The 53,815-nt window shown below is 66.7% G+C and carries 58 protein-coding genes and 1 tRNA gene (1 of these 59 cut by a window edge); 31 read left to right on the top strand and 28 right to left on the bottom strand.

Translation table 11 applies throughout. The annotated features are described in order from the left end of the window. On the bottom strand, positions 1-1,170 hold the 5' portion of the coding sequence (locus IEW01_RS11975; protein ID WP_188527922.1) for an elongation factor G. 741 nt of this gene lie to the left of the window's left edge; 1,170 of the gene's 1,911 nt are visible here — the first part of the coding sequence; it begins with the start codon at positions 1,168-1,170; its stop codon lies off the left edge, out of view. A gap of 114 nt (positions 1,171-1,284) precedes the next feature. Here IEW01_RS11975 and IEW01_RS11970 point away from each other — a divergent pair, with 114 nt between their 5' ends. Next, positions 1,285-2,502, top strand: coding sequence for an MFS transporter (locus IEW01_RS11970; protein WP_188527921.1), 1,218 nt, complete (start codon positions 1,285-1,287; stop codon positions 2,500-2,502). A gap of 71 nt (positions 2,503-2,573) precedes the next feature. Continuing rightward, entirely contained in the window at positions 2,574-2,927 is a 354-nt protein-coding gene (locus IEW01_RS11965; protein WP_188527920.1) for an H-type lectin domain-containing protein, read from the top strand. Positions 2,928-2,936: 9 nt separating this feature from the next. Here the strand turns inward: IEW01_RS11965 and hypF are convergent, their stop codons facing one another. Next, positions 2,937-5,186 carry a carbamoyltransferase HypF gene (gene hypF / locus IEW01_RS11960; RefSeq protein ID WP_188527919.1) on the bottom strand — a complete coding sequence of 750 codons (2,250 nt, stop codon included), beginning with the start codon at positions 5,184-5,186 and terminating at the stop codon, positions 2,937-2,939. 230 nt (positions 5,187-5,416) lie between these two features. Here hypF and rpmB point away from each other — a divergent pair, with 230 nt between their 5' ends. From rpmB to IEW01_RS11940, 4 genes are all read left to right on the top strand, one after another. Then, positions 5,417-5,707: a 50S ribosomal protein L28 gene (rpmB, locus tag IEW01_RS11955; RefSeq protein WP_188527918.1), complete on the top strand. Its 291-nt coding sequence runs from the start codon at positions 5,417-5,419 to the stop codon at positions 5,705-5,707. Positions 5,708-5,822: 115 nt separating this feature from the next. Further along, positions 5,823-6,164 carry a hypothetical protein gene (locus tag IEW01_RS11950; protein WP_188527917.1) on the top strand — a complete coding sequence of 114 codons (342 nt, stop codon included), beginning with the start codon at positions 5,823-5,825 and terminating at the stop codon, positions 6,162-6,164. A gap of 50 nt (positions 6,165-6,214) precedes the next feature. Next, positions 6,215-6,703, top strand: a complete 489-nt coding sequence (locus IEW01_RS11945) for a copper chaperone PCu(A)C (RefSeq protein ID WP_188527915.1) — start codon at positions 6,215-6,217, stop codon at positions 6,701-6,703. A gap of 166 nt (positions 6,704-6,869) precedes the next feature. Further along, positions 6,870-7,322 carry a low molecular weight protein-tyrosine-phosphatase gene (locus IEW01_RS11940; protein ID WP_188527913.1) on the top strand — a complete coding sequence of 151 codons (453 nt, stop codon included), beginning with the start codon at positions 6,870-6,872 and terminating at the stop codon, positions 7,320-7,322. Between the two features lie 4 nt (positions 7,323-7,326). Here the strand turns inward: IEW01_RS11940 and IEW01_RS11935 are convergent, their stop codons facing one another. Continuing rightward, positions 7,327-7,644, bottom strand: coding sequence for a hypothetical protein (locus IEW01_RS11935; RefSeq protein WP_188527912.1), 318 nt, complete (start codon positions 7,642-7,644; stop codon positions 7,327-7,329). 87 nt (positions 7,645-7,731) lie between these two features. Further along, the gene (locus IEW01_RS11930) at positions 7,732-8,679 is read right to left on the bottom strand and encodes a 1-phosphofructokinase family hexose kinase (protein ID WP_188527910.1); all 948 of its coding nucleotides are present in this window, start codon (positions 8,677-8,679) and stop codon (positions 7,732-7,734) included. A 237-nt stretch (positions 8,680-8,916) separates the two neighbouring features. Between IEW01_RS11930 and lepA the strand changes: the two genes are divergently transcribed. Continuing rightward, positions 8,917-10,716, top strand: coding sequence for a translation elongation factor 4 (gene lepA / locus IEW01_RS11925; RefSeq protein WP_188527908.1), 1,800 nt, complete (start codon positions 8,917-8,919; stop codon positions 10,714-10,716). Here lepA and IEW01_RS11920 read toward each other — a convergent pair. The 3 genes from IEW01_RS11920 to IEW01_RS11910 form a co-directional block, all read right to left on the bottom strand. Further along, the gene (locus IEW01_RS11920) at positions 10,713-11,189 is read right to left on the bottom strand and encodes a HEPN domain-containing protein (protein WP_188527906.1); all 477 of its coding nucleotides are present in this window, start codon (positions 11,187-11,189) and stop codon (positions 10,713-10,715) included. The two genes, lepA and IEW01_RS11920, sit on opposite strands and share 4 nt — an antisense overlap. After that, positions 11,186-12,226, bottom strand: coding sequence for a DUF262 domain-containing protein (locus IEW01_RS11915; protein WP_188527904.1), 1,041 nt, complete (start codon positions 12,224-12,226; stop codon positions 11,186-11,188). The genes IEW01_RS11920 and IEW01_RS11915 overlap by 4 nt, the downstream gene beginning before the upstream one ends. 251 nt (positions 12,227-12,477) lie before the next feature. After that, positions 12,478-13,143: a hypothetical protein gene (locus tag IEW01_RS11910; RefSeq protein ID WP_188527902.1), complete on the bottom strand. Its 666-nt coding sequence runs from the start codon at positions 13,141-13,143 to the stop codon at positions 12,478-12,480. Positions 13,144-13,291: 148 nt separating this feature from the next. Here IEW01_RS11910 and IEW01_RS11905 point away from each other — a divergent pair, with 148 nt between their 5' ends. From IEW01_RS11905 to IEW01_RS11880, 6 genes are all read left to right on the top strand, one after another. After that, complete coding sequence (locus IEW01_RS11905; RefSeq protein WP_188527900.1) at positions 13,292-13,774, top strand: cytochrome b; 483 nt, start codon at positions 13,292-13,294, stop codon at positions 13,772-13,774. Then, complete coding sequence (locus IEW01_RS11900; RefSeq protein ID WP_188527898.1) at positions 13,771-13,947, top strand: CTP synthetase; 177 nt, start codon at positions 13,771-13,773, stop codon at positions 13,945-13,947. Before IEW01_RS11905 ends, IEW01_RS11900 begins: the two co-directional genes overlap by 4 nt. 106 nt (positions 13,948-14,053) lie before the next feature. Continuing rightward, positions 14,054-14,236 carry a CTP synthetase gene (locus IEW01_RS11895; RefSeq protein WP_188527896.1) on the top strand — a complete coding sequence of 61 codons (183 nt, stop codon included), beginning with the start codon at positions 14,054-14,056 and terminating at the stop codon, positions 14,234-14,236. Between the two features lie 60 nt (positions 14,237-14,296). After that, positions 14,297-14,373 (top strand) — tRNA-Arg (locus tag IEW01_RS11890). Positions 14,374-14,395: 22 nt separating this feature from the next. After that, a complete protein-coding gene (pcaD, locus tag IEW01_RS11885; protein WP_188527894.1) occupies positions 14,396-15,190 on the top strand; it encodes a 3-oxoadipate enol-lactonase in 795 nt (264 codons plus the stop codon). Continuing rightward, positions 15,190-15,900, top strand: a complete 711-nt coding sequence (locus IEW01_RS11880) for an alpha/beta fold hydrolase (RefSeq protein ID WP_188527892.1) — start codon at positions 15,190-15,192, stop codon at positions 15,898-15,900. Before pcaD ends, IEW01_RS11880 begins: the two co-directional genes overlap by 1 nt. On the opposite strand, the gene IEW01_RS11875 is transcribed toward IEW01_RS11880, so the two are convergent. The 5 genes from IEW01_RS11875 to IEW01_RS11855 form a co-directional block, all read right to left on the bottom strand. Further along, a complete protein-coding gene (locus IEW01_RS11875; RefSeq protein WP_188527890.1) occupies positions 15,897-16,754 on the bottom strand; it encodes a 2-oxo acid dehydrogenase subunit E2 in 858 nt (285 codons plus the stop codon). The genes IEW01_RS11880 and IEW01_RS11875 overlap by 4 nt on opposite strands. Before the next feature lie 118 nt (positions 16,755-16,872). Continuing rightward, the gene (gene polA / locus IEW01_RS11870; RefSeq protein WP_188527888.1) at positions 16,873-19,668 is read right to left on the bottom strand and encodes a DNA polymerase I; all 2,796 of its coding nucleotides are present in this window, start codon (positions 19,666-19,668) and stop codon (positions 16,873-16,875) included. Between the two features lie 178 nt (positions 19,669-19,846). Next, a complete protein-coding gene (locus IEW01_RS11865) occupies positions 19,847-20,029 on the bottom strand; it encodes a zinc-finger domain-containing protein (protein WP_188527886.1) in 183 nt (60 codons plus the stop codon). Positions 20,030-20,098: 69 nt separating this feature from the next. Further along, positions 20,099-20,479: an HIT domain-containing protein gene (locus tag IEW01_RS11860; RefSeq protein ID WP_188527883.1), complete on the bottom strand. Its 381-nt coding sequence runs from the start codon at positions 20,477-20,479 to the stop codon at positions 20,099-20,101. An 8-nt stretch (positions 20,480-20,487) separates the two neighbouring features. Further along, the gene (locus IEW01_RS11855) at positions 20,488-22,065 is read right to left on the bottom strand and encodes a DUF5928 domain-containing protein (RefSeq protein WP_188527881.1); all 1,578 of its coding nucleotides are present in this window, start codon (positions 22,063-22,065) and stop codon (positions 20,488-20,490) included. A 157-nt stretch (positions 22,066-22,222) separates the two neighbouring features. Between IEW01_RS11855 and IEW01_RS11850 the strand changes: the two genes are divergently transcribed. Both IEW01_RS11850 and IEW01_RS11845 read left to right on the top strand, forming a co-directional pair. Further along, positions 22,223-23,041: a sulfotransferase family protein gene (locus IEW01_RS11850; RefSeq protein WP_188527879.1), complete on the top strand. Its 819-nt coding sequence runs from the start codon at positions 22,223-22,225 to the stop codon at positions 23,039-23,041. A gap of 68 nt (positions 23,042-23,109) precedes the next feature. Beyond that, entirely contained in the window at positions 23,110-23,859 is a 750-nt protein-coding gene (locus IEW01_RS11845) for a GNAT family N-acetyltransferase (protein WP_188527877.1), read from the top strand. A gap of 89 nt (positions 23,860-23,948) precedes the next feature. Here the strand turns inward: IEW01_RS11845 and argF are convergent, their stop codons facing one another. Both argF and IEW01_RS11835 read right to left on the bottom strand, forming a co-directional pair. Further along, positions 23,949-24,875, bottom strand: coding sequence for an ornithine carbamoyltransferase (argF, locus tag IEW01_RS11840; RefSeq protein ID WP_188527875.1), 927 nt, complete (start codon positions 24,873-24,875; stop codon positions 23,949-23,951). Next, the gene (locus IEW01_RS11835) at positions 24,872-26,053 is read right to left on the bottom strand and encodes an aspartate aminotransferase family protein (protein ID WP_188527873.1); all 1,182 of its coding nucleotides are present in this window, start codon (positions 26,051-26,053) and stop codon (positions 24,872-24,874) included. Before IEW01_RS11835 ends, argF begins: the two co-directional genes overlap by 4 nt. 431 nt (positions 26,054-26,484) lie before the next feature. On the opposite strand from IEW01_RS11835, the gene IEW01_RS11830 reads away from it, so the two are divergent. Next, positions 26,485-27,072 carry a GcrA family cell cycle regulator gene (locus tag IEW01_RS11830; protein ID WP_188527871.1) on the top strand — a complete coding sequence of 196 codons (588 nt, stop codon included), beginning with the start codon at positions 26,485-26,487 and terminating at the stop codon, positions 27,070-27,072. Between the two features lie 78 nt (positions 27,073-27,150). Beyond that, a complete protein-coding gene (gene rimO, locus IEW01_RS11825; RefSeq protein WP_188527868.1) occupies positions 27,151-28,515 on the top strand; it encodes a 30S ribosomal protein S12 methylthiotransferase RimO in 1,365 nt (454 codons plus the stop codon). A gap of 133 nt (positions 28,516-28,648) precedes the next feature. Here rimO and carB read toward each other — a convergent pair whose 3' ends face one another. Beyond that, complete coding sequence (gene carB, locus IEW01_RS11820) at positions 28,649-31,954, bottom strand: carbamoyl-phosphate synthase large subunit (RefSeq protein WP_188527866.1); 3,306 nt, start codon at positions 31,952-31,954, stop codon at positions 28,649-28,651. 159 nt (positions 31,955-32,113) lie between these two features. Next, positions 32,114-33,334, bottom strand: a complete 1,221-nt coding sequence (locus IEW01_RS11815; protein WP_188527859.1) for an SAM-dependent methyltransferase — start codon at positions 33,332-33,334, stop codon at positions 32,114-32,116. 256 nt (positions 33,335-33,590) lie between these two features. Between IEW01_RS11815 and aspS the strand changes: the two genes are divergently transcribed. Beyond that, on the top strand, positions 33,591-35,561 hold the full coding sequence (gene aspS / locus IEW01_RS11810) for an aspartate--tRNA ligase (protein ID WP_188527995.1): 1,971 nt from the start codon (positions 33,591-33,593) through the stop codon (positions 35,559-35,561). 65 nt (positions 35,562-35,626) lie between these two features. Here the strand turns inward: aspS and IEW01_RS11805 are convergent, their stop codons facing one another. Further along, complete coding sequence (locus IEW01_RS11805) at positions 35,627-35,815, bottom strand: hypothetical protein (RefSeq protein ID WP_188527857.1); 189 nt, start codon at positions 35,813-35,815, stop codon at positions 35,627-35,629. 190 nt (positions 35,816-36,005) lie between these two features. On the opposite strand from IEW01_RS11805, the gene IEW01_RS11800 reads away from it, so the two are divergent. Beyond that, positions 36,006-36,725 (top strand): GNAT family N-acetyltransferase, encoded by a 720-nt coding sequence (locus IEW01_RS11800; protein WP_188527855.1) that lies wholly within the window; start codon positions 36,006-36,008, stop codon positions 36,723-36,725. 13 nt (positions 36,726-36,738) lie between these two features. Here the strand turns inward: IEW01_RS11800 and IEW01_RS11795 are convergent, their stop codons facing one another. Next, positions 36,739-37,455: a response regulator gene (locus IEW01_RS11795; protein ID WP_188527853.1), complete on the bottom strand. Its 717-nt coding sequence runs from the start codon at positions 37,453-37,455 to the stop codon at positions 36,739-36,741. A 139-nt stretch (positions 37,456-37,594) separates the two neighbouring features. Between IEW01_RS11795 and mce the strand changes: the two genes are divergently transcribed. After that, entirely contained in the window at positions 37,595-37,999 is a 405-nt protein-coding gene (gene mce / locus IEW01_RS11790; RefSeq protein ID WP_188527850.1) for a methylmalonyl-CoA epimerase, read from the top strand. Then, on the top strand, positions 37,999-38,280 hold the full coding sequence (locus IEW01_RS11785) for a DUF1467 family protein (RefSeq protein ID WP_188527848.1): 282 nt from the start codon (positions 37,999-38,001) through the stop codon (positions 38,278-38,280). The genes mce and IEW01_RS11785 overlap by 1 nt, the downstream gene beginning before the upstream one ends. A 69-nt stretch (positions 38,281-38,349) precedes the next feature. Here IEW01_RS11785 and IEW01_RS11780 read toward each other — a convergent pair whose 3' ends face one another. The 3 genes from IEW01_RS11780 to IEW01_RS11770 are packed head-to-tail and all read right to left on the bottom strand — an operon-like array spanning position 38,350 to position 40,779. Then, positions 38,350-39,036, bottom strand: a complete 687-nt coding sequence (locus tag IEW01_RS11780; RefSeq protein WP_188527846.1) for an EI24 domain-containing protein — start codon at positions 39,034-39,036, stop codon at positions 38,350-38,352. Continuing rightward, positions 39,036-39,614 carry a nitroreductase family protein gene (locus IEW01_RS11775; RefSeq protein ID WP_188527993.1) on the bottom strand — a complete coding sequence of 193 codons (579 nt, stop codon included), beginning with the start codon at positions 39,612-39,614 and terminating at the stop codon, positions 39,036-39,038. The genes IEW01_RS11780 and IEW01_RS11775 overlap by 1 nt, the downstream gene beginning before the upstream one ends. Positions 39,615-39,663: 49 nt before the next feature. Beyond that, positions 39,664-40,779: a class II histone deacetylase gene (locus tag IEW01_RS11770; protein ID WP_188527844.1), complete on the bottom strand. Its 1,116-nt coding sequence runs from the start codon at positions 40,777-40,779 to the stop codon at positions 39,664-39,666. Between the two features lie 59 nt (positions 40,780-40,838). Between IEW01_RS11770 and IEW01_RS11765 the strand changes: the two genes are divergently transcribed. Further along, the gene (locus tag IEW01_RS11765; RefSeq protein ID WP_188527842.1) at positions 40,839-41,093 is read left to right on the top strand and encodes a DUF167 domain-containing protein; all 255 of its coding nucleotides are present in this window, start codon (positions 40,839-40,841) and stop codon (positions 41,091-41,093) included. An 18-nt stretch (positions 41,094-41,111) separates the two neighbouring features. On the opposite strand, the gene IEW01_RS11760 is transcribed toward IEW01_RS11765, so the two are convergent. Further along, on the bottom strand, positions 41,112-42,353 hold the full coding sequence (locus IEW01_RS11760) for an MFS transporter (protein ID WP_188527840.1): 1,242 nt from the start codon (positions 42,351-42,353) through the stop codon (positions 41,112-41,114). 171 nt (positions 42,354-42,524) lie between these two features. Then, on the bottom strand, positions 42,525-42,770 hold the full coding sequence (locus tag IEW01_RS11755) for a DUF8831 family protein (RefSeq protein ID WP_188527838.1): 246 nt from the start codon (positions 42,768-42,770) through the stop codon (positions 42,525-42,527). A gap of 116 nt (positions 42,771-42,886) precedes the next feature. On the opposite strand from IEW01_RS11755, the gene IEW01_RS11750 reads away from it, so the two are divergent. Genes IEW01_RS11750 through IEW01_RS11740 form a run of 3 tightly spaced genes read left to right on the top strand, consistent with a single transcriptional unit; the run spans position 42,887 to position 43,914 of the window. Further along, the gene (locus IEW01_RS11750) at positions 42,887-43,147 is read left to right on the top strand and encodes a DUF6455 family protein (protein ID WP_188527836.1); all 261 of its coding nucleotides are present in this window, start codon (positions 42,887-42,889) and stop codon (positions 43,145-43,147) included. Between the two features lie 45 nt (positions 43,148-43,192). Next, positions 43,193-43,552: a YigZ family protein gene (locus IEW01_RS11745; RefSeq protein WP_188527834.1), complete on the top strand. Its 360-nt coding sequence runs from the start codon at positions 43,193-43,195 to the stop codon at positions 43,550-43,552. Beyond that, the gene (locus IEW01_RS11740) at positions 43,549-43,914 is read left to right on the top strand and encodes a diacylglycerol kinase (RefSeq protein ID WP_229738224.1); all 366 of its coding nucleotides are present in this window, start codon (positions 43,549-43,551) and stop codon (positions 43,912-43,914) included. The genes IEW01_RS11745 and IEW01_RS11740 overlap by 4 nt, the downstream gene beginning before the upstream one ends. Before the next feature lie 154 nt (positions 43,915-44,068). Here IEW01_RS11740 and IEW01_RS17855 read toward each other — a convergent pair whose 3' ends face one another. Further along, positions 44,069-44,209 (bottom strand): hypothetical protein, encoded by a 141-nt coding sequence (locus IEW01_RS17855; protein WP_438810823.1) that lies wholly within the window; start codon positions 44,207-44,209, stop codon positions 44,069-44,071. Positions 44,210-44,620: 411 nt separating this feature from the next. Here IEW01_RS17855 and IEW01_RS11730 point away from each other — a divergent pair, with 411 nt between their 5' ends. Together IEW01_RS11730 and IEW01_RS11725 are read left to right on the top strand one after the other, a co-directional pair. Beyond that, on the top strand, positions 44,621-45,229 hold the full coding sequence (locus IEW01_RS11730; protein WP_188527832.1) for a thymidine kinase: 609 nt from the start codon (positions 44,621-44,623) through the stop codon (positions 45,227-45,229). Between the two features lie 67 nt (positions 45,230-45,296). Continuing rightward, on the top strand, positions 45,297-45,797 hold the full coding sequence (locus IEW01_RS11725; RefSeq protein WP_229738222.1) for a CIA30 family protein: 501 nt from the start codon (positions 45,297-45,299) through the stop codon (positions 45,795-45,797). 48 nt (positions 45,798-45,845) lie between these two features. On the opposite strand, the gene IEW01_RS11720 is transcribed toward IEW01_RS11725, so the two are convergent. The 4 genes from IEW01_RS11720 to IEW01_RS11705 all read right to left on the bottom strand — a co-directional run bounded on the left by IEW01_RS11720 (position 45,846) and on the right by IEW01_RS11705 (position 48,582). Further along, positions 45,846-46,799, bottom strand: coding sequence for a 2-hydroxyacid dehydrogenase (locus tag IEW01_RS11720; RefSeq protein ID WP_188527828.1), 954 nt, complete (start codon positions 46,797-46,799; stop codon positions 45,846-45,848). Next, positions 46,799-47,140 (bottom strand): tRNA-binding protein, encoded by a 342-nt coding sequence (locus tag IEW01_RS11715; RefSeq protein WP_188527826.1) that lies wholly within the window; start codon positions 47,138-47,140, stop codon positions 46,799-46,801. Before IEW01_RS11715 ends, IEW01_RS11720 begins: the two co-directional genes overlap by 1 nt. Then, positions 47,137-47,949, bottom strand: a complete 813-nt coding sequence (gene proC / locus IEW01_RS11710; RefSeq protein ID WP_188527824.1) for a pyrroline-5-carboxylate reductase — start codon at positions 47,947-47,949, stop codon at positions 47,137-47,139. Before proC ends, IEW01_RS11715 begins: the two co-directional genes overlap by 4 nt. Positions 47,950-48,078: 129 nt before the next feature. Then, a complete protein-coding gene (locus IEW01_RS11705) occupies positions 48,079-48,582 on the bottom strand; it encodes a type III secretion system chaperone family protein (RefSeq protein ID WP_188527822.1) in 504 nt (167 codons plus the stop codon). A gap of 374 nt (positions 48,583-48,956) precedes the next feature. Here IEW01_RS11705 and IEW01_RS11700 point away from each other — a divergent pair, with 374 nt between their 5' ends. From IEW01_RS11700 to IEW01_RS11685, 4 genes are all read left to right on the top strand, one after another. Next, on the top strand, positions 48,957-49,907 hold the full coding sequence (locus IEW01_RS11700; RefSeq protein WP_188527820.1) for an MBL fold metallo-hydrolase: 951 nt from the start codon (positions 48,957-48,959) through the stop codon (positions 49,905-49,907). A 23-nt stretch (positions 49,908-49,930) separates the two neighbouring features. After that, complete coding sequence (locus tag IEW01_RS11695) at positions 49,931-51,541, top strand: FAD-dependent oxidoreductase (RefSeq protein ID WP_188527818.1); 1,611 nt, start codon at positions 49,931-49,933, stop codon at positions 51,539-51,541. 4 nt (positions 51,542-51,545) lie between these two features. Further along, positions 51,546-51,746 (top strand): DUF2783 domain-containing protein, encoded by a 201-nt coding sequence (locus IEW01_RS11690; protein WP_188527816.1) that lies wholly within the window; start codon positions 51,546-51,548, stop codon positions 51,744-51,746. Positions 51,747-51,839: 93 nt separating this feature from the next. Next, positions 51,840-53,813, top strand: coding sequence for an acetoacetate--CoA ligase (locus tag IEW01_RS11685; RefSeq protein ID WP_188527814.1), 1,974 nt, complete (start codon positions 51,840-51,842; stop codon positions 53,811-53,813). The last annotated feature ends 2 nt before the right edge of the window (positions 53,814-53,815 follow it).

The following is a 53,815-nucleotide window of genomic DNA, read 5'->3' as shown; positions in this document are numbered from 1 at the left end:
GCGCTCGTCCTGGCTGGCCACCAGCCCCGGGTCAATCTCCACCAGACGCTCGATCGCGGTCGAAAGCCGGGCCTCGTCCTTTTCATGCACCGGCGTGATGATCCGGCGGAAAGCCGCGCCATGGCCGCGCGCCCAATCCGGCAGCGCCTGCGCCCCGGTGGCGGTGAAGGCCAGGCCGGCGCCGAGATGGTCGGTCTTGACCGTGAGGCCGATCGCGCCGGGCGCGAGGCTGGCAAGGCCGGTCTTGGTGTCCAGGTCGGTGAGCGAGCCCACGTTGCCGCCGCCCAGCGCCTGCCCACCGGACACCGTGCCGCCGATGGCGCGCAGAAGCACGGTCTTGCCAAGGTGCTTGACCACGTCCGCCAGCGCGCCGACGGCCACCGCCTCGCCCGCCAGCCGCGCCGCCGCCACCTCGACCCCGGGGGCCTCGTGGCGCAGCGCCTTCATCAGCCGGGTGATGCCGTTGCGATGTTCCGCCGAGCCGAGGAAGGCCGGCACCAGATCATGGCGCTGCAGGGTTTTCGAGGCGACCTCGTAGACCTCCTCGGGCAGGATCTTCTTGTCCTCGATGATCTCCTCGAGCAGCGCATCGTCGAAATCGGCATAGCTTTCGAGCAGTTCCGCGCGCGCTTCCTCCTCGCGGGGGCGCAGGTTCGCGGGGATCTCGGTCAGCGTCGAAGGTTCGCCGTCGTGGAATTTCCACGCCCGCTCCGAAACCAGGTCGACCACGCCGACGATCTCTTCCCCCTCGCGGATCGGCACCTCGCGCAGCACGATATGGTGGCGCGAATAGGCCTGCAGCGCCGACACGGTCTCCGACATCCGGCTATCGGGGGTGTCGGCCTTGTTGATGAACAGCAGCGCGGGCACGTCCGCTTCCTCGATCATCCGCAGGTAGGGCGCGGCCAGAACCGCCGCCTCGGCATCGGCGGGCACGCAGAGCACGACGGCATCAGAGGCCGCCAGCGCGGCCCCGATCGGCGCGAGGTTCTCGGCACCGCCCGCGATGTCGATCGCCGCCCAGGTCTCGTCCATGAACCCGAAAGTCCGCACGCCGGCGACCCCGGGCACATCGAACGCCATGCCCGCGCTCCCATCGAGCCCGACCAGCGCCTCTACGAGTGTGGATTTTCCAGAATGCGACGGGCCCAGGACGGTGAAAACTCTCATCGGGGATTCTCCTTCGGAATGAATGTCCAACCTTAGCGGCTTCAGCGCGCGTGGCCTTGCGTCAGATCAAACACCGCCGCTTGCCGGAACCCCGGCCTCGGGCTAGAGCAAGGCATGCAAAACCCGCCCCGCTCCGCGCTCCTTTTCATCCTCGCCACCATCCTGATCGACGCGATCGGGATCGGCATCATCTTTCCCCTGATGCCAGACCTCATGGCCCGGGTCGGCGCGGGCGATACCGCTTCGGGTGCGATCTGGGGCGGTGTGCTGCTGGCGGCCTACGCGGCGATGCAATTCGTCTTCGCCCCGATCGTCGGCGGGCTGTCGGACGCCCTCGGCCGCAAGCCCGTTCTGATCGCCGCGCTGACCGTGCTGGCGGTTGATTACGTCATCATGGCGCTGGCGGGCACGTTCTGGGTTCTGCTCATCGGGCGGATGCTCGCGGGCGCCGCCGGCGCCACCTACACCACCGCCACCGCCTATCTCGCCGACATCTCGCCGCCGGAGAAACGCGCGGCGAGCTTCGGGCTGATCGGCGCGGCCTTCGGCGTGGGTTTCGTGCTGGGCCCAGCGTTGGGTGGGCTGCTCGCCAGCTGGCACGTCACCGCGCCGTTCTGGGTCGCCGCAGGTTTCGCCGCCGCCAACGTGGCCTTCGGCCTGCTGATCCTGCCCGAAAGCCTGGCGCCCGCCCGGCGCCGCCGCTTCACCCGGCGCGATCTCAACCCGTTCCGCGCCATCCTCGACGCCTTTCGCCTGCCCGGCCTCGCCCTGCCGCTGGCGCTGTTGTTCGTCTTCGAACTCGCCAACATGGTCTACCCCACCCTGTGGTCGTTCTGGGCGCGTGAAACCTTCGGCTGGACGGCGGCGGCGATCGGGCTGTCCTTCGCGGCCTACGGTGCCGGCGTGGCCTTCACCCAGGGCGCGGTGCTGCCCTTCCTGGTGCCGCGCATCGGCGATTACCGCACACTGCTCCTCGCCGGGGTCTCGGCGGTGGCAGCGCTGTTCGGGCTTGGCTTCACCACCGCCGCCTGGGTCGTCTTCGTCCTCGTGCCGATCGCCTGCCTGTCCGACATGTTCCCGCCGACCATCACCGCGATGATGTCGAACGTCGTGCCGGAAGACCGCCAGGGCATGTTGCAGGGCGTGATCGCGGCCCTTGGGTCGATCGCGGCGATCCTCGGCCCGCTCGTCGCCACGCCGCTGTTCCAGGCCTTCGCCGCCGCCGACGCGCCGCTCTACCAGCCCGGCATGCCCTTCCTCGCTGCCGGCGCGCTGCTGCTCGCCGCTTTCCCCGCGCTCATCGCCCTTGCCCCCAGGGGCCGGCGAACCTAGCCACGGGCTTGCAACCTCGCGGCGGTCTGGGGCATCCTCGCGGCCAGGCGTAACGGGCAAGGCAGGCACCCATGTGGAAGATCAGAACCCACAGGCTGGGCATCGACCAGGGTTCGCTCATGCTGTTCTCCGACTACAAGCACAACGGCGAGATGTGGACGGGCAAGGGCCCGCGTGAAACCCGGCAGCAGGTGACCTTCAGCGAAGCCTTCCTCGCCGCGCCCGCGCTCACCGTGGGAATGTCGATGTGGGACGCCGACCACAGCACCAACCAGCGCATGGACATCACCGCCGAGAACATCGCGGCAACCGGGTTCGACCTTGTCTTCCGCACCTGGGGCGACACCCATATCGCCCGGGTCAGGGCCGACTGGATCGCACTCGGCGAAGTCGGGCACGAGGATGACTGGGACTTGACGAACTGATCGGCCGGCTCACGCCGCGCCCAGTCCCCGAGCCGCCGCCACCAGCGCCTGCCCGTAGGCAAGCCCACCATCGTTGGCCGGCACCTTGTTGTGGCGCAGCACCGGCACCCCTTCCAGATAGCGCATGAGCGCCGCCTCCAGCACCGCGTTCTGAAGCACCCCGCCGCTGAGCGCCACGGCCTGCGCCCGGCCATCCGCCACCGCCGCCCGCGCCACCCCGGCGAAAGCCGCGGCCAGCCCCTCGTGAAACATCGCCGCCGCCAGCGGCACGGGGGTGCCGCGCGCGGCGGCCCAGGCCTGCCACATCGGCGCCGGGTCGATCACGCCCTCCGCCACCGCGAAGGGCCAGCCCGGCCCCGGCCCGGCCTGCGCCGCGACGGCCTCCAGCAACATCCCGGCTTCGCCCTCGTAGCTCATCCGCCCCGGCGCCACCCCGAGCGCGAAGGCGAAAGCGTCGAACAGCCGCCCCGCCGAGGACGAAAGCGGCGCATTCACCCCCGCCGCCACCGCCCGGCGCAGCGCCTCGCGCGGTTGGTCCGGCATCAGCGCATCGGCCAGGGCGCCCAGCCCCGCCGCGTCTAGCCGCACCATGAGATTGCGCCATGGCTCGCGGCTGGCCGCATCGCCGCCCGCCAGCGGCGCGGGCGCAAGCCGGCCGATCCGCTCGAACCCGGCATAATCCCCCAGCAGCACCTCGCCGCCCCAGATCGTGCCATCCGCTCCCAGCCCGAGCCCGTCGAGCACGATCCCCGCCACCTTTCCGCCACCGCGCGGCCAGAGGTTCTCGCCCATCACGGCGGCAAGATGGGCGTGGTGATGCTGCACCCGCTCCAGCGGCAGGCCCATCGCCTCGCCCGCCCGGGTGGCGCGGTAGCCCGGGTGGAGATCGACGGCCACCACCTCCGGCTTGTGGTCGAACAACGCGCGGTAATCCTCCAGCGCCTGCCCGAAAGCCTCCCATGTCAGCGCCTCGTCGAGCTCGCCGAGGTGATGGCCGAGCAAGGCCTGGCCGTTCTTCGTCAGGCAGATCGCCGCCTTCATCTGCCCGCCCAGCGCCAGCACCTCGCGCGCCTCCCCGAACCCCTCGGGCAAGGGCAGCGTGCCCGGCACGCGCCCGCGCGCCCGGCGCAGCACCATCGGCCCGGCCGGCGTGATCCGCTCCACCGAGTCGTCGAGCCGCCGGGCGATCTCGCGGTCATGCATCACGAAGAGATCGGCAAAACCCGCCAGCTTCTCGCGCGCCTCGTCATTGCCGATCACCTGCGGCTCGCCCGAGAGGTTGCCGCTGGTCATCACCAGCGGGCGGCCCAGCGCGTCGAGCAGCAGGTGGTGCAGCGGCGTGTAGGGCAGCATCCAGCCCAGCGCCCCCTGCCCCGGCGCGAGCGCCTCGGGCAGCGCCGCGCCGGCCTTGGCGATCAGCACGATCGGCGCCGCCGGGGCACGCAGCCGCGCCCATTCCGCGCCCGTCGGCGCGGCGTGCTCGGCCAGAACCGCCTCCCCGGCCATCAGCGCGAAGGGCTTGGCCGGGCGTCTCTTGCGGCGGCGCAACTCGGCCACCGCCGCCGGGTTCGTCGCGTCGCAAGCCAGGTGAAACCCGCCCAGCCCCTTCACCGCGACGATCCGGCCCGCCATGAGCGCCTCCGCCGCCAGCGCCACCGCGTCGCCGTCGAGCGCGGCCCCCTCTGCCGTCTCGGCCCAGAGCCTCGGGCCGCAATCGGGGCAGGCGATCGGCTGGGCGTGGAAGCGCCGGTCGGCGGGATCTTCGTATTCCGCCCGGCAGGCCGGGCACATCTCGAAGGGCGCCATCGTGGTGCGCGCCCGGTCGTAGGGCAAGGCGCGCAGGATGGTGAAGCGCGGCCCGCAATGGGTGCAGTTGGTGAAGGCATAGCGGTGGCGCCGCGCGGCGGGATCGCGGATCTCGGCAAGGCAGTCGGGGCAGGTGGCGGCATCGGGCGTCACCCGCGTCTCGGCGCCCGCCGCGCCGCTCGCGGCAATGGTGAAGCTTTCGGGCGCGGGATCGGGCACCGCCCAATCCGCCACCTCCACCGCATCGACCCGCGCCAGCGGCGGCGCTTCTCCGGACAGCGCCCCGCGCAACCGCTCCAGCGCCCCCGCCTCGCCGGCCGCCAGCACCAGCACACCCTCGGCATCGTTCGAGACCTCGCCAACGAGGCCCTCGCGCCGCGCCAACCGCCAGACGAAGGGCCGAAAGCCCACGCCCTGCACCTGTCCGCGCACCCTGATCCGCCGTCCCTGCATCCTGTCGGCCCCCTTGCCCCTTCACCTTGGATCAAATACCTCCGCCGGAGGCAAGAATCTCCACCCCGCCGCCACCGCCGAATCCGTCCCGACTCACTTGACGGCCCCGCAAATCCGGCCTAAACGCGCGGAACGGAATTCGGGGCGCTGCCGTGCGCGGCGCCCGTTTGTATTGACAGGCCAGGCCGGGGGAGCACCCCGGAACCGACCCGCAAGATGAGGAAAAGCCAATGTCGCGCGTTTGCGAACTGACCGGCAAGGGCCCGATGACGGGCAACAACGTCAGCCATGCCCACAACAAGACCCGTCGCCGGTTCCTGCCGAACCTCAACGACGTGACGCTCATGTCCGAAACGCTTGGCCGTGGCGTCAAGCTGCGCATCTCGGCCGCGGCGCTTCGCACCGTGGATCACCGCGGCGGGCTCGATCACTTCCTCGCCAAGGCGAAAGACACCGATCTTTCCGCCAACGCGATCAAGATCAAGAAAGAGATCGCCAAGGCCCAGGCCGCCCAGGCCTGATCGCCCACCAACGGCATCGGCAACGGCCCCGTCGCTCGGCGGGGCCGTTCGCGTTTGCGGGCATGGTTTGACTTTGCCCTTTACGAAACGTGGCGCGCTGCCTAACTCTTCCCCCATGTTGCGCAATCTCACCGCATATCTCACCGTCGTGACGCTGACGCTCGCGAGCCTCGTGCTCGCCGACGCGCGCGGTGCGAGCCATGATATCGGCACCGAGGCGGTGATCTGTACCGGCGCGGGGATGATCACGATCACCCTCGGCCCCGACGGCCAGCCGGTAGAGGCCGCCGAGCCCTGCCCCGATGGCACCTCGATCTTCGCCGCGAGCTTCGCCCTGCCCGAGCTGCCGCGGCCGGTCTCCCGGCTCGTCGCCCGGATCGCGGCCCCGGCCGGCGTCACCCTCACCACCCTTGAAACCCTCTCTCCCTCCGCGCGCGGTCCCCCATCGCTGGCCTGATCCCGACCCAACACATCAGACCAGCAAGACAGAGACCAAGGAGAGAACCCATGTCTTTCAAATCCAGCATTCTCGCGGCCACCGCCGCCGCTGCCCTCGTCCTGCCCGCCTTCGCAGGCTCCGAGATCGAGATTCACGATCCGTTTGCCCGCGCCGCCGGCGTCACCGCCGTGGCCGGCGCTGCCTTCTTCATGATCCAGAACTCCGGTGACGAAGATGATCGCCTCATCGGCGCCGAGAGCGACATCGCCAAGCGCGTCGAACTGCACACCCATATCGAGGACGGCGACGTGATGCGCATGGTCGAGGTCGAGGAAGGCTTTCCCGTGCCCGCCGGCGGCATGCACGCGCTCAAGCGCGGCGGCGACCACGTGATGTTCATGGGGCTGACCCGCCCGATGGAGCAGGGCGACAGCATCGCCGTTACCCTGGTGTTCGAAAAAGCCGGGCGGATCGAGGTCGAGATCCCCGTCGATCTCGAACGCGGCGAAGACGCGCCGATGATGATGGACGGTATGTCGACGGATCACGGCAACTGAGGCAAGGCTGCGCCGGTCGGGGCGGTTCACGTCCCTTTCCGCGCCCGTCCGGCCTCCGTCACGGGGGCGATCCCCGGATCGGCCGCAGCTTCCCCGCTGCGGTCGTTTCGCGTTTTCGGGGCGGCTGCCCCATTGCCTCGGCCGGGGCTTCGGCTATCCTCGCGCCATGACCCGTTCGATCCTTTTCGTCTGCCTTGGCAACATCTGCCGCTCACCGTCCGCCGAAGCGGTTCTGCGCCAGCGCGGCGACGGCCTCGGCCTCAACCTCGACAGCGCCGGCACCGGCGACTGGCACCTGGGAGAACCGCCCTGCCCCGGCATGGTGCGGGCCGCCGCCACGCGTGGCTATGATCTCTCCGGCCTGCGCGCGCGCCAGATCGAGCCCGACGATTTCTCCCGCTTCGACCTTATCATCGGCATGGACCCGTCCAACTTAGAGGATATCGAGGCGGTCCGGCCGCCCAGCGCCACCACGCCCGCGCGCCTGTTCACCGATTACGCGCCCGAAACCGGGGCGACGCATATTCCCGATGCCTATTTCACCCAGGACTACGACGGCGCGCTGGACCTGATCGAAGCCTGCGCCGAAGGGCTCCTGCGCGAGATCGCCGGGCGCTGACGCGCTATTGGCAGTATTTTATCGCGCCGGCCGCGAAGGCCTCCCACTTCAGCCAGAACTGACGGTCGGTCTCGCGGGTCGACATCTTGGCGTCCTGGCTCAGAAGCGGATCGGCGAAGAAGCGCGCGCCCTGGCGCTGCTCGCCCGAGGTCAGCACCGCGTCGGCCACCTGCTGGATGCAGTTACAGAGCACGCGGTTGGCAGCCGGACGGTCGGAGCGCAGGCAAGCGCTCTCGATCACGCCGCGCGCTTGTGCCGCGCTGGACGCGAGCCCGCCCGCGAGAACAACGCCCAGGCCAAGCGCCAACACCACGTTTTTCATGTTTCATGCCTCGCTTGGGCCAGACGGCGGATTGAACCGCTACCGGCTAGCACTTTTCAGCGATTCCCGCAATTCACGGCGTTGCGCTCAGATCCGCCGAAGCGTCGCCGTTCGCGCCAACTCGTCCACCTGGTCGCGGCGGCACAATTCGGTGCCGTCCGAGGTCACCGCCGAAGACGCCGCCGCCACCCCCAGCACCAGCGCCTCCTCCCAGCGCGCGCCCTGGCTCACGGCCCAGGTGAACACGCCGACAAAACTGTCGCCGGCGCCGACCTTGGAGCGCACCGTCACCGGCTGGGTGCAGGCGTGCCAGCGGTTGCCGCCCTCGACGAGGATCGAGCCTTCTGCGCCGAGCGCGAGAACGACGACCTCCGCCACCCCGCGCGTGATCAGCTCCTCGGCGAAGTCCGCCACCGCGTGAATGTCGCTCAGCTTGCGCCCGGCAAGCTCCTCGCTCTCGGCCCCGTCCAGCCGCAGAACGTGGTGACGCGCCGAGCCGACCTTGAGCAGCGCCTTCAGCGGCGCGCCCGAGGTGTCGAGGATCAGCCGCGCGCTGTGGTCGGCCATGAGGGCGGCAAGCTGGGTGGGAAAATGCAGCGGCACCCCCGGCGGCTGGCTGCCCGAAAGCACGAGGTAGCCGCGTTGCGGCGTCACCCGCGCGATCGCCTCCAGAGCCTCCTGCGCCTGTTCCGGCGTCCAGCGCGGGCCGGGCATCACGAAGCGGAATTGCTCGCCGCTGGTGCGGTCGGTCACCGCGAGCGACTGCCGGGTTTCACCGTGGGTGTGGAACACCTCCGGGATCAGCGGCTCCTGCCGCAGGATGTCGAGAAACTGCTGGCCGTGATAGCCCGAGATCGCCACGAAGGCATGCGCCCGCCCGCCCATCGCGCCGATCGCGCGGGCCACGTTGATCCCGCCGCCGCCCGCTTCCAGCACAGGCGCGTCGCAGCGCAGCTTGTCTTCCGGCACCACGCGGTCCACCGTCGTCGACAGATCGAGCGCGGGGTTGAGTGTGACGGTGAGGATATTGCTCATGGCTTGCTCGTCCACCGGATCCGTTAGCGCGAACACTACCCCCCGCCGCGCCGGGTCACAACCGCGATCTGACCGGATGGTCGGAAAGGATGCCGCACCCCGCAGGGACACCTTCGCAAACCTGCCCGCGGGGAAGGGGGCAGCCGCCCGGGAGCCTCGACCGCAGGCCGGGCTTCAAGCCCCGCACGCCCTCCGATCCCCATTGACGGGCCGCGAAAACCCCCGCATATCCGGGCCATGACCGATCTCGCACATATCCGCAATTTCTCCATCGTCGCCCATATCGACCACGGCAAGTCCACCCTGGCCGACCGGCTGATCCAGGAGACGAAAACCGTCGCCGATCGCGACATGAAAGCGCAGATGCTCGACTCGATGGATATCGAGCGCGAGCGCGGCATCACCATCAAGGCCCAGACCGTGCGGCTCGAATACGAGGCCGACGACGGGCAGAACTACATCCTGAACCTGATCGACACCCCCGGCCACGTCGATTTCGCCTACGAGGTCAGCCGCTCGATGCGCGCCGTCGAGGGCTCTCTGCTGGTGGTCGACAGCACGCAAGGCGTCGAGGCCCAGACGCTGGCCAACGTCTACCAGGCGATCGACGCCGACCACGAGATCGTGCCGGTGCTCAACAAGATCGACCTGCCGGCGGCCGACTGCGACCGGGTGGCCGAGCAGATCGAGGACGTGATCGGCATCGACGCCTCGGGCGCCATCCAGGTGTCGGCGAAAACCGGGATCGGCATCCACGAGGTGCTCGAAGCCATCGTCGCCCACCTGCCCGCGCCCAGGGGCACGCTCGACGCACCGCTGAAAGCGATGCTGGTCGACAGCTGGTATGACCCCTACCTCGGCGTCGTCGTGCTCGTGCGGATCATGGACGGCAAGCTCAGGAAGGGCGACCGCATCCGCATGATGCAGACCGGCGCCGTCTACCCCGTCGACCGCGTGGGCGTGTTCCGCCCCGGGATGATCCCGGTCGACGAACTCACCCCCGGCGAGATCGGTTTCATCACCGCCTCGATCAAGCAGGTGCGCGACACCAAGGTGGGCGACACCATCACCACAGAGAAGAAGGGCTGCGAAACCCCGCTGCCGGGCTTCAAACCTTCCGTGCCGGTGGTGTTCTGCGGCCTCTTCCCGGTCGACTCGAATGAATTCGAAGACCTGCGGGACGCGATCGAGAAACTGGCGCTGAACGACGCGTCCTTCTCGCACGAGATGGAAACCTCCGCCGCCCTCGGCTTCGGCTTCCGCTGCGGCTTCCTCGGCCTCTTGCACCTCGAGGTGATCCGCGACCGGCTCGAACGCGAGTATGACATCGACCTCATCACCACCGCGCCATCGGTCGTCTACCACATCCACATGAAGGACGGCGAAACCCGCGAGCTGCACAACCCCGCCGACATGCCCGACCCGAGCCACGTCGAAAGCATCGACGAGCCCCGGATCAAGGCCACCATCCTGGTGCCCGACGAGTTTCTCGGCGACGTGCTCAAGCTCTGCCAGGACCGGCGCGGCATCCAGCTCGATCTCACCTATGCCGGCTCGCGCGCCATGGTCGTCTACGACCTGCCGCTCAACGAGGTGGTGTTCGATTTCTACGACCGGCTGAAATCGGTCACCAAGGGCTACGCCAGCTTCGACTACCAGCTCACCGGCTACCGCGCCGACAACCTCGTGAAGATGCAGATCCTCGTGAACGACGAGCCGGTCGACGCGCTCTCCACCATGGTCCACCGCGACCGGGCGGAAATGCGCGGCCGGGCGATGGTGGAAAAACTCAAGGATCTCATCCCCCGCCACATGTTCAAGATCCCGATCCAGGCCGCCATCGGCGGCAAGGTCATCGCCCGCGAGACCTTGTCGGCGCTGCGCAAGGACGTGACCGCCAAGTGCTACGGCGGGGATGCGACGCGGAAGAAGAAACTGCTGGAAAAGCAGAAGGCGGGCAAGAAGAAGATGCGCCAGTTCGGGAAGGTCGACATCCCGCAGGAGGCGTTTATTTCTGCGCTGAAGTTGGATGGTTAGTCTTCTGAAATACAGATCTGGAGCTTTTCGAGTATGTTTTTTGCTGAGTTGATGCCAAGCTCCATTTGATTCAACGTTTCCGACGGAGGGTCTCCATGCGCAAGGTTGTGGCGACACTGCAAAAGCCTTGAATATAACTGCACTTCTGCGTCAGAGATTTCCGACTTGAATTTGTCCTTTGCGTGTTGCCCAAAAAAAGAGACAAGATCAGCCAACTCTGATCGCTTCAAACGCCCAGCATTTCTATTGAAAACAGATCGTACAAAAGACGCAAGACCCGAGTCCGTTGATTTGTCATAACGGTTCTCAAGGGCACGGCTAACCTCGGCCTCGATCTCTGAGTATGCAATGGCCGAGATATACCCAGCAAACGCCGTTTCAACAAATGCACGGGCCGAAGGGTTGGTCTCCGGGATCGCGTCGACGGCCTCTTTGGCCAGCTCAGTGATCTTTGTAGTTTTGCCTAGGATCAACTCAAATACTCAATGGCTTTTTCGATCCGCTTGTGAACCTCTGAACGGTCGCTCGTATTTGCCGTTGTTGCTGCCGCGAACTCGGCGTCCTTGAACAAAGCCTCAATTTGTTCCGGCGTTGGCTTGGTTTTCAAGTCAATAAGTGCACACAGCACGGCATCCAATGCACCATAATTCAGTTTTCCCCTCAGGTGAAACGGGCGGTCTGGCTTTGCCGCCAAAACAGCATCGCAAGCAGCACCGAAAGCGATTTTCCAGCCTTCGCCATCATTGTCCCGGCTGTCCGCAAGAAAATCGCTAAGGAAACCCTTCATTGGTTTTTCGTATTCTTGCCAGCTTTGTGATAGCGCCAGCACACGCAGCACCAACTCCACATCGCGGAAACGCTTGTCCAGGCTGGCTTTTCCCAAACACTTTCGCCAGGATGGCATTGCATTCATTTCGTCCAACGCCGAGATGAATGAGCCATGATACACGCACCTACGGACTTCCATTGGGTTCAGGTTCATCCCGCCGGTGTTCAGGCGTTCAAAAATCATGTAGATGCTTTTGTTGTCTTGTGGATCCAGCTGTTGGATAATGGTGGCGCGCATGACTGATTGTTCAAGCTTGAACTGGTCTTCCTCGGATAACTCGTCAAATGACTTATTGTTCCAATGGTCGGACACCCCCTTCAAACGGAATTTTTTTTCGCCTATCAGGCCCTTCAAATACGATACAACCGACGTAATCCGCTGATGACCATCAATGACTTGATAACCTGTGCCGCTTCTTGGTTTGTATAGAAAAACCCCTGGAACTGGCAGTCCAATCAGAAATGATTCAATTAGTTTGGAGGCTTTTACTTGATCCCAAACGAAATTCCTTTGAAAAGTAGGTACTTCGAGCAATCCGTCCTCTGACTGCTGACGATATCCTTTCAGGGTCGTGTCTGCAGGGTAGTTCAGGATTTCAAACTTCAGCGGGATACTGTCTTCTTCGTTATAACCTTCTTCCGTTTTCTCAACGTCCCAGTCGTTTGTGATTTCTTGTGACATCGTCTTCTTCCAATATCGGCCCTCCTCCCAAGGTTGCGTGAAGGAATGGGCAATGCAACACATTTCTAGCAAGCAAGAGTAGGGTGGGTGCTTGCACCCACCGCCCGCCCCGCGCGATCGGATGGTGGGTGAACTCACCCGCCCTACCAACCACACACCGCCCCGTCCCGCCAATAGCAAGAGTAGGGTGCGTGCTCCCACGCACCACGCCTGTTCAACATCGCCGAAAACCGGTGCGCAAGACCAACCCCCTACCCCGGCACCGCATACCCGAACGCCGCGATCTCCTCGGCGCAGAGCTCGGCGACCAGCCGGGCTGCCTCGGGGGCCTCGGCGTAGACCGCCTCCACCGTCGCCTCCGGCGGGCGCACGCCGGCCTTGGCCCGCACGCCTTCCATCGCCTGCCAGACCTCGCCCAGACCGGCGTCGGCCATGTCCTCCGCGAGGCGTTCGTAGCGCAGGTAGGTGTCGAGCCGGTCCGGGCCGGAGAGCGGGGCGATGGCGGGGTTGACCGCGATGAGGCCCCGGTTGCGCAGGACGAAATCGTTGAAGCTGAGCCCCTTGCGGTCTCCCCCGCGCCAGTGGTAGCGCGAGATCAGGGCGTCGAACGGGTCGCGCCAGATCGTCACCTTGCGGTAGCCGCGCCAGATCGCGGCCGGAACCGCCGCCCGCACCTCCGCCGCTGTCGAATGCGCCGCGAACCGGCCCGGCGAGCGGCTGCCATCGGGCCAGGCGGTGTTCTCGAAGTTCTGCGCCCCGCGATGGCCGAGCCGCGCCCGCAGCGCCTCGTCCGGCGCCACCAGCGGCGTGATCACGCAGTCCGGCCCGCAGAACCCCGACAGCGCGATCTCGAAGGACGTGCCGCCTACCTTCTTGGTTTTAATGAAAATTATGCGCAGCGGGTGGCAGATGATCATGGGCGTCCCTCGGTTGCGCCCAAGATTGCCACTCCCCGCCCGCCGCGGCAACCGCGCGCTTGACAGCCGCGCCGCCGCGCGGGAGCGTTCGCGACGGAAACCGCGCGCAAGACCGTATGACACGGACCATTCCCGATAGGAGACCACCATGCCCACAGGCTACACCCGCACCCAGATCATCCTGCACTGGCTCGTGTTCGTGCTCGTCGTGCTTCAGTTCGTGCTGAACGAACCCATCGCCGAGGCCTGGGACAAGATCGAGGACGGCGTGGAGGTGGGCTTCAGCCCGCTCATCGCCCAGCATGTTTTCACCGGGCTGCTGATCCTCGTGCTGGTGGTGATCCGCATCGCCATCAAGTTCAGGCGCGGCGCACCGGCGCTGCCCGCGAACGAACCCGCGATCCTCAAGATCGCCGCGCACGGCACCCATCTTTCGCTCTACGCGCTGCTCATCCTTATGCCGCTTTCCGGCGCAGCGGCGTGGTTCGCCGAGGCCGAGCTGGCGGCGGAAGGCCACGAGGTTATGAAGGTGCTGGTGCTCGTCCTCGTCGCGCTGCACGTTCTGGGGGCGCTGTTCCAGCATTTCGTGCTGAAATCGAACGTGCTCGCCCGGATGCGCAAACCGCAATGAGACGGCTGGTCCTGTTCCTCGGCTCGATGATCGGCGCCACGCTGGCCTTCGTCTTCGTCGTGGTCGCGCTGGTGGCGGGCGTCAAGGGCCTCTGGCCGCTCCTCGGTGCGGCGCTGGCGGGTTATCTCTCGGGCTGGCCCGCCGCGCTCTTGGTCGCCCGCCGGATGCGCTGAAACCGGCGTTTTCCCACGCCGATGGCATGATCTGGATCAAGGACAAAGCCGCATCTGCCACGCAGCTTTGCCGCCGAGATCGCGCCAAAAAAGAGGGACATAATCCATGGGTCTTTTCCTGCTCGTCTACATCTTCGTCGGGGCCACGCTCGCGGGTTCGTTCATGGTGGCCGCGCTCACGGCGGGTTACGCAACGATGATGCCCATCATCTACTCCTCGATCGCCGGTTTCATCGTCGCCATCCCCGCGGCCTGGTTCATCGCCAAGAAGATCCGCGAAAACGCCTGAGCCGGCTTTTCTGAATGACCTTGCAAGGGGCCGACCCGTGGGGATATCTCACGTGGGAGCGGCCCCTTAGCTCAACTGGATAGAGCAGCTGACTTCTAATCAGCAGGTTGAGGGTTCGAGTCCTTCAGGGGTCGCCAGCGCGAACAGGGGAGGTGCGCCATGAGGATGGCAGACCTGGGCGATATCCGCGTCCATTACGAGTTGAGCGGACCCGACGACGGGCCCGTCGTCGTCTTCGCCAATGCCCTTGGCACCGATCTGCGGATCTGGAACGGCGTTCTGGCGCATCTGCCCGAAGGGCTGCGCGTTCTGCGCTACGACATGCGCGGCCACGGCCTCAGCACCTGCCCGGAGGCCCCCTATTACATGGGCGACCTGGTGCAGGACGCGGCTCGGTTGATGGATCACCTCGGGCTGAAAGACGCGGTCTTCGTCGGTCTCTCCATCGGCGGCATGGTGGCGCAGGGGCTGGCGGCGGAGCGGCTCGACCTGTTGCGCGCCATGGTGCTTTCCAACACCGCCGCGCGCATCGGCACCCATGAGATGTGGCACGAGCGGGTGCACGCAGTGCGCGACGGGGGCGTGGCGGCGCTGGCCGATGCCACCATCGAACGCTGGTTCTCGCGTGACAGCCGCACCGAGCGTCCAGACCTCGTGGAAGCGGTGCGCAACATGCTTACGCGCACCCCGGCGGAGGGATACATCGGCTGCATGGAGGCCATCGGCGAAACCGATCTCATCGAGAGCACTGCCCGCCTGCGGCTGCCCACGCTTGGTATCGCCGCCAGCGAAGACGGCTCGACCCCGGCCGACCTCGTGCGCGAGACCACGGAGTTCGTGCCCGGCGCGCGGTTTCACCTGATCCGGCGGGCAGGCCACCTCGCCTGCGTCGAAAAGCCGGCCGAATACGCCGCCGCGCTGGCGGGCTTCCTCACCGAGATCGGCCATATCTGATGGCGCGATTCCTGCTCGTGCATGGCTCCGGTCACGGTGCCTGGTGCTGGCGCGACGTGCGGCCGGCACTTGAAGCTCTCGGCCACGAGGCCGACGCCCTCGACCTTCCCGGCTCGGGCGACGACAACACACGGGCTGGCGAGGTGACGCTGGCGTCCTATGCCCGCGCGATCCTCGCCCGGCTCGATGCCCCCAGCATTGTCGTCGGTCACTCTGCCGGCGGTTTCGCCATCGCCCAGGCCGCCGAGATCGCGCCCGAGATGATCTCGCGCCTCGTGTTTCTCTGCGCCTACGTGCCCCGTCCCGGCGCCTCGTTGATTGAGATGCGGCGCGAGGCCCCGGAGCAACCCCTTGCGGGCGCGCTGGAAACCTCCGCCGATGGTCTCTCCTACCGGTTCACCGACGCGGCGATCGCGGCCAACCTCTGCGCCGATTGCCCGCCCGAAGCGCTGGCCTTCGCCCGCGCCCGGCTCGGCTGGCAACCGATCGCGCCGCAGGCCGCACCTTTCGAGGCTAAGGGACGGAGCACCGACGTGCCACGCAGCTATATCCTTTGCGAGCAGGATCGCACGATTCCGCCCGCGCACCAGCGCGCCATGTCATCGGGCTTCGACCCGGCAGACATCCACAGGCTGCCCACCGGCCATTCGCCCTTTCTCGCCGCCCCGGGTGCGCTGGCCGCGTTGCTCGACCAGATCGCGCGCGGCTAGAGCGGGCCCGGGCCTTCATCTTCGGGCCGCTCGAGCAGCCAGGGGTTTTCCACGAAGTCCTGCAGCAGATCGAGCGAGCGGGCGGCGTAATAGCCATCGACGATGCGCTCATCCAGCGTATAGCGCACGGTCACCACCGGGCGGATCTCGATCTGGCGCCGCTCGGTCACCACCGCCTCGTCGCGCGCCTTGCCGATCACCGCGAAGATCGGCAGCGTGCCGTGCTCGTAAAGGTGGTGATAGGCGCTGTCGAGCCCGATGGAGCCGAGATGCGAGATCATCGCCGAGGCATAGAGCGGATCGTTGCGCGGCAACGACGCCGGGGTGATGTTCAGCCAGTCGCCCAGTTTCTGGAGCCTGGGCAGCAGCGGGATCAACCAGCGCGGCAGCCGGAACAGGAGCGAGACCTCGCGCTCCGACGAGGTTTTTGCCGGGGCGCGGCCGTTGGATACGATCTCCTCGGTGCGCGCCCGCACCTGCACGATACCATCGTCGGGCTCAAAGGTCTGCTTCACGACGGTGAGCTTGGCGTCATCATCGCGCGCCTTGAGCACCGAGATCGAGATCGCGATGTCGTCGCGCTGGTAGAGCCTGCGCCCGGCGATGAAGCGGTTCAGCCGGGGGCGCTCGGCCATCACCCGCACCCCGGCGGCGACGTAGATGTGAAACAGCCGCAAGGGTGGCCGTGTGCCGTTGTTCCAGCGTTCGAGGTAGTCAAGGGTTTTCGAGATGTCGATCTTCTGTTCGAAGAACACCGCGGCGTCGCCCCTGCGTGGCAGCAGGTAGGGCATGAACAACCGCACCTTGGGCGCTTTGCGCACCCGGCGGCCATCCGGCCGCTCGCCTGAAAACATCACCCATCCTCCCCTGCAAACGCTCATGCCAATGCGCGCATCCCGGTTTTTCATTACACCGGCAGAGCGCCTTGGTCGAGTTCGGGGCGCGGCGGGTGGTCTCGGGCCGGGTGGCGGGTCAATGCGCCTCGGCCCAGTTCGCCCCCTGCCCCGCATCCACCACCAGCGGGATGGAGAGCCGCACGGCCGGATCCGCCGCCCCTTCCATCACCTCGCGGATCACCGGCACGGCCCGATCGACAGCCGCCGTTTCAACCTCGAAGATCAGTTCGTCGTGCACCTGCAGCAGCATCTTCACCGGCAGATCGGCGATCGCCCCCGGCATGCGAACCATCGCGCGGCGGATGATGTCGGCGGCGGTGCCCTGGATCGGCGCGTTGATCGCGGCGCGGCGGGCGAAGCCGGCCTGCGGGCCCTTCGCGCCGATCTCGGGGGTGTGGATCCGGCGGCCGAACAGCGTTTCGACGAAGCCGTGCTCCTTTGCATACGCAACCGTATCGTCCATGTAGGCGCGAATGCCCGGGTAGCGTTCGAAATAGCGATCTATGAAGGCCTGCGCTTCGCTGCGCGGAATCCGCAGGTTGCGGGCGAGGCCGAAACCGGAGATGCCGTAGATCACGCCGAAGTTGATCGCCTTCGCCCGCCGCCGCGTTTCCGGCGTCATCTCGTCGCGCGGCACGTCGAACATCTCCGAGGCGGTCGCGGCGTGGATGTCTTCGCCGTCGCGAAAAGCCTGTTTCATGCTCTCGATCCCGGCGACATGGGCCAGGATGCGCAATTCGATCTGCGAGTAGTCGAGCGAAACCAATACCTTGCCTTCCGGCGCCACAAAGGCTTCACGGATGCGCCGGCCCTCTTCCGTACGCACGGGTATGTTTTGCAGGTTCGGGTCGGTCGAGGCGAGGCGGCCGGTGTTGGCGCCGGTCTGCACGTAGGAGGTGTGCACCCGGCCGGTCTCGGGGTTGATATGGGCTTGCAGCGCGTCGGTATAGGTCGATTTCAGCTTCGACAGCTGCCGCCAGTCCAGCACCCGGGCCGGCAGTTCGTGTTCGGTGGCGAGGTCTTCCAGCACGTCGGCGGGGGTGGAATACTTGCCGACCTTGCCCTTCTTGCCGCCCTCCAGCCCCATCTTCTCGAACAGGATCTCGCCGAGCTGGGCCGGCGAGCCGACGTTGAAGCGCTCGCCCGCGAGTTCATGGATCTCCGCCTCCAGCGCCGCCATCTTCTGGGCGAAGGCGTTCGACATACGGCTCAGCGTATCGCGGTCGACCGTGATACCGTTCATCTCCATTTCGGCCAGCACCGGCACCAGCGGGCGCTCGAGCGTTTCGTAAACGGTGGTAACCTTTGCGCGGTGCAGCTGCGGCTTGAACAACTGCCACAGGCGCAGGGTGATATCGGCGTCTTCGGCGGCATAGCGCACCGCCGTATCCATTTCGACCCGGTCGAAGGTGATCGCCGATTTGCCGCTGCCCAGCAGGCTCTTGATCGGGATCGGCGCATGCCCGAGGTAGCGCTGCGAAAGCGCATCCATGCCGTGGTTGTGAAGCCCCGAGTAGAGCGCGTAGCTCATCAGCATGGTGTCGTCGATCGGGGCAACCGCAACGCCATGGCGCGCGAAAATCTTGGCGTCATACTTGATGTTCTGGCCGATCTTGAGCACGGCGGGATCTTCCAGCACCGGCCCCAGCAGGGCGAGAACCCCCGCCAGCGGCAACTGCCCCTCGGCCAGCGCATCGGAGCCGAACAGATCATCCGCCCCGCCCTTCTTGTGGCCAAGCGGGATGTAGCACGCCGCGCCCGGCTCGACGCAGAGCGAAATCCCGACAAGCTCCGCCTGCATCTCGTCGAGCGAGGTGGTTTCGGTGTCCACCGCCACGTATCCGCGCTCATGGATCGCCGCGACCCAGCGCGCGAGCGCCTCCATGCTGTCGACGCGCTCGTAAAGGTCGGGGTCGATCGGCGGCAGGCCGGGCGCTTCCGGGGTGTCCTCAGCGGGGGCAGGCGCGGGAATATCGGCGCTGTCCACCCCGAGCGTATCGGCGATCCGCTTGGTCAGGGACCGGAATTCCATCGCCGCGAGGAAGGGCAGCAGCACCTCCGGGTCGGGATCGCGCAACTCGAGGTCATCGAGGCTGAAATCGAGCGCGACGTTTTCATCGAGGCGCACCAGCTCGCGGCTCATGCGGATCTGGTCGGCCATCCCGGTCAGCACCTCCCGGCGCTTGGGCTGCTTGATCTCGCCGGCCCGCTCGAGCAGGGTTTCGAGATCACCGTATTCGTTGATGAGCAGCGCCGCCGTCTTGATCCCGATCCCCGGCGCGCCGGGCACGTTGTCGACGCTGTCGCCCGCCAGCGCCTGCACATCGACCACCCGCTCGGGGCCGACGCCGAACTTCGCTTCCACGCCCTCGTTGTCGATGCGCACGCCCTTCATCGGTTCCAGCATCTCGACGCCGCCGCCGACGAGCTGCATCAGGTCCTTGTCGGACGAGATGATCGTCACCCGCCCGCCGGCTTCGCGCGCCTCGCGGGCGAGCGTGGCGATGATGTCGTCGGCCTCGAACCCCTCCTTCTCGATGCAGGCGATATTGAAGGCGCGGGTGGCGTCGCGGGTGAGCGGGAACTGCGGCACCAGGTCTTCGGGCGCGGGCGGGCGGTTGGCCTTGTAAGCGGGGTAGATCTCGTTGCGGAAGCTCTTGCCGGAATGGTCGAAGATCACCGCGACATGCGTGGGCGCATCATCGCCCTTCGAGTCTTCCACCTGCTTGAACAGCATGTTGCAGAAACCTGCAACGGCCCCGATCGGCAACCCGTCGGATTTGCGCGTGAGCGGCGGCAAGGCATGGTAGGCGCGGAAGATGTAGGCCGAACCGTCGACCAGGTGAAGGTGGCATCCCTTGCCGAAAGTCATGCGCGCGTCCTTTTCGTGGCTTCCGTTCGCGTCACGGCGAGGCGAACGGCGCTCGATCCCGGTTGTCCGGCTTATGCGTCAAAACCGCGCCCGACCGCCTGCAAGGTCAGGCAATATCTTGCCGGCCTGTCTCGCGAGGCGCGGTCAGCACCGGACCATCCCGGCCCGGCTGCCGGCCTCAGCCCGCCTCGCGGATCTCTTCGCCGTAGACATACTTGGTATCGCAATAGGGGCATTCGACCCAGCCCTGATCGTCGGGGATGGTGAGCCAGACGCGGGGATGGCCCGAGGCCGGGCCGCCGCCGTCGCAGGCGAATTTCTTCTTGTCGATGATCTTCGTCTCGGGGACAGGCGTGGTCATGTCGAGCCTCTGTTCGTTTCACCGCGGCATGATAACGCGGATGGTTTTGCGGGCAAGGCCGAAGCAGGCTCAGCCCGCGGCGACGAGTTTGCCAAGCGGCCGGCCCGAAAGGATATGCGCATGCAGGTGCGGCACCTCCTGCACCCCGGCCTCGCCCGCGTTCATGATCAGCCGGTAGCCCTGCCCGCCTTCGCCCGGCTCCAGCCCCAGCTTTCCGACCACCGCGTGGATCGCCCGGGCGTAGTCGGCTATTTCTTCCGCGCTTGCCCCGGTGATGAAATGGTCCCAGTTCACGTAAGGCCCCTTCGGGATCACCAGCACATGCACGGGCGCCTGCGGGCCGATATCGTTGAAGGCGAGGCTATGCTCGGTCTCGAGCACGGTATCGTTCGGAATCTCGCCGCGCAGGATCTTCGCGAAGATGTTCCCGGTATCGTAATCGTAGGCCATGGCGTCTCCTAATCGGCAAACAGGTGCTCGGTTCGTGCAATCTCCAGCGCCCGTTCTTCGGGGATCGAGAGAAACTTGGCAAGGGCCACCGCGTTTTCCTCCGGATTGGCGCTTTCTCTCATGATTTCGGCGTTCTCGAAACCCGCGTCGCGGATGCGATCGCTCTCGAAGTAGAAATCGGCCCGGATCGTCGGCAGCAGCCGCTCCATCGCATCCGCCGGCGTGCGCTCCCCCGCGAGCCCGACCCGCTGGGCGTGGCCGGTGATCCAATCGTCGGAGAACTCGCTCTCGATCTCCAAAAGCCGCGTGGTCGACCGGTCGGAGTAGAAATCGCGCAAAAGGTCCATGTTGTTGGGGTCCATCGCGATGGCGAGCCGGTCGGTCTCGAAATAGTCGAACAGCATCCGCATCAGCGCGCGGCGGTGGCGGGTGCGCTTCTCCAGCGTCGACTGGATGCCGCCGAGATCGGGCAGCGGCGTGGAGTCCTCGTCGAACAGGTATTCGATGATCGGCACGTTGGTCACCTGCCGGATGCGGTTGAGCAGCCGCTTGCCCACGTGCCATTTCTTGGCCACCACGATGAGCAGCTCACGCTCGCGCCCGAGCGTCGATTCCGCCTCCCAGAACCGCGGCGCGAAGCGTTGCCCGATTCGCCCCCGTCCGGTGAGGAACCCGAACAGCGAGCGCCCCTCGTTGGAGATCTTGAACTCCACTCCCTCGGCGGCATAGAGCGCGCCGAGCCGGCGCTTGAGCTCGTGCGCCTCGGGGCTGATCTTGCGCGCGAACAGGTAATCCTGGCTGAGCAGCATGTCGTAGTGGTCGTTGTAGAAGGTCACCGGCATGCCGTAGTCGGTGAACATCAGGAAGGTGAGCGTGCGCGCGCGGATTTCCTCGCTCGGCACCATGTGGCGCACGAGGGTCTGGAAGAACGTCTCGTCCGGAATCCAGGTGGTGCGGAAAAACCGCATCACGTCGCGCCGCCGCGTGGCAAAATCGAGGATCCACTCGATCGTGCGCCGCCTCAGGCACCACCATTGCGAGCCGATCATGATCTGCAGATCATCGGGAATCCGGCGGGTGAGCCCAAGCTTCTTCTGAATATCGAAGGCGGTGTAGAACAACCGCTTCTGCGTGCGTTCGTTGAACCAGTGGCGATAGACCAGCCGCTCTTCCTTGAAGCCGGTCTTGATCCAGTCGCTCTCGAAAAAGTCGAAGCTCTCGATGTAGTCGACGTCTTCGGCATCGAGAAAGTCATGCGCGAACTCGGCCGACTTGATCGACATGCAATCGCCCGAGACCATGTAGAAATGCGTGGCGCGCGGAAACGCCTCCGCCGCCGCCTTCACGGCTTCCAGCGTGCCCTCGACGAGCGACCATTCGCCCCAGCCGCACTTGATCCGCCGCCGCGAAAACGTCACCGCGGGGTTGTCGGCGAGCGCGCCGCGGATCATGTCATAATCCGCTTTTGACGCGCGCGCATCGAAGTGAATCGAAATGTAGTCGCCCGCCGCCGTCAGGCGCTGCGCCTGGTTGATGATCGCCTTAGGATCCTTGTGAACCAGGAGGATGAAGGCAATCTTCGCCATTTAGGAAACCGTTACCGCCATGAAGTTGGATTGTTGACACAAATACCGTAAACGAGCATTGAATTTACAGGCTTGGTTTGCTTTTTTTCAACAGGTTGGGCTTTTTTGTCTGTTCCGGTCCCAGGGCGACCGCGGTTTCAGGAGGCGTCGGGCAATCATGGGTTTTCCCGGAACATGGATGACGGAAAGCGAAAGCGTGGTCTACCGCGTCGTGCCCAAGTGCGCCTGCTCGACGATCGGGCAGATCATGTTCTATTCCGATCATGGCACCTTTTACGACGGCGACGTGCACGACGCCACCGAGGGCATGCACAAATGGGCGATGGAGGAAAGCCAGCCGATCATCGAGGCCAACGTGCATGAGCACAAGTCCTACGCCTTCACCGCGGTGCGCAACCCCTATACCCGGGTGCTGTCGTCGTTCTTCGACAAGATCTGCGGCATCCAGCGCAACGGCAAGCGCTACCGGGGCAACCTCGTGCCGCTGCTGATCCAGAAATACGGCATCGAGGTGGGCGCGCCGGAGGATGATTTCGCCTTCGACCAGATCCGCAGCTTCCGCCGCTTCCTCTTGTTCGCGCGCGACACCATCCGCTTCCGCCGCCCGATGGACCCCGACATTCACTGGACCTCGATGTCGGGCCACATCTCCACCTTCATCCACAACGGCGGCAGCTACGACCACATCTTCCACATCGAGAATTTCAACGAGGGCATGCAGGTGGTCCTCGACAACATCAAGACCAGGAAGAAGGTCAACCTCGAGAAGATCCCCCGCTTCAACGAAAGCGAGGGCCACGGGCCGAAGCGGGCCCACCCGGTGGAGGCGTATTTCGACGATCTGTCGATGCACCTCGTGCGCGAAATCTACAAACGGGATTTCGACCTGTTCAAATACGATTACGAGAATCCCGGCAACAAGATGCCCACCGCCGAGATCGACCTCGACGAGGTGCACAAGAAGCTTGGCCCCTGACCGCGCGGCTTGACCGGCGTCAATGACAACCCGCTTCGTGCGCGTCATGCTCCCGTTTGGAGGCTCGCATGGTCGAAATCATCACCGTCACGGCTGAGAACGTCGAGGAATACGGCTTCTTCTGCAAGATGAGCGCGCGCAACGGCGCGGCGTGGCAGGCCAAGCGCGCCTGGCTGATGGGCCGTTTTGCCGAGGGGCTGCAACTGCGCCTGCTTGGCGAGGGCGAGCGCGGCTTCATCGAATTCATGCCCGGCGCGAAATGCTGGCGCGGGATTGATGGCGCCGAGGATTTCGCGGTGATCCATTGCCTCTGGGTGGTGGGCCGCTCCAAGGGCCGGGGCTTCGCCGCGGCACTGCTCGACGAGGTTGAAGGCTGGGCGCGCGCCGAAGGCTTCCGCGGCGTCGCCGCGCTCACCGGCAAGGGCAACTGGCTGATCTCGCCGGGCGTGCTCGAACATCGCGGCTACGAAGGCATCGACCGCGCCGAACATGGCTTCGAACTCTCCGCGAAATGCTTCACCCGCGGGCCGCTTCCCCGCCTCACCGGCGGCTGGCACGCCAAGGCCGAGGCGTGCGGGCCGGGGCTCACCGTGCTGCGCTCGGCGCAATGCCCCTACCTCGAAGACGCGGCCCAACACGCCCGCCGCGCCGCCGAGACCCTCGGCCTGCCCTTCACCGACCGGGTGATCGAAACCGCCGAAGACCTGCGCGCCCTCTCACCCTCGCCCTATGGCACCTACGCCCTGGTGCATGACGGCAAGCTCCTGTCCTACCACTACCTTCTGGAAAAACAGATCCTCGAACGCCTCGGCGGTTAGGAAGAAAGCAGCGCTACCCCGCCCCCTTCATCCTGGCAGAAATACCTCACGGGGGTCCGGGGGTGTGAAACCCCCGGCCTCGCCACGGTTCAGGCGTCTAGGCACCAGCGCATCACCGCCTTCTGCGCATGCAGCCGGTTTTCCGCCTCGTCGAAAATCACCGAGTTCGGCCCGTCCATCACCGCGTCGGTCACCTCCTCGCCGCGGTGCGCCGGCAGACAATGCATGAAAAGCGCGTCGGGCTTCGCCTGCGCCATCAGCGCCTCGTTCACCTGGTAGGGCCTGAGCTGGTTGTGCCGCCGTTCGCGGGCCGAGAGCGCATCGTGCATGCTCACCCAGGTGTCGGTGACCACCAGATCGGCCCCCGCCACCGCCTCGCCCGGATCGCGCACAAGCTCGACCTTCACGCCGCGGCTGCGCGCCTCCTCGACGAACACCGCCTCCGGCTCCAGCGTCGCCGGTCCGGTGAAGGTGAAATCGAAGCCGAACTGCCCGGCCGCGTGGATCATCGAGGCGCAGACGTTGTTGCCATCGCCGACCCAGACCACCTTCTTGCCCGCGATCGGCCCGCGATGCTCCTCGAAGGTCAGCACATCGGCCATGATCTGGCAGGGATGCGAGCGGTTGGTGAGGCCATTGATCACCGGCACGCTGGCGTGTTCGGCGAGCTCGAGAAGCGAGGCATCGTCGAAGGTGCGGATCATGATCATGTCGACGTAGCGGCTGAGCACGCGGGCGGTGTCGGCAATGCTCTCGCCGTGGCCGAGCTGCATCTCCGAGCCGCTGAGCACGATGGTCTCGCCCCCCATCTGGCGCACGCCCACGTCGAAGCTGACCCGGGTGCGCGTCGAGGGTTTTTCGAAGATCAGCGCCACGAGATGGTTCTTCAGCGGCTGCTCGAGGTCGGGCGTGCCCTTGGGCAGCCCCGCCCGGGTCGCCTTCATCGCGGCCGCCTGGTCGATCATCGCCCGCAGATCGGCGGTGTCGGTCTTGTCGATATCGAGAAAATGTCTCATGCGCCGGTTCCTTTCACGGCAGAGGCCGCGGCATCGAGCCGCTCGATCGCCTCGGTGATGTCATCATCGCTTATGGTCAGCGCGGGCAGGAGCCGCACCACGTTATCTGCGGCCGGCACGGTGAGCACGTGCTGGTCGTAGCCGGCCTTCACCACCTCGGTGTTCGGCGCCCGGCACTTCAGCCCGAGCATGAAGCCCAGCCCGCGCACCTCCTCGAACACGTCCGGATGCACCGCCACCAGCCCCTCGAGGCGCTGGTGCAGGCTCGCCGCCTTGCGCCGGACCTCGGCGAGGAAGTCGGGATCGTCGATGATCTCCATCACCTTGGCGCCCACGGCGCAGCCCAGCGGGTTGCCGCCATAGGTGGAGCCATGCGTGCCCAGCGTCATGCCTTCCGCCGCCGCCTCGCTGGCCAGCACCGCGCCGAGCGGAAAGCCACCGCCGATGCCCTTGGCCACCATCATGATATCCGGCGCGATACCCGCCCATTCATGGGCGAAAAGCCTGCCGGTGCGCCCCATGCCGCACTGCACCTCGTCGAAGACGAGCAGCGCGCCGGTTTCGTCGCACAGGTCGCGCAACCCCTTGAGGCACGGGTCGGGCACCGGGCGAATGCCGCCCTCGCCCTGCACCGGCTCGATCAGCACCGCGGCGGTGCGGTCGGTCACCGCGGCCCTCAGCGCCTCGTGGTCGCCGAACTCGATATGGGTGAAGCCCGGCATAAGCGGCCCGAAGCCCTTGACCATCTTTTCGCTGCCCGCCGCCGCGATCGCGGCGGTGGAGCGGCCATGGAAGCTGCCGGTGAAGGCCACGATCTCGATGCGCTCGGGATCGCCCTTCTCATACCAGTATTTGCGCACCATCTTCACCGCCAGTTCCAGCGCCTCGGTGCCGGAGTTGGTGAAGAAGGCGGTATCGGCGAATGTGGCAGCCACCAGCCGGTCGGCCAGCGCCTTCTGGGCGGGGATCTCGTAAAGGTTGGAGACATGCCACAGCTTGCCCGCCTGCTCGGTGAGCGCGGCCACCAGCGCCGGGTGGGCATGGCCGAGCGCGTTCACCGCGATGCCCGAGCTCAGATCGAGAAAACGTCGCCCGTCGGTCGTCTCCAGCCAGGAACCTTCGCCCCGTTCGAAAGCCAAGGGCGCGCGTGCATAGGTGGGCAGGAGAGAAGGGATCATGGGGAAATTCTCCACAGGAAAGCCTTTGGGTGCCGCATGGGCAGGCTCATGTCAACGATTTGGGTGGGTGCGCGCCGCTTTGGCGCAGGATGAGCGAACGAGACGTCAGGCGCGGGTGCGTCGGCGTCGGGTTTCGGTATATGCGATACGTGTGCTCATGGAGGCTATTTGCCCGGTTTTTCGCGCGCTGGCAAGGCCATGGCGCATGCCCGCTGGTCGTCCCCGCGCCCGGCCCGGTGCCGCCCGGCGTCCGAAGCGCCCCGCCGCGCCCCCGGCCCTTGCCGGCTTCGCGCGCGTCGAAGCCCCGCGCTGATCCACCCCGGGCGAAGGCGGGCGGCGGCTGGCTGCTTGTATCGCCCCCGGGGGCTGACTAATATAATGGCTTGCTGTAAGAGGGCGCGCGTCGACGGGCTCGCAAGGATTGGAACATCATGTCCTGGACTGAAGAACGGGTGGAAACGCTCAAACGCATGTGGACCGAGGGCCAGTCGGCCAGCCAGATCGCCAAGGAACTTGGCGGCGTGACCCGCAACGCGGTGATCGGCAAGGTTCATCGCCTCGGGCTTTCCAATCGCGCCGGCGGCAGCGCGTCGGCCGCGGCCAAACCCGCCGCGAAGGAAAAGCCCGCCAAGCCCGCTCCCAAGGCCAAGCCGGCGCCCGCGAAAAAGGCCGAAGATCCGGCACCGGAGCCCGTGGTCGAGGCGCCCGTCGCCGAAACGCCCGCGCTGGCGCCGCTGCGCAAACCGATCATCCCCGCAGGCCAGCCGCTGCCGCCGCAGCCCAGCGCGAACGAGATCAGCCCCGAGGCGCTGGAAACGGTGCGCGAGGTCGAGAAGACCGCCAAGAAGCTCAGCCTGATGGAACTGACCGAGCGCACCTGCAAATGGCCGATCGGCGACCCGGCGACGCCGGACTTCTGGTTCTGCGGCCTGCCGGTGCAACAGGGCAAACCCTATTGCGAAGCCCATGTGGGCGTGGCGTTCCAGCCGATGTCGTCGCGACGCGACCGCAAGCGGTGAAGTCGCGCCGGGCTGAAGCGCCGGGGGGCGCTGCCCCCCGGACCCCCCGAGGTATTTCGGCCAGGATGAAGGGCAAAGATGAGCAATCCGCCTGATCTTCGACCGGATCTTGCCCGCGCGGTGCTGCGCGAAGAGCCGCGCCCTGGCCAGCCCAGGATCGGCATGGTCAGCCTTGGTTGCCCCAAGGCGCTGGTGGACAGCGAGCGCATTCTGACCCGGCTGCGCGCCGAGGGCTACGCGATCTCGCCCGATTACGGCGGCGCGGACGCGGTGATCGTGAACACCTGCGGCTTTCTCGATTCCGCCAAGGCCGAGAGCCTCGAGGCGATCGGCGAGGCGCTGAGCGAAAACGGCAAGGTGATCGTCACCGGCTGCCTCGGCGCCGAACCCGAGTTCATCACCGGGGCGCATCCGTCGGTGCTGGCGGTGACCGGCCCGCAGCAATACGAGCAGGTGCTCGACGCGGTGCACGCCGCCACCCCGCCCGCGCCCGACCCTTTCGTCGACCTTCTGCCGGCATCCGGGGTGAGCCTGACCCCGCGCCACTACAGCTACCTGAAGGTTTCGGAAGGCTGCAATCACCACTGCAAGTTCTGCATCATCCCGGCGATGCGGGGGCGGCTGCAGAGCCGCCCGGCGCACGCGGTGGTGCGCGAGGCGGAGAAGCTGGTGGAGGCCGGGGTGCGCGAGCTTCTCGTCATCAGCCAGGACACCTCCGCCTACGGCCTCGATCTGCGCCACGCGACCGAGAAGGCGCACCGCGCCCATATCACCGACCTGGCCCGCGACCTGGGGCAGCTCGGCGCCTGGGTGCGGCTGCATTACGTCTACCCCTACCCGCATGTGCGCGAGTTGATCCCGCTGATGGCCGAGGGGCTGATCCTGCCCTATCTCGACATTCCCTTCCAGCACGCCCACCCCGACACGCTCAAGCGGATGGCGCGCCCGGCGGCGGCGGCGAAAACGCTCGACGAGATCGCCGCGTGGCGGGAGATCTGCCCCGACATCACCCTGCGCTCGACCTTCATCGTCGGCTACCCCGGCGAGACCGAGGCCGAGTTCGAAACCCTGCTCGACTGGCTCGACGAGGCGCAGCTCGACCGGGTCGGCTGCTTCCAGTACGAGAACGTCGCCGGCGCGGCGGCGAACGAGTTGCCCGGCCACGTGCCCGAGGAGGTCAAGCAGGCGCGCTGGGATCGTTTCATGGAGAAGAGCCAGGCGATCTCCGAGGCGAAGCTCGCGGCCAAGGTGGGCACGCGGACGGAGGTGATCGTCGATGCCGTCGACGAGGACGGGGCGGTTTGCCGAACCAAGGCGGATGCGCCGGAGATCGACGGCAACCTGTTCATCGACGAAGGCTTCGAGCGGCTCACGCCCGGCGATATCGTCACCGTCGAGGTGGACGAGGCCAGCGAGTATGATCTGTGGGGGCGGCTGGTCTGAGACCGGTCCCGGGGCGTGCCCTTCGGGTTGCTAACGGCCCAAAGTGCCCCAGGTCGGGTGAACCGGATTGAACACGAGACCGCTCTGAGAACCGGGCCCGCGCGCAGGGCGGCGCTTCGACGCGCCCTGCGCCTTACTCCTGCAGCGACCGCACCTCGATCTCGCCCTCCTCGCGCGCCTTCATCGCCAGCGTGGCGGCATGGGCGCCGGCGGCGGTGGTGAAGTAGGGGATCTTGTCGTAGAGCGCGACGGCGCGGATATCGCGGCTGTCTTCCACCGCCTGCACGCCCTCGGTGGTGTTGAACACCAGCTGCACCTCGCCGTCCTTGAGCCGGTCGACGATGGTGCGCCCACCCTCGTAGACCTTGTTCACCGTCTCCGCCTCGACGCCGTTGCCGGTGAGCCAGGACGCGGTGCCACGGGTGGCGAGGATCGAGAAGCCAAGCGCGCGGATGGTGCGCGCGGTTTCCAGCATCTGCGCGGTCTTGTCGTCGTCGCGGATCGAGATGAAGACGCAGCCCGCTTCGGGCAGGTGGGTGCCCGCGCCCATCTGGGCCTTGAGGAAGGCGCGGGGGAAGGACTTGTCCCAGCCCATCACCTCGCCGGTCGAGCGCATCTCGGGGCCGAGGATCGTATCGACCCCGGGAAAGCGGGCGAAGGGCAGCACGGCCTCCTTGACCGAGAACCACGGCATGTTCGGGTCCACCCGGGTGAGCGGGCTCGCGCCCTTGGTACCCGGCCCGCGCATCGGGAAGTTGCTCATCGGCTCACCCGCCATCAGCCGGGCCGCGATCGAGGCGATCGCGCTGTCGGTGGCCTTGGCGACGAAGGGCACGGTGCGCGAGGCGCGCGGGTTGACCTCGATGAGATAAACCTCGCCGTCCTTCACCGCGAACTGCACGTTCATCAGGCCGACGACGCCGAGCGCCAGCGCCAGCGCCTCGGTCTCGCGCTCGATCTCGGCGATCACCTCCTTGGGCAGGCTGTGCGGCGGCAGGCAGCAGGCGCTGTCACCCGAGTGCACGCCGGCCTCCTCGATGTGCTGCATGATCCCGGCGACGTGCACCTCCTTGCCATCGCAGAGCGCGTCCACGTCGACCTCGACCGCGCCCGAGAGGTAGCCATCGAGCAGAACAGGGCTCTTGCCCGACACCACCACCGCCTCGCGGATGTAGCGCTTGAGGTGGTCCATGTCGCGCACGATTTCCATCGCCCGGCCGCCCAGCACGTAGGACGGGCGGATCACCAGCGGGAAGCCGATGCGCTCGGCGATGGCGAAGGCCTGCTCGTCGGTCGAGGCGATTCCGTTGACGGGCTGCCGCAGGCCAAGGCGGTTGACCAGATCCTGGAAGCGCTCGCGGTCTTCGGCGAGGTCGATCGCATCGGGCGTGGTGCCGAGAATGGGAATGCCCGCCTCATGCAGCGCGCCGGCGATCTTGAGCGGGGTCTGGCCGCCGAACTGCACGATCACGCCATGCAGCGTGCCGTTCTGCTGCTCGACACGGAGGATTTCCATCACGTGCTCGAAGGTGAGCGGCTCGAAATAGAGCCGGTCGGAGGTGTCGTAATCGGTGGAGACGGTCTCGGGGTTGCAGTTGACCATGATCGTCTCGTAACCGGCATCGGTGAGCGAGAAACAGGCGTGGCAGCAGCAGTAATCGAACTCGATGCCCTGGCCGATCCGGTTCGGCCCGCCGCCGAGGATGACCACCTTCTTGCGATCCGAAGGCCGCGCCTCGCATTCCACCTCGCCCATCATCGGCGCTTCGTAGGTGGAATACATGTAGGGCGTCTGCGCCTCGAACTCGGCCGCGCAGGTGTCGATCCGCTTGAACACAGCCGTGACACCGAGGTTGATCCGGGCGCGGCGCACGTTGTCTTCTTCACGCCCGGTGAGGGTGGCGAGGCGGGCATCGGTGAAGCCCATCATCTTGAGCGCGCGCAGGCCCTCCTCGGTCACCGGCAGGCCGTTGCGGCGCACCTCTTCCTCGGCCTCGACGATCTCGCGGATCCGGGCGAGGAACCACGGATCGAAGTCAGTCACGGCCTTGATCTCTTCGTCGGTCAGCCCGTGGCGCATGGCCTGCGCGATCACGCGGATCCGGTCGGGCGACTTGTCCGACAGCGCCTTCACCACCGCCGGCTTCTCCGGCGCGCCCTCGATCTCGATCTCGTCGAAGCCGGTCAGGCCGGTTTCCATCGAGGCGAGCGCCTTCTGGAGGCTCTCGTGGATCGTGCGCCCGATCGACATCACCTCGCCCACCGATTTCATCGCGGTGGTCAGCTCTGGCTTCGAGCCGGGGAACTTCTCGAAGGCGAAGCGCGGGATCTTGGTGACGACGTAGTCGATGGTCGGCTCGAAGCTCGCGGGGGTGACCTTGGTGATGTCGTTGTCCAGCTCGTCGAGCGTGTAGCCCACGGCGAGCTTGGCGGCGATCTTGGCGATGGGAAAGCCCGTGGCCTTCGAGGCCAGCGCCGAGGACCGGCTCACGCGCGGGTTCATCTCGATCACCACCATGCGGCCATCGACGGGGTTGACCGCCCATTGCACGTTGGAGCCCCCGGTTTCGACCCCGATCTCGCGCAGCACGTTGATGCTGTGCGTGCGCATGATCTGGTATTCCTTGTCGGTCAGCGTGAGCGCGGGGGCGACGGTGATCGAATCGCCGGTGTGCACGCCCATCGGGTCGACGTTCTCGATCGAGCAGACGATGATCGCGTTGTCGGCCTTGTCGCGCACGACCTCCATTTCATACTCTTTCCAGCCCAGCAGGCTTTCGTCGACGAGGATCTGGCCCACCGGGCTCGCGTCCATCCCCGAATGGCAGAGCCGCTCGTAATCCTCGCGGTTATAGGCCACGCCGCCGCCGGTGCCGCCGAGCGTGTAGGCCGGGCGAATGATCGCGGGCAGGCCGATATCCTCGAGCACCTCCATCGCGCTCGCGAGCCCGGCGCGCAGATCGCGCTTGCCGTTTTCGAGCTTGGGCGCGGTTACGATGGTGGCGCGCGGGTTCTCGATGCCGAGCCGGTCCATCGCCTCGCGGAACAGCTTGCGGTCTTCGGCCATCTCGATGGCCTCGCGCTTGGCCCCGATCAGCTCGACACCATGCTCCTCGAGCACGCCCATGTCGGCCAGCGCAAGTGCCGTGTTGAGCCCGGTCTGCCCGCCCATCGTCGGCAGCAGCGCGTCGGGCTTTTCCTTGGCGATGATCTTGGCCACGACCTCGGGGGTGATCGGCTCGATATAGGTGGCGTCGGCCATCTCCGGGTCGGTCATGATCGTGGCCGGGTTGGAGTTGACGAGGATGACGCGGTAGCCCTCCTCGCGCAGGGCCTTGCAGGCCTGGGCGCCGGAATAGTCGAACTCGCAGGCCTGCCCGATGATGATGGGCCCCGCGCCGATGATCATGATCGATTTGATATCGGTTCTTTTCGGCATTTCGGACCCCTTGGCAGCAGCGGTTGGCGGGCGGGATTCCCCCGCGCACGCAAATTGTCGTGGGTTATAGAGATGGAGCCAACGGGCGCAAGGCTTGATCTGGCTCGCGGGCCCTCATCAGGTGCAACAGGGCGCCTCCTTGCCGCGCGGGTCAAGGCACTATCGCGCCTCCTCGCCAGAGGCATCGCCCCGATAGAGGTAATCGCGGGTGATCGGCGCTGCGTCGAGCCGCTTGGCGAGCTGGGCCTGGTAGACCAGAAGCGTGCCGACCTCGAACGAGGCTTCCATCGACAAGAGATACCAGCGCCACATCCGCACGAAGCGGTCGTCGAACAGCGCGCGCGCCTCGTCGGCCCGGGCCATGAAACGGTCGTGCCAGTGGCCCAGCGTCTTGGCATAATGCAGCCGCAGCGCCTCGATGTCGCAGGTGACGAGAAACTGCCGGTCGATCGCGCGCTGCATCTCGGAGAGCGCGGGCGTGTAGCCGCCCGGGAAGATGTATTTCACGATCCACGGCTCGGCCTCGTTGGCGGGGCCGACATGGCCGATGCTGTGGATCAGCGCCAGCCCGTCATCGGCCAGCGCGCCCCGCACGAAGGAGAAATACTCGTTGTAATGCGGCACGCCGACGTGCTCGAACATGCCGACCGAGACAATCCGGTCGAAGGTTTCGCTCACCTCGCGGTAATCGCGGAGCCGGATATCGACCTTGCCCTCCAGCCCCGCCGCGCGCACCCGCTCGGTGGCCAGCGCGTGCTGCTCCGTCGATAGCGTCACCCCCACCACCTCGGCGCCGTAGTCCCGGGCCAGCGTCAACCCCATGCCGCCCCAGCCGCAGCCGATATCGAGCACCCGCATACCTGGCTCGATGCGGAGCTTCTTCGCGATGTGGTGCTTCTTGGCGGCCTGCGCCTCGTCGAGCGTCATGTCGGGGCGCGCAAAGTAGGCGCAGGAATATTGCCGGTCTTCGTCGAGGAACAGATCGTAGAGGGCGCGCGACAGATCATAGTGATGCGCGACGTTCCGCTTCGCCTTGCTCACCGGCGCGAACTGCCTGAGCCGTCGCCGCGCCCGGCGCGCGAGTTGCAGCGGCTCGAGGAACCATGGCTGGCCCGCGGCGTTCACGTTGGGGATGATCAGACGAAAGAAGCCGCGCAGATCGTCGCCCTCGACCTCGAGCGTGCCCTCCATGTAGGCCTCGCCGATGGCCAGCGAGGGATTGCGCAGGATGCGGGCTGGCAGCGCGGGGTCGGTCAGCCTGAGGGCGATTTCCGGCGCCCCCCTTCCATAGCTGCGGCGCGTTCCATCGGGCAGGGTCAGGCGGAGCGTGCCCACCTGCACGATGTGGTCGAGCATCCGGTCAAGCAGCGCGGTCCACATCACGGCCTCCTTCTGCCGGCCTTTTCTTTCAGCCGGCGTGATCCAAACTCCACTCTCGTTGCCGTTCTGCCCGCCTTCGCCCTGGGACACGGCTTCGCGTCTCGTCCGGCCAATTCTTTTTCATCGACCGTACCAATGCAAAGTTTTTTTCTCCGAATCCCCGCCCAGCCGCCCCCGCGCACGGGCGCTAGGCTTGACTTCCCGGGCGGCGCGCGCTGTATCGGCGCGGATGACACTCGAGCCCCAGGGGACGACAATGCACAAGTTTCGCAGCCACACCTGCGCCGACCTTCGCAAAGCCAACGTAGGCGACATCGTCCGCCTTTCCGGCTGGGTGCACCGCGTGCGCGATCACGGCGGCATCCTGTTCATCGACTTGCGCGACCATTACGGCGTCACCCAGGTGCTCGCCGACCCCGACAGCCCGGTGTTCGCCGATGTCGAGAAGGTGCGCTCGGAATGGGTGATCCGGATCGACGGCAAGGTGCTGGCGCGCGACGAAACGCTCGTGAACTCCAAGCTGCCCACCGGCGAGATCGAGGTGTTCATCCAGGACATGGAAGTTCTCGGCGCCGCCGACGAACTGCCGCTGATGGTATTCGGCGAACAGGAATACCCCGAGGAAACCCGCCTGCGCTACCGCTACCTCGATCTGCGCCGCGAGAAGATGCAGGAAAACATGAAGCTGCGCTCCGACGTGGTGGCCTCGATGCGCAAGCGGATGTGGGACAAGGGCTTTCGCGAATACCAGACCCCGATCATCACCGCGTCGAGCCCCGAAGGCGCGCGCGACTTCCTCGTGCCGTCGCGGCTGCACCCGGGCAAGTTCTACGCCCTGCCGCAGGCGCCGCAGCAGTTCAAGCAGCTGCTGATGGTCTCGGGCTTCGACAAGTATTTCCAGATCGCGCCCTGTTTCCGCGATGAAGACCCGCGCTCGGACCGCTCGCCCACCGATTTCTATCAGCTCGACATGGAGATGAGCTTCGTCGAGCAGCAGGACATCTTCGACACCATCGGCCCGGTGCTCCAGGGCGTGTTCGACGAGTTCGCCGATGGCCGCAAGGTCGATGCCTATGCCGACTGGCCACAGATCTCCTACCGCGACTCGGCGCTGTGGTATGGCACCGACAAGCCCGACCTGCGCAACCCGATCAAGATGCAGGACGTGAGCGAGCATTTCCGCGGCTCGGGCTTCGCGATCTTCGCCAAGCTCCTCGAGCAGGAGGGCACCGAGGTTCGCGCCATCCCCGCGCCCAAGGGCGGCAGCCGCAAGTTCTGCGACCGGATGAACGCCTTTGCCCAGAAAGAGGGGCTGCCGGGGATGGGGTATATCTTCTGGCGGGACCGGAAACCCGCACGCATGCTTCGATTCAAAGAATTCCTCACCATGACGTTTGAGGAGATAGAAGAACATGATCCAGCCTATTCGAAAGAGTTGCTCGCAGAAGGCGCCGAGAGGATCAAAACAGCAGCGTCGGCAGGTGACTCAGAGCGCGCAGAGTTCCTGTTCGATGCATATTTTGGGCCTCATGAAGCCGCAGGCCCGCTGGCCAAGAACATCGGCCCCGAGCGCACCGAGGCGATCCGCCAGCAGCTTGGGCTGGGCGTGGGCGATGCCGCCTTCTTCCTCGGCGGCAAGCCCAAGGCGTTCCAGCGCGTGGCGGGGCTTGCGCGGGACGTGATCTGGGACGAAACGCCGAAAGACCCCGAGGATGAGAACTGGCGCGCGCGTTTCGCCTTTGCCTGGATCGTCGACTTCCCGATCTACGAGCAGGACGAGGAAACCGGCGAGATTGATTTCGAGCACAACCCGTTCTCGATGCCGCAAGGCGGGCTGGAGGCGCTGGAGGGCGATCCGCTGAACGTGCTCGGCTACCAGTATGACCTTGCCTGCAACGGCGCCGAGATCCTCTCGGGCGCGATCCGCAACCACAAGCTCGAGATCATGTTCAAGGCCTTCGAGATCGCCGGCTACGACGAGGCCGAGGTGCGCCGGCGCTTCGGCGGCATGGCGGGCGCCTTCCACTACGGCGCGCCGCCCCACGGCGGCTGCGCGGCGGGGATCGACCGCATCGTGATGCTGCTCGCCGAGGAGGACAACATCCGCGAGGTCATGCTCTTCCCGATGACCCAGCGCGCCGAAGACCTGATGATGGGCGCGCCCTCGGTGCCCGACAACGCCCAGCTGCGCGAGCTTCACCTCCGGGTGATCGAGCCGGAAGCGTAAACGAGTAACGGCGGCGCGCTCTGCCAAGCGCGCCGCCGTCGGAACGGTTCATCAGATGAACCGGATCACCTCGGCGAGAAATCCTCCAAGGATTCCACCCGTTCCATCGTGGTGTCGTTGATATCGTCGATATTGGCGGTGATGGTAATGACCGCCGAGATCGCCAGAAGCACCATCCCCGACATCAACACGACCCAGTCAATCACCGCATTCCCGTCTTCGCTCCCCGCGAAACGGCCCAGAACCTTTTCCATCGTTACTCCCCACTGGCCGCCAGGGCCAAGATCACTCGTATCCGCGAACGCTCGCATGACGCCAGCCTTGCCCCGAAATCGGGCGGGAATGCGGAAGGCTCGGGCCATAATCGGTTCGCTTGGAGGGATTTACAAAGGCAGCGAAACCCGAAAAAACAGCCTCAGGTGACCGCGACGGGAGTGACGAGGCATGCGCGAGACGCGCGATATCGGGGCGAAGGTGGAGGGCTGGCGGCCGCCGGCCCGGCCCGGGCGGCTCCCGCTCGACGGCCGCTATGCCCGGTTGGAGCCGCTGTCGCCCGATGCCCATGCGGCGCAGTTGTTCAAGGCCAACAGCACCTCCGACGCGATCTGGGATTTCCTGCCCTACGGCCCTTTCGCTTCCGCCGCCGCCTATCACCGCTGGATGCGCGATGCCACGGCGGGCGACGATCCGTTGTTCTTCGCAATCCTCAACCGCGACACCGGGCAATGGGAGGGCGTGGCAAGCTATCTGCGCATCCAGCCCGAGGCCGGTTCGATCGAGATCGGCCACATCAACCTGTCGCCCGCGCTCGCCCGTACCCGGGCGGCGACCGAGGCGCTCTTCCTGATGATGCAATGGGCCTTCGACGCCGGATACCGGCGCCTGGAGTGGAAATGCGATGCCCGCAACCTCGCCTCGCGCCGCGCCGCCGAGCGGCTCGGGCTGAGCTACGAGGGCACCTTCCGCCAGGCCGCCGTGGTCAAGGGCCGCAACCGCGACACCGCCTGGTTCGCCGCGATCGACACCGAGTGGCCGGCACTCAAGGAGGCCTTTCTCGCCTGGCTCGCGCCGGCGAATTTCGATGCCGCAGGACGGCAGCGCGAGCGGTTGGGCGATCTCACCCGGCTGGTGCGCGTGGCCGACGATCCCGCGCTGCGCGGCTGACGCCCGGTCTTGCCTAGACCACGCGCGCCGCGGCCAGGCGCGCTTCGATGATCCCCGCCAGCCGCACCACGTCGCCGTGCGCGCTGCGCCCCGCCCGGCGCGCCTCGCGCAGCCTGTCGACCGCAGCTTCCAGCCCGGCGTCATGCGCACTGCGCGCCACCCCGCCAAGGAACTGCGCGGCATAATCGAGCGCGGCGTTGTCGTCGCGGCGCATTATCTCGGCAACATGCGCCAGATCGTCGGCCAGCGCCACCGGGTCGGGCACCACCCGCTCCGCCGTCACCATGCGCAGGCCGAGCGGCGCCAACCGCTCGGGGCTGTGCTGCAGAATCGCCTGTTGGAACAGGGCCACGCTCTCGACCGGCTTGGCGAGAAACCCGTCCGCCCCCGCCTGCAGCGCCGCCGCCTCCGCGCCCGGATCGCCGCTCATCCCGATCAGCACCGGCAGCCGAGGCCGCGCCGCGTGCAGCGCGGCGATGAGATCGGCACCCGACCCGTCGGGTAACCCCATGTCGACGATCACGGCGCCGGGGCGATACACCGCCAAGTGCCGGTGCGCCGCCGCAAGGCAATCGGCCCGGCGCACCCGCGCGCCGGAATGCAGGCACAGAAGCCGGATCGCCTCCGAGGCAAAGCGGCTGTCCTCGACAACGAGAACCGTCATTCCCTGAAGCGGCCGTTCGGGTGTGGGCAGCGGCTGGCCCGGGTAACCTTTGCTGTCGTCGCTCATGCGATGTCTCCCTTCCACTCCCGAGCCAAGCACAGAACTGGCTAACACCCGGTTAACATCCCCGCAGGCCAGAGCCGGCCAGACTTGCGTGCGCGCTGCACCCGTTGCATAAGCGCCGGGGAGCCTGGAGGAGACGCAGATGATCGGACGCCTGAACCACGTTGCCATCGCGGTGCCGGATCTCGAAGCCGCCGCCGCGCAATACCGCGACACGCTTGGCGCCGATGTCGGTGCGCCGCAGGACGAGCCCGATCACGGCGTCACCGTGGTGTTCATCACCCTGCCCAACACCAAGATCGAGCTGCTCTACCCGCTGGGTGAGAATTCCCCGATCGCCGGCTTCCTTGAAAAGAACCCCTCGGGCGGCATCCACCACGTCTGCTTCGAGGTCGACGATATCCTCGCCGCCCGCGACCGGCTGAAGGATCAGGGCGCGCGCGTGCTGGGCACCGGCGAGCCGAAAATCGGCGCCCATGGCAAGCCCGTGCTGTTCCTGCACCCGAAGGATTTCAACGGCACGCTGATCGAACTGGAGCAGGTCTGATGTCCATTACCGGCGCCGCCGTTCTCTTCGTGGTGATCTGGTTCATGACGATGTTCGTCGTGCTGCCGATCCGCGCTCGCAGCCAGGCTGACGCCGGCGACGTGGTGCCCGGCACGCCGGAAGGCGCGCCTGCCAATTTCCGCCTGCGCCGCACCATCGGGATCGTCACGCTCTGGACGATCCCGATCTGGGGCATCGTCATTGCCATCATCATCACCGGGCTGATCAGCGTGGAAAGCCTCGACTGGATGGGCGTGCTCGGCGAGCGCGTCCCCAACTAGGCGCACCGCGCCTGCTTCTTGGGTCCAGAAATACCTCGGGGGTGCGGGGGCTGGCCCCCGCTCCCGCCCTCACCGCCCGGCGAGGCGGTGATACATGTGCGTGAACGTGGCCGCGCCAAGCACGGGAATGAAGAGGTTCACGAGCGGCACCGAGAGCGGCACGGCCATCAGCGTCCCGGCAAACCAGATCTGGCCCGCGTGGCGGCGGCGCAACCGGTTCGCGCCTTCACGGCCCTCGCGCCGCAACGCCGCCATCTGGAAGAATTCCCGCCCCAGCAGGTAGCCGTTCACCGCCCAGAACAGCACCGGCGCGAGCGGCCCGACGAACAGCAGCAGGATCAGCGCCACGAGGTTGACCGCCACGGTCACCGCAATCAGCGCGGTCGAGTCGCGCAAGGTTTCCAGCACCGGGATATGGCCGACGGGTTCAAGCCCCGGATAGTGCCGGTCTTCCACCGCCTCGGCCACGTCATCGAGGAAAATCCCGGTGAAGGCCGCCGCCACCGGCACCATCAGCACCACCGAGAGCACCAGCATCAGGAGCACCGTGGCCCAGCTTGCCACGCTGTCGAGCCAGCCGATCTCGCCGATCCAGGGCAGCGCAACGCTGTCGGGCACGAACAGTCCCACCAGCCAGGCGAAGAGCACCGTCGCCCCGGCGAGCAGCGCGATGGTGAGGCCGAGGCCGAGCAGCAGAACCCGGCGGAAGCGCGGGTCGGGCAACTGGCCGAGGGCCTTGAAGAAATCCGAAAACATCATGCCTCCAGCCATGTCGTCTTGGCGTCGAGATCGGGGCGCGGGCGCTCCGGCGGCACGGCGCGCTCGGTGCCGATATGGATGAACCCCGCCACGCTTTCGTGGGCCTCGAGCCCGAGGCCCTGGCAGACGAAATCGGTATCGTGGCTGGCCCAGCCCGAGAGCCAGTTCGCACCCCAGCCCGAGGCCAGCGCCGCGTTCAGCAGCGCAAGGCAAACCGCCCCGGCGGAATAGAGCTGCTCGACATGTGGCACCTTCTCCGACTCCACCGGCGAGAACACCACCGCCACCGCGAGGTGCGAATCGGCGAACTGGCAGCGCGCCTTCTCGATCTTGTCGGGGTCCATGCCCAGCGCGGCGCCGCGCTCCACGGCCAGCCTGCCAAGCCGCTCCAGCGCCGGGCGCGTGAACACCACGAAGCGCCAGGGTTCGAGCTTGCCATGGTCGGGGCTGCGTGCGGCGGCGGTGAGGATCGGCATCAGGCCCGCCCGGTCGGGCACCGGCGTGGTCAAGGTCTTGGCCGGGCGCGAGCGGCGGGTGAGCAGAAAATCGAGCGCGGCCTGGTTCTTCTCGGGCATCCGTCCCTCCTGTGCGTCGCCTTCCATGTCGGGGCAAGCGCCGATGAGGTCAAGCAGGCCGGGCGAAATAGGCTGCGTATTCGCCGATGAGATCGGAAAACACCGCCTGCATCCGCGCGTTGGGCTGGCGGATGGCATAGGTCGCCGCCATCGGATCGGGCGCCGTCCTGTCGCTGCGCGAAAGCTCTTCGATCACCGCGTGGCCGCAGAACGGCACGTACCAGTCGGCGTAGCCGCCCTCGTGCACCGCCACCACCCGGCCAGCGCAGAGCCTGTCGGCCACATCCATCACCATCCGCGTCATCTCGCGGAAGGTGGCGGCATGGGCGAGCATGTGGCCGAGCGGATCGGCGGCGGCGGCATCGTAGCCGCTGGCGATCACGATCGCCTCCGGCCCATGCGCCTCGAGCGCGGGCAGAACCAGCCGCTCCATCGCCTCGATATAGGTCGCGTGGCCGGCCCCCGGAGGCAGCGGAATGTTGATGTTCGCACCAAGCCCGGCGCCTTCGCCGCGCGCCTCGATCTCGCCGGTGTCGAGCGGGTAGTTGCGCTCCTGGTGGATCGAGATCGTGAGCACGTCGGGGTCATCGTAGAACACCGCCTCGGTGCCGTTGCCGTGGTGCACGTCCCAATCGAGCACGGCCACACGGCGGGCGAGCCCCGCCGCCTGCGCCGCGCGCACCGCCACGCCGATGTTGTTGATCAGGCAGAAGCCGTTCGGCATGTCCGGCAAGGCGTGGTGGCCCGGCGGGCGCGAGAGCGCATAGGCATTGTCGAGCCCACCCTCGAGCACGGCGAACAGCGCGGCCTTCGCCAGCCCGGCCGAGAGCGCGGCGACCTCGTAGCCGCCGGGACCGAAGGGAGCGCGCTGGCCGATCTCGCCGCCGCCCGCGTCGGAGGCGGCCTTGAAGGCATCGAGGTAGGCCGCCGGGTGCACCCGTTCGAGATCATCCCGGCTGGCCGGATCGGCGCCGCGCGCGTCGAGATCGCGCATCAGGCCCGTCACCTCCACGAGGTTCTTCAACCGCCGCTTGGTCTCGGGGCTTTCCGGCAGTCCGCCGCCCACTTGCGGCTGCACCAACCCGCCCACGGGCAACATCCCCGCGAAGTGCCCACCCCCGTGCCAGAAGCACCGCTCATCGAAGAAAAATCCGGTCTTGCGCATGGGCGGCACAGTGCCCGCCTCCTCTTGCTTCCGCAAGACCCTCCGGCGAAACTCGGGCCATGAAAAAGGCCGCCCTCGCCCACCTCGTCATTCCCGGCGCGGAGATCGCCGTTCGCGTCACGCCCAGGGCCGCGCGCAACGCGGTGACCGAGGGCGAAACCGGCCTGAAAGTGTCGGTCACCACCGTGCCGGAAGACGGCAAGGCCAACGCCGCCGTCGTCAAGCTCCTCGCCCATGCCCTCGGGGTGCCGAAATCAAGCCTGACGCTGACGCGCGGCGCCACCTCGCGCGACAAAACCTTCCGGCTCGATTGAAGCGCCGGCCGCCGGGCTTCAGGCCGCTTGCGCCGTCTCCTCGCTGGTCACCAGCAGCGCAACGGCGACCAGTTTCAGCACGCAGGGCAGGACCGCGTAAAGCAGCGTCAGCGTCGTCAAGGCGCTTTGCGGCGCGGCTTCGCCGGCAACCAGCCCGGCCATGTCGAGCAGCGGCAGCACCGTGACCGCCGCCACCGCCAGCGTGAGTTTCGACACGAAGCTCCACAGCCCGAACGCCTGCGCCGGATCGTGCGCAAGCCCCTCGACCCGGCGGGCGAACAGCGCGGGCAGCAGCGTCATATCGGCCCCGAGCGCGGCGCCGGAGGCGGCGCTGACGAGCATGAAGGCCACCAGGTGACCGGCGCCGAGGGTCGCGGCGAAACCGAAGGCGAGGATCGAGAGCACCATGCCCGCGATCAGCACCCGGCGCGCGCCGTAGCGCCCCGCGGCCATGCCCCAGCCCGGGGCGCTGACCGCGGCGGCAAGGAAGAACAGCACCAGCAGCGGCCCCTCGTAGCCGGGCGCTTCCAGCCGGTATTCGACGAAGAACAGGAACAGCGTCGAGGTCACGGCGACCGGTGCCGCGTTCACGAAGGCGATCAGCAGCAGGCGCCGCGCCGCGCGGTCCTGCAGGATCGCCAGCACCTCGAACCCTGCCGGGGGGCGGCTGGCAACCCATTCGCGCCGCATCAGCACCGCCGCGATGAGTGTCGCCACCGCGAATCCGAGCGCGAAAACCGCGAACGGCGTGGCGCTGAGCCCGGCCAGCAGCGTCGGCGCGATCGCCGCGAGGCAGACCCCGAGGAGCGCGCCGGTCTCGCGCCATGCGGCCAGCCGGACGTGGCTGACCCGATGCGCGCGGGCGACCTTTTCAACGCCGACGCCGTAGAAGGTGATGTTGAGAAAGCTGAAGGCCGAGAACAGGAGCGCCAGCATCGCCGCGAACCAGATGAGCGGCGCGGTGCGTGGCGCAACGGCGAAAAGCCCGATCATCGCGCCCGCCATCACCAGCGCGGCGAAGGCAACACCGGCCCAGCGCCAGCGGCCAAGGCGGCCCGAGAGCCAGCCCAGGGCCGGGTCTTGCACGACGTCGAGAAACCGCAGCGCGAAGAGCACCGCGCCGAGCGCACCCAGCCCGACGCCATATTCGTCGACGTAGAACTTGGGCGCGTGAATGTAGATCGGCAGCCCCGCCGCCGCGAGCACGCCGGCAAAGACGGCGTAGGCCGGCACGCCCTCGCGGGAGGCTCGTTTTACCAAGAGGACACCCACGGCGCGCCACGGAGCGGCCCTCTGGCCCTATCGCCTTGTGGTGAAGCGGTCACGGCCGACATCTGCAATCCTTCCGGGTGCTTTACGCCCGGCGGTCGCTCACGGATCAGACCGGTCGCGCGCAAACCTGCGGTCGCGGCAAGGGTGCGGGATCGCGCCTCAGTCTGCCCCGTTGTCGCGCACCAGTTTGTAGACCCCTTCCGGCAGATCGAGCGCGGCGGCAAGATCGCGCAGCTGGCTCATCGAGAGGGTCACGCGCATCACCCGGTCGGTGGTCGGCTCGTGCTGTTCGAGCGTCACGCAATCGTCGAAGGCATTGATGATCACGTCTTCGCCAAGGTGCGGCCTGCCCTCGTCGACGAGGGTGATCACGGTAGAATCGAATTCGTGCTCGATGGTGAACATGGGGGCAGCCTACGCCGGCAAGCTTCCGCCGGGAACCACGAATTCACCCCGCCAATTTGATCTCGATCAAGGAATCGCGCGCACCAGACGGCTTTGCTCCCGCCCCGGAGGCATACATGAGCGACGCAGCGCACCGCACCTATCACGAATACCTGCTCGGCCGGATGGCCGACGTTCTCGGGCTCGATCTCGATCTCGAGGTTGATCTAACGCGGCTGAGCCGCGCCCAGCTTGAACGCGCAGTCAGGAAATGCATGCAATGCCCGGACCCATCGGGCTGCGAGATCTGGCTGGAGGAGCACGCCGCCGGCTCGGACGAGGCTCCCGGACTGTGCATGAACAAGTCGCTGCTCGAACACCTGCGCGACAGCTACTGATTGCCGAGCCCGGCCCCCGGAGGCATTATGCCGCGGGGAGGAAAGATGCAGGTCTTCGACAAGATCATCACCGATCGTGGCTCACGCTATGCCGTGTCCGGCGGTCCGGTGGCCGACCGCAAGGCGGTGCGCGCCTTTCTCAAGGACTTGACCCGCCGCAAGGCCTTCGTCAAGGCGACCCATAATTCCTGGGCCGCGCTGTTGCCGGACGGCCCGGCCAAGGGCGACGACGGCGAGGCCGGGGCCGGCGCGGTGATCCTGCGCAAGCTCGAAGGCGCGGGGCTCGAAGGCCACGTGGTTGTCGTCACCCGCTGGTTCGGCGGCACGAAACTCGGCGGCGACCGCTTCCGCCGCGTGGCCGACGCCGTGGACCATTACCTCGCACACCGGGAGCCGACGACGTGATCGCGCGCGAGTGGCGGCGTTTCGTCAACCGCTGCGTCTGGTCATGGGCGGGCTGGCGCGACGCCTGGACGCATGAGCCTTCGCTGGTGTTCTGGACGGTGATCGTGGCGCTTTCCAGCCTCGCCGCGCTGCTCTTGCCGCTCAGCGCCACCGAGCGCCTTGTGATCCTGCCACTCGGGGTGCTGGTTCTGGCGATGGAGTTGATCAACACCGCGGTGGAGCGCGTCGTCGATCTGATCTCGCGCGACCACCACGACCTTGCCCGCCGCGCCAAGGATGCCGGCTCCGCCGCCGTCGCGCTCGCCGCCATCGCGGGCGGCGTGGGCTGGGTTGTGATCCTCGCGCGCCTGGTCGGCGGATAGGCCCAGAGACGGACGCTGTCCGAAGTCGTCTCGTCTTCAAGCCGCAGGTTCATCTCGCCGAGCACCCGCTGCAGGTCCAGCGTCTTGCGCAGAAGCCGCTTGGCTCTTTTGATCGTGATCACCCCGTCCTCGATGGATTGCTGCCAATCCGGCATCAGCACCGCGAAGGGCGACGACCGGTGTCGATCGACATGAAGCGGTCGGCGAGTTTGCCCGAATCGGAGTGATACCGCCCGATGGTGGCCTTCGACTTGCCGGCCAACGCGCGGGCGGCCTCGATTCCCCCGTCCTTCACCAGCCTTCGGTGTGCTCGTTGCGATAGCTGCCAACCACGGCGACACCGTTTCCTCGCCATTTTGCCCGCGCCAACACCTCGATGCGGGGAAATCGCCGATCCTTTTCCATTTATTCACTTCGATGTGGATGACTTGTCGAATGTGACCGTCGCCAGACGGTGTGTAACCAGTATCCGGCGCGTGCAGCGTTGGGTTGAGTGGGGCCTGCCGTGCGTTTCGCGGCGGGGTCGGTCCGCCACGCGGGCCGGCAGCGGCGCCGTGGCGCTCAAAGGTGAATGAGGCTTGTTCCATCCCAAGGGCGGCAACGCCTGCGGCCTCTGGTTTTTTCGGCCACCGCCGCTCCCCGCTCTCTGTTTCGCCCGCGCCCGCAGCGGGCTTGATCCGGGCGCGGCGTGGCGCTACGGGATGCCATGGCCAAGCTGTATTTTCATTATTCGACGATGAACGCGGGCAAGTCGACGCTGCTCCTGCAGGCGGCCTACAACTACCGCGAACGGGGCATGGAGACTTACCTTGTCACCGCGAAGCTCGACGAACGAGCCGGCGCGGGCAAGATCGGCTCGCGGATCGGCATCGAGGCCGAGGCCGATACATTCAAGGCCGGCGACGACATGTTCGCGCGGATCGAGGCGCGGCTGAAGGCCGGGCCGGTGGCCTGCGTCTTCATCGACGAGGCGCAGTTCCTGACGCCCGAACAGGTTTGGCAACTCGCCCGCGTTGTCGACGATCTGCGTGTGCCGGTCATGGCCTATGGTCTGCGCGTCGATTTCCAGGGCAAGCTCTTTCCCGGCTCCGCCACCCTGCTGGCGCTGGCCGACGAGATGCGCGAGGCGCGCACGATCTGCCATTGCGGAAAGAAGGCGACCATGGTGGTGCGCACCGATGGCACCGGCAAGGTGATCACCGACGGGGACCAGGTGCAGATCGGCGGCAACGAGGCCTACGTGAGCCTGTGCCGCAAACACTGGCGCGAAGCGACGGGCGACCGCGAGGGAAAGGGCCGCCCGGCAGCAGAGTGATCCACCGCAAACATGCGCGCGTAGACAGGGCATGAAACACGCCTCATTGAAAGCCATCATCCTCGCCATGACCCTCTCCACCCTGCCAGCCCACGCCACCGAGATCGAAGATTTCGCCGGAGCGCCCGACCAGCGCTGGGATTTCTTCTCCGACCGGGTGATGGGTGGGGTTTCATCCGGGGGCGTGGCCTTCGACGGCGGCGCCCTGCGGCTCACCGGCACCGTTTCCACCGCCAACAACGGCGGCTTCATCCAGGCCCGGCTGAAGCTGCCCGAGCGCCTGCCCGATGATGCCAGCGCTCTCGTGCTGCGCGTGCGCGGCAACGGCGACCAATACTTCGTGCACCTGCGCACCGGGGGCACCCTGCTGCCCTGGCACTATTACCAGGCCGCCTTTCCCACCGGCCCGGACTGGGAGCTGGTCCGCATTCCACTCGACGCGTTCAAGCCGTCCACGAGGATGGTCCGCGCCACCCCGTCGGCCGCCTCGGTGCGCTCGGTGGCGGTGGCGGCCTTCGGGCACGACCATGAAGCGGATGTTTCGGTCGACTGGATCGGCTGGGAGTGAGGCCGTATCACCCCGGCACGGCGCGCGAATTCTAGCTCGTGCGCGCCTTCAAACCGGGCTGATCGGCGGCTCACCGGCCAGGAAGGCCAGGATGTTGTCGGCGGCGAGCAGTCCCATCGCGGTGCGCGTTTCCAGCGTGGCCGAGCCAAGGTGCGGCAGGAGGGTGACGTTTTCCATACCCCGCAGCGCTTCCGGCACCTGCGGCTCGTTCTCGTAAACGTCGAGCCCGGCCCCGGCGATCTCGCCCGCCTCGAGCGCGGCGATCAGCGCGGCCTCGTCCACCACGTCGCCCCGCGCGATGTTGACCAATATGCCGCTGGACTTCATCGCGGAGAACACCTCCGCACCGATCAGGTGCCGGGTCTCGGCGCCGCCCGGCACGGCGACGACGAGAAAATCGACATCCGCGGCCAGCGCGGTCAGCGTGTCCACCCGCCGCGCGGGGAAATCGAGCACCTTCTCCGAGCGGTTGAGATAGGCCACCTCCATGCCGAAGCCGAAATGGCACCGCCGCGCGATCCCCTCCCCGATCCGGCCCATGCCGACGATGCCGAGCCGCTTGCCGGTGACGTGCTGGCCGAGCAGTTGCGTCGGGTGCCAGCCCTGCCAAAGCCCCGCCCGCAGCATCCGCTCGCCCTCGCCCGCCCGGCGCGCTGTGGCGAGGAGAAGCGTGAGCGCGAGGTCGGCGGTGGCGTCGGTGAGCACGCCGGGGGTGTTGGTCACCTCGACACCATGGGCGCGGGCCGAAGTCACGTCGATGTGGTTGTAGCCGACGCCGAAATTCGCCAGCAGGCCCGCGCGGATCTCGCCCGCGGCGGCGAAAATCTCGGCCAAAAAGGCATCGCCGATGGTGGGCAGGATCGCGTCGAACCGGGCAAGCGCGGCGATCAACTCGTCGCGGCTCATCGGCTGAAGATCGTCGCGCACCGCGACCTTGTGGGCTTTCGCCAGCGCCACGACCACCGCATCGGGCATCGGGCGGGTGATCAGGATCTTCTTCATCAGAACATCCGCGCGCCGTTCGGAACATCCTTGTCGGGCGTGATCAGCACCACCTCGCCCGCCTCGTCCGGCAGCCCCAGTACCAGCGCCTCCGACATGAACTTGCCGATCTGGCGCGGCGGAAAATTGACCACACCGAGCACCGGCTTGCCGATCAGGCTTTCGGGTTCGTAATGCACCGTGATCTGGGCCGAGGATTTCTTCACCCCGATCTCGGGGCCGTAATCCACCCAGAGCTTGAGCGCGGGCTTGCGCGCCTCCGGGTAGGGCTGGGCATCGACGATGGTGCCCTTGCGGATATCCACCTTCAGGAAGTCTTCAAAACCGATCTCGGGGGTCATTTGCCAAGCTCCCGGCTGCGGTCGGCGCCGGCCTTCACGGCGCGACGCAGGAGTGCGGGGAAGCCATCGCCCTCGTTCATCAGAACTTCGAGCGCGGCCTGCGTGGTGCCGCCCGGCGAGGTGACGTTGACGCGCAGTTGCGTGGGGGTTTCCCTGGCCGCCTCGGCCAGCGCCCCGGCGCCCGCAACGGTGGCCTTGGCGAGAGCCATGGCCAGATCGGGCGCAAGCCCTTCCGCCTCGCCCGCCGCCGCCAGCGTTTCGATCAGGTGGAACACGTATGCGGGGCCGGAACCCGAGACGGCGGTGACCGCGTCCATCTGGTCCTCGCCTTCAAGCCGCACCACTTGCCCGACCGCGCCGAGCAGCTCTTCGGCAAGGTCGAGATCGCCCGCACCGGCATAGGCATTGCCGACAATCGCGGTGATGCCCCGCCCCACGGCGGCGGGCGTGTTGGGCATGGCGCGCACGATCGGCGTGCCCGCGCCCAGCGCCGCCTCGAAGGCCGAGATCGGGGTGCCGGCGGCGATCGAGACGAACAGCGTGCCGCCGCCGCCGAAACCTGCGAGCACCGGCAGCGCCTCGCCCATCATCTGCGGCTTGACCGCGACGAGCACGATGGCCGGGGCCTCGGGCAGATCGCCGTTGATCGTGACGCCGGTGGATTTCAGCCAGTCCGACGGGTTCGGGTCGATCACCCAGACCGAGGACGGCGGCAGACCGTCGGCCAGCCAGCCCTCCAGCATCGCCGACCCCATCTTGCCGCAACCCAGCAGCACCAGCCCCCGCGCCCTCAGATCATCCATCGACATCGTCTCCCCCATGTTTCGCCGGCACCCTACCCCGCGCAGGGCGCGGGGAAAAGCCGTGCGCAAAGAAACGCCCTCCACGAAGGGAGGGCGCAAGTTCGCAGCGGTTTCACCCGCCGTCGCATGAAAAACTCAGGCCCGTCCGTAGGCCTCGGCGATGGCGACCTGCATCGCGTTTTCGACGTCGCGGTCGCCCCAGGTGACAAGCTGGAAGGCGGGGTAGAAGCGCTCGGAGTTCGATACCGCCGCCCCGATCAGCCGGTTGATCTGTTCCGATCCCGCCATCTGGCCGCCGGCCAGAACGAGGCCGTAGCGGTAAACCATCAGCCGCTGTTCGTGCCAGTAGGTGAAGGCCCCGGCCCAGCACATGTCGTTGGTGCGGTTCAGCGCCTCGTAAAGCTTGGGCAATTTGTCTTCGGGGGGCTCCATCTCGAAGGTGCAGATCAGCCGCAGGGTCTCGTCGAACGGGCTCCAGGCCAGCGTGATCGAGTAGGTGCGCCATTGCCCCTCGACCGCCATCGCGATCTGGTCATCGGCGACACGGTCGAAATCCCAGGCGTGGTGTTCGGCAAGGTGCTCGACGATGTCGATCGGGTGCAAGTCGTCATGTTCGAGGTAGTGCTCGGTCGCCGCCATGGCTGTCCCCTTCTGCTCGCATGAGCCCCAACAAAGCAGATTCCGCTAGGACTCGGTGCCTCTACCGGGTTTGGCGTCTATCGCGCCGCATCCCTACGAAATATGGTGTGATATTCGTTGACTCCTGTAAAGAAGAAATCCCAGAATTCGCGATTTCGGAGCGATTCGAGTCGGTTGGCGACTCGCGGCTTGCACAAATCACGCATCCTCGACCGCTAACGGCGCCGGATTGATCCATGCGTTTTGTTGCAATTGAAACGAAGCTTGACTCTCGCGCCCCGCCTGCGCATCCCTTGGGGCGGCATCCACAAGCGCGACAGTGTAAGCTGCGCCCGTGGCCCATGGCTCCGGGCGCCGAATCAGGGAGAAACGACATGGCCAAGGCTTTCGCCTCGCAAGGCGACATGAGCGAAAAACAGATCAGCTTCACCGAGATCGGCAAGGGCCTCTGGGCCTTCACCGCCGAGGGCGATCCGAACTCGGGCGTGATCATCGGCGACGACAGCGTGATGATCGTCGAGGCGCAGGCCACGCCGCGGCTCGCCAACAAGGTGATCGAAAAGGTCCGCGAAGTGACCGACAAGCCGATCACCCACGTGGTGATGACGCATTACCACGCGGTCCGCGTGCTGGGCGCTTCCGCCTTCGGGGCGGAGCAGGTGATCATGTCGGCCAAGGCGCGCGGGATGGTGGTGGAACGCGGGCAGGAAGACTGGGACAGCGAGTTCCAGCGCTTCCCGCGCCTGTTCGAAGGCCACGAGAGCATCCCCGGGCTGACCTGGCCGACGACCACCTTCACCGACAGGATGACGGTGTATCTCGGCAACCGCCGGGTTGACCTGATGCACCTCGGGCGCGGCCACACGGCGGGCGACATCGTGGTGCACGTGCCCGACGAGAACGTGATGTTCACCGGCGACCTCGTGGAATACCACTCCGCCTGCTACTGCGGCGACGGCCATTTCGCCGACTGGCCGCAAACGCTCGAACGCATCCGCGGCTTCGATCTCGCCGCCATCGCGCCGGGACGCGGCGACGCGCTGATCGGTTCGGAGATGGTCAACAACGCCATCGACCTGACCCGCGACTTCCTCGAAAGCACCTACCGCCCCGCGGTGCAGGTGGCCGCGCGCGGCGGCACGCTGAAGGAAGCCTGGGACGCGATCCGCGCCGAGTGCGACCCGAAGTTCGCCGACTACGCGATCTACGAGCATTGCCTGCCCTTCAACGCCGCCCGCGCCTACGACGAGGCCCGCGGCATCGACACCCCCCGCATCTGGACCGCCCAGCGCGATATCGAGATGTGGGAGGCCCTGCAGGGCTGAGCCGAGGCCAAGGGAGACCCGCCATGAACAAGATCTTCGAAGTTCCCCTCTATCCCTACGAACGCTCTCCCGACCAGGACGCGAACGAGGCGGTGCGCCATCCCGTGGTGATCGTCGGCGCGGGCCCCGTTGGCCTCGGCGCGGCGATCGACCTCGCCCAGAGCGGCGTGCCGGTGCTGGTGCTCGACGACAACGACAGGGTTTCCTTCGGCAGCCGGGCGATCTGCTTTGCCAAGCGACCGCTGGAAATCCTCGACCGGCTCGGCTGCGGCGAGCGGATGGTCGAGAAGGGCGTCGAATGGGAGCTCGGCAAGGTCTTCTTCGACGAGCGGCAGATCTACGAGTTCAACCTGTTGCCGGAGAAGGGCCACCGCCGCCCAGCCTTCATCAACCTCCAGCAATACTATTTCGAGGAATACATGATCGACCGCCTGCGCGAGTTGCAGGCGGAAGGCGCGCCGATCGAGCTTCGGGGCGGCAACAAGGTCGCCGCCATCGGCAACCATTCCGATCACGTGAAAATGGAGATCGACACCCCCGATGGCCCCTACGAGCTGGAAGCCGACTGGCTGATCGCCTGCGACGGCGCCGGCTCGCCGATCCGCCGGATGCTGGGGATGGAGTTCGTCGGACAGGTGTTCGAAGACAACTTCCTGATCGCCGACGTGATCATGGAGGCCGATTTCCCGACCGAACGCTGGTTCTGGTTCGATCCGCCCTTCAACCGGGGCCAGTCGGCGCTCCTGCACAAGCAGCCCGACAACGTCTGGCGGATCGACTTCCAGATCGGCTGGGACATCGACCGCGAGGCGGAGTTGAAGCCCGAGAACATCGACAGGCGGCTCAAGGAGATGCTGGGCGAGGATGTCGCCTACGAGCTGGAATGGTCGTCGATCTACACATTCCAGTGCCGCCGGATGGAAAGGTTCCTCGAGGGCCGGGTGATCTTCGCCGGTGATGCTGCGCACCAGGTTTCGCCCTTCGGCGCGCGCGGCGCGAACTCGGGGTTGCAGGATGCCGACAACCTGGCGTGGAAGCTGAAACTTGTCATAGAGGACAAGGCCCCCGAAAGCCTGCTGCGAAGCTACGATGCCGAGCGCGTCTACGGCGCCGACGAGAACATCCTCAATTCCACCCGCTCGACCGACTTCATCACCCCGAAGTCAGACACCAGCCGGATCTTCCGCGATGCCGTCCTCGATCTCGCCGAGCATCACGAATTCGCCCGCCCCTTCGTGAACTCGGGGCGGCTTTCGGTGCCCTGCACCTACGACGGCTCGCCGCTCAACACCCCCGACGCACTCGACGGACCGGCGCGCGCGCGGCCCGGCTCGCCCTGCCCCGACGCCCCGCTGGGCAAGGGCTACCTGCTCGACAGGCTTGGCGGCCAGTTCACCCTGCTCACCATCGACGCCGAGGCGCCGGACCAGATCGAGGAAGACGGCATCACCGCCACCCGCCTCGCGCTTTCGGCCAAGGACGACCCGACCGGTGCGCTTGCGGCGCGTTACCTTGGCGATGCGGCATCGGCCGTCTATCTCATCCGCCCCGATCAGCACGTCGCGGCGCGCTTCCCCGAGTATGACGAGGCGCAGGTTCGCCAGGCGCTGCGCCGCGCCACCGGAAAGGAATAATCCCATGGGCAAGCTCATCCTCACCCCCAACATCGCCGGGGCCGACGATTTCTATGCCGACCTCATCGACACCCACGAAGGGCTTTCGAAAGAGGAAAGCGACGCGTTGAACGCCCGGCTGATCCTGATCCTCGCCAACCACATCGGCGAGCGCGAGGTGCTTTCCGAGGCGTTGCGCACCGCGCGGGCCACCGCGAAGGGCTGACGCGCACATGCCTGGCGACGAAAACCGGGTGGCCGGCAGCCGGCTGTCTCGGTTATCGTCGCGCGCATATTCCAACCGCAGGAGCCGCCGCAGATGAGCCAGCCACTTTGGACCCCGTCGCCAGCCCGCATCGACGCCAGCGAGATCGCGCGTTTCAATGCCGCGCTGATGGCGCTTGAGGGAGAGGTGCTCGAATCCGGGGCCGAATTGCGCGATTGGGCGGTGGCAAACCGCGAGGCCTTCTGGTCGGCGATCTGGGATGTCTATGGCGTGATCGGCGACAAGGGTGACGCGCCCTTCATCACCGGCAAGGGGATGCTGGGGGAACGCTTCTTCCCCGGCGCGCACCTCAACTTCGCCGAGAACCTCCTGACCATGGGCGACAACCGCGATCCGCAGGCGGAAGCTCTGGTGTTCCGCGGCGAAAACAAGGCCGAGGCGCGCTGGACGTGGGGTGAGCTCGAGGCGCATGTCTCGAAGCTGCAGCAGGCGCTTGCCGCCGCCGGGGTGCGCCCGGGCGACCGCGTCGCGGGGCTGCTGCCGAACCGCCCCGAGGCGATCGCCGCCATGCTCGCCGCCGTTTCGCTCGGCGCCATCTGGTCCTCCGCCTCGCCCGATTTCGGCACCCGCGCGGTGCTCGATCGTTTCGCACAGATCGAGCCGAAGGTGCTCTTCGCGACCGACGGCTACTGGTACAACGGCAAGCGCATCGAGATCGCGGGTAAGCTCGCCGAGATCCAGAAGGGCTTGCCCAGCGTCACGCATACGGTGGTGATTGACTATCTCGGCGAGGCCGAGGCGGTGGCCGCGGGCCTGGACGGGGCACAAAGCTTCGCCGCCTTCGAGACGCCGCACGCCGCCGTCCCCCTCACCTTCGAGCGCCTGCCGTTCGACCATCCGCTCTACATCCTGTTTTCCTCCGGCACCACCGGCGCGCCCAAGTGCATCGTGCACCGCGCCGGCGGGGTGCTGCTGCAGCACGTCAAGGAACTGGCGCTGCACGGCGACATCAAGCCCGGCGACCGGGTGTTCTATTTCACCACGCTCGGCTGGATGATGTGGAACTGGCTCGCCTCGGGCCTCGCACGCGGGGCCACGCTGATGCTCTACGACGGCTCGCCCTTCGCCCCCGGGCCGGGGGTGCTCTGGGATTTCGCCGAAGCCGAACGCTTCACCCATTTCGGCACCTCGGCCAAGTATATCGACTCCTTGCGCAAGACCAATCTCGCGCCGATGCAGAGCCATGACCTCGCCGCCCTGCGCACGATCTTCTCCACCGGCTCGCCGCTGCTGGAGCAAGGCTTCGCCTATGTCTACGAATCGGTGAAGGCTGATGTGCATCTCGCCTCGATCTCGGGCGGCACCGACATCGTTTCCTGCTTCGTCGGCGGCGACCCGACCGCGCCTGTCTACTCCGGCGAGATCCAGGGGCCGGGCTTTGCGATGGCTGCGGACGTCTGGACCGCGCCCAACTCCCCCGCCGCGCCGGGGGAGAAGGGCGAGCTTGTCTGCACGGCGGCCTTCCCGTCGATGCCGCTGGGGTTCTGGGGCGACGAAGACGGCAGCCGCTACCGCAAGGCCTATTTCGATCTGTTCCCCGGCGTCTGGTGCCAGGGCGACTATGCTGAACGCACTGAACAGGGCGGCTTCATCATCCACGGCCGCTCCGACGCAACGCTCAACCCCGGCGGCGTGCGCATCGGCACCGCCGAGATCTACGCCGAGGTGGAGAAATTCTCCGAGGTGCGCGATTCGGTGGTGATCGGCCACGACGCGGGCGGCGATCAGCGCGTGGTTCTGTTCGTGGCCATGGCCGAGGGGCAGGCGCTCACCGACGATCTCAAGGCCCGGATCAAGGCCGGAATCCGCGCCGGCTCGTCACCGCGCCACGTGCCCGCCGAAATCCTCGAGGTGCCCGATATTCCCCGCACCAAGTCGGGCAAGATCTCCGAGCTTGCGGTGAAGGATGTGGTGCATGGGCGCGAGGTGAAGAACCTTGGCGCGCTCGACAACCCCGAGGCGCTTGACGCTTTCCCCGATCTCTCGGCGGAACAGGAAAATCCATAATC

This window comes from Sinisalibacter lacisalsi (genome assembly GCF_014640115.1).
In the GTDB taxonomy this organism is placed as follows: domain Bacteria; phylum Pseudomonadota; class Alphaproteobacteria; order Rhodobacterales; family Rhodobacteraceae; genus Sinisalibacter; species Sinisalibacter lacisalsi.
The sequence above is the reverse complement of the archived record's forward strand: the minus strand, read 5'-3'. Positions and strand labels throughout refer to the sequence as shown.

Bases quoted from the DNA above. Each gene is read 5' to 3' on its own strand.
- IEW01_RS11970 (WP_188527921.1), top strand. From the start codon at position 1,285: ATGCAAAACCCGCCCCGCTCCGCGCTCCTTTTCATCCTCGCCACCATC.
- IEW01_RS11965 (WP_188527920.1), top strand. From the start codon at position 2,574: ATGTGGAAGATCAGAACCCACAGGCTGGGCATCGACCAGGGTTCGCTC.
- hypF (WP_188527919.1), bottom strand. From the start codon at position 5,186: ATGCAGGGACGGCGGATCAGGGTGCGCGGACAGGTGCAGGGCGTGGGC.
- rpmB (WP_188527918.1), top strand. From the start codon at position 5,417: ATGTCGCGCGTTTGCGAACTGACCGGCAAGGGCCCGATGACGGGCAAC.
- IEW01_RS11950 (WP_188527917.1), top strand. From the start codon at position 5,823: ATGTTGCGCAATCTCACCGCATATCTCACCGTCGTGACGCTGACGCTC.
- IEW01_RS11945 (WP_188527915.1), top strand. From the start codon at position 6,215: ATGTCTTTCAAATCCAGCATTCTCGCGGCCACCGCCGCCGCTGCCCTC.
- IEW01_RS11940 (WP_188527913.1), top strand. From the start codon at position 6,870: ATGACCCGTTCGATCCTTTTCGTCTGCCTTGGCAACATCTGCCGCTCA.
- IEW01_RS11935 (WP_188527912.1), bottom strand. From the start codon at position 7,644: ATGAAAAACGTGGTGTTGGCGCTTGGCCTGGGCGTTGTTCTCGCGGGC.
- IEW01_RS11930 (WP_188527910.1), bottom strand. From the start codon at position 8,679: ATGAGCAATATCCTCACCGTCACACTCAACCCCGCGCTCGATCTGTCG.
- lepA (WP_188527908.1), top strand. From the start codon at position 8,917: ATGACCGATCTCGCACATATCCGCAATTTCTCCATCGTCGCCCATATC.
- IEW01_RS11915 (WP_188527904.1), bottom strand. From the start codon at position 12,226: ATGTCACAAGAAATCACAAACGACTGGGACGTTGAGAAAACGGAAGAA.
- IEW01_RS11910 (WP_188527902.1), bottom strand. From the start codon at position 13,143: ATGATCATCTGCCACCCGCTGCGCATAATTTTCATTAAAACCAAGAAG.
- IEW01_RS11905 (WP_188527900.1), top strand. From the start codon at position 13,292: ATGCCCACAGGCTACACCCGCACCCAGATCATCCTGCACTGGCTCGTG.
- IEW01_RS11900 (WP_188527898.1), top strand. From the start codon at position 13,771: ATGAGACGGCTGGTCCTGTTCCTCGGCTCGATGATCGGCGCCACGCTG.
- IEW01_RS11895 (WP_188527896.1), top strand. From the start codon at position 14,054: ATGGGTCTTTTCCTGCTCGTCTACATCTTCGTCGGGGCCACGCTCGCG.
- pcaD (WP_188527894.1), top strand. From the start codon at position 14,396: ATGAGGATGGCAGACCTGGGCGATATCCGCGTCCATTACGAGTTGAGC.
- IEW01_RS11880 (WP_188527892.1), top strand. From the start codon at position 15,190: ATGGCGCGATTCCTGCTCGTGCATGGCTCCGGTCACGGTGCCTGGTGC.
- IEW01_RS11875 (WP_188527890.1), bottom strand. From the start codon at position 16,754: ATGTTTTCAGGCGAGCGGCCGGATGGCCGCCGGGTGCGCAAAGCGCCC.
- polA (WP_188527888.1), bottom strand. From the start codon at position 19,668: ATGACTTTCGGCAAGGGATGCCACCTTCACCTGGTCGACGGTTCGGCC.
- IEW01_RS11865 (WP_188527886.1), bottom strand. From the start codon at position 20,029: ATGACCACGCCTGTCCCCGAGACGAAGATCATCGACAAGAAGAAATTC.
- IEW01_RS11860 (WP_188527883.1), bottom strand. From the start codon at position 20,479: ATGGCCTACGATTACGATACCGGGAACATCTTCGCGAAGATCCTGCGC.
- IEW01_RS11855 (WP_188527881.1), bottom strand. From the start codon at position 22,065: ATGGCGAAGATTGCCTTCATCCTCCTGGTTCACAAGGATCCTAAGGCG.
- IEW01_RS11850 (WP_188527879.1), top strand. From the start codon at position 22,223: ATGGGTTTTCCCGGAACATGGATGACGGAAAGCGAAAGCGTGGTCTAC.
- IEW01_RS11845 (WP_188527877.1), top strand. From the start codon at position 23,110: ATGGTCGAAATCATCACCGTCACGGCTGAGAACGTCGAGGAATACGGC.
- argF (WP_188527875.1), bottom strand. From the start codon at position 24,875: ATGAGACATTTTCTCGATATCGACAAGACCGACACCGCCGATCTGCGG.
- IEW01_RS11835 (WP_188527873.1), bottom strand. From the start codon at position 26,053: ATGATCCCTTCTCTCCTGCCCACCTATGCACGCGCGCCCTTGGCTTTC.
- IEW01_RS11830 (WP_188527871.1), top strand. From the start codon at position 26,485: ATGTCCTGGACTGAAGAACGGGTGGAAACGCTCAAACGCATGTGGACC.
- rimO (WP_188527868.1), top strand. From the start codon at position 27,151: ATGAGCAATCCGCCTGATCTTCGACCGGATCTTGCCCGCGCGGTGCTG.
- carB (WP_188527866.1), bottom strand. From the start codon at position 31,954: ATGCCGAAAAGAACCGATATCAAATCGATCATGATCATCGGCGCGGGG.
- IEW01_RS11815 (WP_188527859.1), bottom strand. From the start codon at position 33,334: ATGTGGACCGCGCTGCTTGACCGGATGCTCGACCACATCGTGCAGGTG.
- aspS (WP_188527995.1), top strand. From the start codon at position 33,591: ATGCACAAGTTTCGCAGCCACACCTGCGCCGACCTTCGCAAAGCCAAC.
- IEW01_RS11805 (WP_188527857.1), bottom strand. From the start codon at position 35,815: ATGGAAAAGGTTCTGGGCCGTTTCGCGGGGAGCGAAGACGGGAATGCG.
- IEW01_RS11800 (WP_188527855.1), top strand. From the start codon at position 36,006: ATGCGCGAGACGCGCGATATCGGGGCGAAGGTGGAGGGCTGGCGGCCG.
- IEW01_RS11795 (WP_188527853.1), bottom strand. From the start codon at position 37,455: ATGAGCGACGACAGCAAAGGTTACCCGGGCCAGCCGCTGCCCACACCC.
- mce (WP_188527850.1), top strand. From the start codon at position 37,595: ATGATCGGACGCCTGAACCACGTTGCCATCGCGGTGCCGGATCTCGAA.
- IEW01_RS11785 (WP_188527848.1), top strand. From the start codon at position 37,999: ATGTCCATTACCGGCGCCGCCGTTCTCTTCGTGGTGATCTGGTTCATG.
- IEW01_RS11780 (WP_188527846.1), bottom strand. From the start codon at position 39,036: ATGTTTTCGGATTTCTTCAAGGCCCTCGGCCAGTTGCCCGACCCGCGC.
- IEW01_RS11775 (WP_188527993.1), bottom strand. From the start codon at position 39,614: ATGCCCGAGAAGAACCAGGCCGCGCTCGATTTTCTGCTCACCCGCCGC.
- IEW01_RS11770 (WP_188527844.1), bottom strand. From the start codon at position 40,779: ATGCGCAAGACCGGATTTTTCTTCGATGAGCGGTGCTTCTGGCACGGG.
- IEW01_RS11765 (WP_188527842.1), top strand. From the start codon at position 40,839: ATGAAAAAGGCCGCCCTCGCCCACCTCGTCATTCCCGGCGCGGAGATC.
- IEW01_RS11755 (WP_188527838.1), bottom strand. From the start codon at position 42,770: ATGTTCACCATCGAGCACGAATTCGATTCTACCGTGATCACCCTCGTC.
- IEW01_RS11750 (WP_188527836.1), top strand. From the start codon at position 42,887: ATGAGCGACGCAGCGCACCGCACCTATCACGAATACCTGCTCGGCCGG.
- IEW01_RS11745 (WP_188527834.1), top strand. From the start codon at position 43,193: ATGCAGGTCTTCGACAAGATCATCACCGATCGTGGCTCACGCTATGCC.
- IEW01_RS11730 (WP_188527832.1), top strand. From the start codon at position 44,621: ATGGCCAAGCTGTATTTTCATTATTCGACGATGAACGCGGGCAAGTCG.
- IEW01_RS11725 (WP_229738222.1), top strand. From the start codon at position 45,297: ATGACCCTCTCCACCCTGCCAGCCCACGCCACCGAGATCGAAGATTTC.
- IEW01_RS11720 (WP_188527828.1), bottom strand. From the start codon at position 46,799: ATGAAGAAGATCCTGATCACCCGCCCGATGCCCGATGCGGTGGTCGTG.
- IEW01_RS11715 (WP_188527826.1), bottom strand. From the start codon at position 47,140: ATGACCCCCGAGATCGGTTTTGAAGACTTCCTGAAGGTGGATATCCGC.
- proC (WP_188527824.1), bottom strand. From the start codon at position 47,949: ATGTCGATGGATGATCTGAGGGCGCGGGGGCTGGTGCTGCTGGGTTGC.
- IEW01_RS11705 (WP_188527822.1), bottom strand. From the start codon at position 48,582: ATGGCGGCGACCGAGCACTACCTCGAACATGACGACTTGCACCCGATC.
- IEW01_RS11700 (WP_188527820.1), top strand. From the start codon at position 48,957: ATGGCCAAGGCTTTCGCCTCGCAAGGCGACATGAGCGAAAAACAGATC.
- IEW01_RS11695 (WP_188527818.1), top strand. From the start codon at position 49,931: ATGAACAAGATCTTCGAAGTTCCCCTCTATCCCTACGAACGCTCTCCC.
- IEW01_RS11690 (WP_188527816.1), top strand. From the start codon at position 51,546: ATGGGCAAGCTCATCCTCACCCCCAACATCGCCGGGGCCGACGATTTC.
- IEW01_RS11685 (WP_188527814.1), top strand. From the start codon at position 51,840: ATGAGCCAGCCACTTTGGACCCCGTCGCCAGCCCGCATCGACGCCAGC.